We start from the raw sequence: 55,761 nt of genomic DNA, 5'->3' as shown, positions 1-55,761 counted from the left end.
CGTCTCTTCCCCTATCGTCGCAAGCAGCTTGCGCCTTCGAAACCCCCGAGGCGATTCGGGGCAACAAACGGATAGCGAGGAGATCGTATGAAATCTATTTCTCAGTCGGCATGGCCTGCCGCGCTTCGGGATCCGAGCGGCAACCGCGAACCGGTCTGCGGGACCGGCGGCGGGCTCGATTCGCGGACGGCCGGCCGCGGGCAAACGATGGTGATCGACAAAGGATTGGGACGGCACGCGTTCGCCGATCTGCTGGAAACCGCCGGCCCTTATATCGATTGCGTCAAGTTCGGCTTCGGCACGGCGCCGCTCTACCCGGCGGACGTCCTGCTTGCCAAGATCGGGCTGGCCAAACGCGCCGGCTTGACCGTCATGCCGGGCGGCACGCTGCTGGAGGCGGCCGTGCGGCAAAACGCCGTCCCGGCGTTTTTCGAATCCGTCTGCCGGTTCGGCTTTAACGGCATCGAAGTGTCCGACGGCACGATCGAGCTCGACCGGAAGCAGCGGACCGCCCTCATTCAAGAGGGGCTGCGGAACGGACTGCGGGTCGTCACGGAATACGGCAAGAAGCTGACGGGCTCCGTCGTCGACGCCGACGAGCTGCTGTTCACGGCGGAGGCCGACTGGCTGGCCGGCGCGGACATGGTGACGGTCGAGGCGCGGGAATCCGGCGTCGGCGTCGGCCTGTTCGACCGCAACGGCGATTGCGCCTTGAGCGAGCTGGAAACGATCGGCCGCACGCTCGGCGACATCGGCCGCATCATGTGGGAGACGCCGCTGAAGCAGCAGCAGGTGCTGCTGCTGAGCGCGTTCGGGGCAGAAGCGAACCTCGGCAATATTCAGCCCTCCGAGGTCCTGTCCCTGGAAACGATGCGGCGCGGCCTCCGTTCGGATACGTTTCATTTCGGGAAGCGGGTCGAGCCGTTCGTGTATATGATTTAAAAGCCCGGCGACAAGGGACAGCTATGCAACGGAAACGTCTTCCGATCGCTGTCGTACCCCTGAATTTTCGAACTCCTAAGCTTGCAATGCGAAATTCGGGGAACAAAGGTGAACGCTAGCGCTTCTTCAAACCGTTTCCGTCTGCTCCGCTTTGCCGTCGCCCGCCTTTTGAATCAGGGGAGTGAAATCAGGAAGGAAGCGTTAGATTCATGCAAATCGAAGTCATATCCAGCGTCAATGAAGCGCAGGCCGACCGCTTCGCGCATCGGACCGTCATCGTCATCGACGTGCTGCGCGCGACGAGCTCGATCATCGCGGCGCTCGAGGCCGGCGCGGCCGGGGTCATGCCCGTCGAGACCGTGCTGGAGGCGCGGTCGCTGCAGTGCGGCGGCCATTTGGTCGCGGGCGAACGGTTCTGCCGCAAAATCCCCGGCTTCGAATTCGGCAATTCGCCGGAGGAATTCACCGCCGACGCCGTCCGCGGCAAGCGCATCGTGCTGACGACCACGAACGGCACCCGCGCGCTGCACAAGGCGATGCGCGCGGATTACGTGCTCGCCGGCGCGCTCGTCAACGCCGCCGCGTGCGCGCAGGCGGCGCTGGAGCTGCGCCGCGACATCGTGCTGCTCTGCGCGGGCAGCCACAATGAATTCGCGCTGGAAGACGGACTGTGCGCGGGACTGCTGATCGGGGAGCTGCAGCGGCTGAGCCCGTCCCCCGTCGAGATGAACGACCTCGGCACCGCCATGCTCGGCTTGCACCGGAGCAGCGCCGGCAGCTTGCGCGAGCTGCTGCTCGGCTGCGCGACCGGCCGGCGGCTCGTCAAAAACGGCTCCGTCCGCGACGTGGATTACTGCAGCCGGGTGAACGCCAGCGCGGTCGTGCCGCGGCTGCACGGCGACATGCTCGTCTGACGCTCGTGACGGGCAGACATATCCGCAAGGCTTGTTCCATACAATGGAGGTATGGACGCTCCATCACATGCATGGAGGCGGTGACAACGAATGAAGGGGTCAACAAGCATGAGCGGGGAAGTCGTGCTGGTCGTTCTGATCATCATCGGGTTAATCGGCCGTTCGCCGATCATATCGACGGCGGCCTGCGTACTGTTGGTCGTGAAATTGGTTCATCTGGAGCGTTATTTGCCGGCCATCGAACGAAGGGGTCTTGAGCTCGGACTGTTATTTCTGACCTTTAGCGTCCTCGTCCCGTTCGCGTCGGAGCGGATCGGCTCCAAAGACATTTTGGGCGTCGTGACTTCGTGGCCCGGCATTCTGGCCTTGACCGGCGGCGCGATCGCCACGTTCGTCAACGGCAAGGGACTCGAGATGCTGAAGCTCGATCCGCAGCTCATCGTCGGGCTCGTCATCGGCTCGATCTTCGGGATCGTCTTCCTGCGGGGCATTCCGGTCGGTCCGCTGATGGCGGCCGGCATCACCGCGATTTTGGTGAAGCTCTTCAGCTTCATCGGCGGCCGCTTCTTCTAGAGGACGGCTGCCGCGCGGCGCAAAGAAGCCTCCGGTTCGCTTGCAGCGAACCGGAGGCTTCTTGTTATTGCTATCCATTTATTTATTGCTATCCATTTATTGCTATCCATATAGTTGGGAGCGGCCGTTGGCTTGGATGCGGCGCTTACCGGCGATCCTGCGGTCCGCCGACGAAGGCTTGCTCCGCCGTGTCGAGACCGTACGCCGTATGAAGCGCGCGGACGACGTCCTGCGCGGGCTCCGCCGAAATGATGACGGACAGGCGGATTTCGGACGTCGTGACCATCTTGATGCTGATGCCGAGGTCGTAAATCGCCTTGAACATTTTCGCCGCCACGCCGGGATTGCTGACCATGCCCGCGCCGACGATGGACACTTTGACCAGGTTCTCTTCCGACGCGACTTCGCGGTAAGGCACCTCGCCGCGAATGCGCTCGACGACCGCGATGGCTTCGTCTTTATCGTTCAGCGAGACGGTGAAGGCGAAGTCGGCCTTGCCGTCCTGCGTGCCGGATTGCACGATAATGTCGACGTCGATGCCGTTCGAAGCCAGCGCGCCGAATACTTTCGCCAAGACGCCCGGAATGTCTTCGACCCCCAGAATGCTGATACGTGCTACGTTTTTATCATAGGCAATGCCGCGAACGACCATCCCTTGTTCCATGACCGCATCCTCCTTTACACTCGTGCCTTCGTTTTGCGTAAAGCTGGAACGCACGACGAGCTTCACGTTATAGTTTTTTGCGTATTCGACGGCGCGCGGATGCAGCACGGCCGCGCCCAGGTTCGCCAGCTCCAGCATTTCGTCGTACGAAATCTCGTCGAGCTTGCGCGCGCACTTCACGACGCGCGGGTCGGTCGAATAAATCCCGTCGACGTCGGTGTAGATCTCGCAGACGTCCGCGTTGATCGCGGCCGCCAGCGCCACGGCCGTCGTATCGGAGCCGCCGCGGCCGAGCGTCGTGATCTCGCCGGACGCCGTCGCCCCTTGGAAGCCGGCGACGATGACCGCGTGCCCCGCCGCGAGGGCGTCGAAGATCCGCTGCGGCCGAATGTCGGTGATGCGGGCTTTGCCGTGTACGTCTTCCGTCTCGATGCCCGCCTGCCAGCCGGTCAAGGACATCGCTTTATAGCCGATCGCGTCGATGGTCATCGCCAGCAGCGAGACCGATATTTGTTCGCCGACCGTCAGCAGCATATCCATTTCGCGTGCCGGCGGGTTGGCGTTCAGAAGCTTCGATTGGTCGATCAGATCGTCCGTCGTATCTCCCATGGCCGACACGACGACGACAACGTCGTGGCCGGCTTCCTTATAATCGGCAATTCGCCGCGCAACCCGCTGCATCCGCTCAGTCGAGCCAACGGAGCTGCCGCCGAATTTCATTACTATCAACGACACCGCTCATCCACTCCCAACGAAAGTTCTAGTGTAAAAGTCTCAGGTTGTGATGTTTCTCAAAGTAAGATTATAGCATACCCGCCTTGGTTTGAACACGACAAAAACCGCCAGGCGCGCGGGCCGGGCGGTCTTCTGCTTGCGTAATGAATGAACGACTACGCGCGGGAAATGTACTTGCCGTCGCGCGTGTCGATCAGGAGCACGTCGCCTTCGTTGATGAAGAGCGGCACCTGCACGTTCAGGCCGGTTTCGACCGTCGCGTTCTTCGTCGCGCCTTGGGCGGTGTTGCCTTTGACGCCCGGTTCCGTTTCCGTTACCTTCAGGTCGACGCTGTTCGGCAGCTGGATGCCGATGATTTCGCCGTTGTAGCTGGAGATGTTCACGTTCATGTTTTCTTTCAGGAAGTTGATCTCCCACTCGAGCTGGTCGCGATCGAGCGTGAATTGGTCGAACGATTCGTTATCCATGAAGGAATATTCCGTGCCGGAATTGTACAGGTATTGAACGGCGCGGTTCTCGATCGTCGCCCGGCCGATGTTTTCGCCCGCGCGGAACGTCCTTTCGACCGTGTTGCCGTTTCGGAGGTTTTTCAGCTTGGAGCGGACGAACGCCGCGCCTTTGCCCGGTTTAACGTGCTGGAAGTCCAGCACGGTGAAGATATCGCCGTCTACCTCGACGGTCAGGCCTGTTTTAAAATCATTGACTGAAATCACTGCGTATTCCTCCTAATGTTTTTTGCCCGTGCGCGTGGCAGGAGCAGGTCATGCCATAAAGTTAAAACTCATTCCAAAATGAACATGGTTTTCGGAGATGAGGTCAACAACGAATTGCCGTCCGTCGTAATGACGATGTCGTCCTCGATGCGGACGCCGCCGAAGCCCGGGAGGTAAATGCCCGGTTCGACCGTGACGGTCATGCCCGGCTCCAGCACGGCCGCGCCCGCGACCGAGAGGCGCGGCGCCTCGTGAATTTCCATCCCGAGGCCGTGGCCCGTGCCATGGCCGAACTTGTCGCCGTAGCCGTAGCGCGCGATGATCCCGCGCGCGATCGCGTCGGCTTCCTTGCCCGTCATGCCCGGCTTGATGCCGGCCAGCGTCGCCAGCTGGGCTTCCAGGACGATGTCGTAAATTTCGCGATGGCGGTCCGTCGGCTTGCCGACGACGACCGTCCGCGTCAGATCGGAGCAGTAACCGTTATAGTATGCGCCGAAATCGAGCTTGACGAACTCGTTCGTGCCGATGACGCGGTCGCTGGCGACGCCGTGCGGCAGCGCGGACCGTTCGCCGGAGGCGACGATCGTGTCGAAGGACGAGGACGTCGCCCCCCTGCTCCGCATGAACATCTCCATCTCGAGCGCGACGTCGCGTTCGCGAAGTCCCGGCTTGATGAACGAGAGCATGTGCTGGAACGTGTCGTCGGCCAACTGGCAGGCCTCGCGCATGATCGCGAGCTCCGACTCGTCCTTGTACAGCCGCAGCGACTCGATGACGCCGGATACCGGCACGAGCTCGAAGCCGCCGCCGAGCGCGGCCTTCCAGGCGGTGTATTCGCTGAAGACGACCGTGTCCTGTTCGAACGCCAGCTTCTTCAGCCCCGCGGAACCGGCGAGTTCCTTCGCGGTTTCGATCCATTTCTGGCCGTGCTCCACGACCGTAAACCCGGACGCCTGCTGCGGCGCCTGCGTCATGTAGCGAAAATCGGTGAGCAGCCAGCTGTCCGCCGCCGAAACGAGCAGATAGCCGGATGAACCGGTAAAGCCGCTTATGTATCTGCGGTTCACGGCATTCGTGACGAGAATCGCGTCCGCGCCGAGCTCCGGCAGCTTGGCTCTCAGCCCCGCGATGCGTGCTGTCGTCATACAATCACCCTTTTTCTGAAATTAAATAGGCCCGGCTCCGGTGCGGTTAGCCGTTCGCCTTGTCATCGGCGAGATGCTGCGCGAGCGCGGTCAGTCCAAGCACGTAGCTCTGCGCGCCGAAGCCCGCGATTTGACCGAGCGCCGCCGGCGCGATCACCGACACTTGGCGGAACGCTTCCCGCTTGTGAATGTTCGAGATGTGAACCTCGACGACCGGCAGGCCCGCGCTGCCGAACGCGTCGCGAAGCGCGTAGCTGTAATGCGTGAACGCGCCAGGATTGATCAGGATGCCGTCTTCCCGTCCGTAGGCTTCGTGGATCCGGTCGATCAACGCGCCCTCGTGGTTGGACTGAAAAAACGAAACGCGGACGCCCAATTCGTCCGCTCTTTGCCGAAGCAGCCCCTCGATATCCGCCAGCGTCAACGACCCGTAGATGCCGGGCTCGCGGATGCCGAGCATGTTGAGATTCGGCCCGTTTAATACAAGAATCGAAGTCATGAAGAGCCCCTCCCGGCGCATAGATCATTAGCCATTCTACCATAAATGCCTATGCTTTGAGAAGTGCCGCGGGACGCGCCGCCCTAGTGCGCCGTAATCGGCTCGCGGGACGCTTCGTCGGTATATTCGAAGGCGATGGTGAAGCCGATGAAGATTCCCCAGACGAGGTAAAGCGCCAACTCCGAGAAGATCGTGTCATACCCGATCTTGTTGAAGAACGGAAACAATCCGAGCGCCGGTCCGGCGCCTACGAAGAGGGCGAGCCACCAGAACAGGCCGTAAAACAAGCCCGGCCACGGACCGGCGATGCGGCCGAGCACCGCCTTGTAGATCAGGGCGGCGATGATCGAAAACACGATGAAGCACCCGAGCCCGATCAGATGCCCCCATCCCGTCTTCAGGAACGATTGGCGGAAAAACGGGTCGGCCAGAAAGCCGGGCAGCACCTTCGTGAAATGAATCAAATACAGGAGCCAGCGCGCCGCGCCCCAGATCAGGCCCGCGTAAAAGCCCGTTCGCAGGCAAAACGCGAACGGGTTCGTGTTGGTCGTGCCGTTATATTCGGTGCGGCCCGGCTTGCGCCGCCGTCCTTTGGCGTTGGTCGGCATAATCGATCGATTCCTCCGTTGCGATGGATTGCAAATAGGCATGCAGCGTTAGTATGCGCAGCCCGCGGTCATCCAAATCCCGCGGCCCGCCCGGCAAAGGATCCCGCTCGCAAAGTCGCGCGGAATCAAGTACAATAAGAGAGAAATCGTTTCCGAATGAGAACCCACGTCAAACCAAAGGATGGTGATTCGCCCTTGTCGCAAAGCACGCAAAACATCTATGGCGGACAAGCCGTCATCGAGGGCGTCATGTTCGCGGGCAAAACCACGAACGTAACCGCGGTACGCCGCAAAAATAACGAAATCAAATTTTTCGAGGTGCCTCGCAAGACCACGCCTTGGATCCAGAAGCTGAAGAAGATTCCGCTCGTGCGCGGCGTCGTGGCGATCCTGGAATCGAGCGCCAAAGGCTCGCAGCATTTGAACTTCTCGATGGAATCGTACGCCGAGGACGAACTCGAGGACGACAAGGATGGAGCCGCCGCGGTCAAGGAGGAGAAAAAAGGTTGGAGCCTCAGCATGATCGTCGGCGTCGCGGTGGCCGGCATCCTGTCGTTCGTGGCCGGCAAGCTCGTGTTCACCGTCGTCCCCGCCATGATCGAACAGCTGATCTTTGGACATGCGTTCAAGAATATAATAGTACACAACCTCATCGAAGGGGTTATCAAGATTTTGTTCCTGCTCTCTTATCTCTACATTATTTCCTTGACGCCGCTGATCAAGCGTCTCTTCCAATATCACGGCGCCGAACATAAAGTGATCAGCGCATACGAAGCGGGCGCGGAGCTGACCGTCTCCAACGTGCAGCGCTTCACGCGGCTTCACTACCGCTGCGGCAGCAGCTTCATCGTCTTCTCCGTGCTCGTCGGCATCGTCGTCTACTCCTTCTTCCACTGGGATTCCCTGTGGGAACGGGTCTACCTTCGGGTCCTCCTGCTTCCGGTCGTGCTCGGCGCCTCGTACGAAGCGCTCCGCTTCACGAACGCGCTCCGCGACTTGCCGGTGCTTCGCTTCCTCGGCTATCCGGGACTGTGGCTGCAGAAGCTGACGACCAAGGAACCGACGGACGAACAGGTCGCGGTGTCCATCGCGTCGTTCAACCGCATGCTGGAGATCGACCGCCAAGGCGTCAAGGCTTGATCCTGGAGCTGGACTGAAATCAAGATTCGGGAAGGAAGGGTGAGCGCGTCATGCCTCGAAAAATGAGTCTGCCAACCATCATCATCCTCGTGCTCGTCGTCGTTGGCCTTGTTTCGCAAACGATCAGCAATCCCTATCAGCTTCTGATTCCTGTCTTTGTGTTCGGCGCGATTTACCTGCTTTACAAATTCCCGCCGGGCGCGAAGGCGAAATCGCCGAAGCCGCCGCAGCGGTACAAAACCGGCGCCCGCCGGGACCAGCAGGCGAGCCGGACGAAGACGCGCAAAAACATGCCGTTCCGCGTCATCGAGGGCGGCAAGGACGACGACGATCTGCCTAAGTACCATTAGGCAGCGTCGTCCGGTACAGGCACAAAAGGGGCTTTCCATCGCGCATGCGCCGCATGCGTCGTCGGAAAGCCCCTTTTAGCTAGTTTTGCAATTAATAAGGGTTCATTACGATTCTTCGTTGTTCAGCTCGGCGTGAACCGATTTAAACGCTTCCAACCGCTCGGGCTCCCGCCGGAAAAACTCCACCAGCGTCTCGATGCACGTAATGGAATCCCAGCTCAAGTGATGCTCGATGCCTTCGACGTCCTTATAAATGTTCTCTTCTTGGACGCCGATCACCGTCAGAAACGATTCCAGCAGATGGTGCCGTTCCATCAGCCGTTTCCCCATTTTTTTCCCTTTGTTCGTCAGGACGAGCCCCCGGTATTTCTCGTAAATCAAATATTGGTCCTTGTCCAGCTTCTGGATCATCTTCGTGACGGAGGACGGATGCACTTCCAACCCTTCCGCGATGTCGGAGACCCGGGCGTAGCCCTTCTCGTCGATTAATTTATAAATGCGTTCCAAATAATCCTCCATACTTGGAGTCGGCATCGTACAACCTCCATTTCACCTGCATCCCGTACGAACGGATCTTTGCGCCGCGCGGTCCGGACAACCGGGCGGCCGCGCCACTCTTAGTATCATACACTGCCGGCCCCCGTGCCGCAACCTGCGGCCCCGTCTTAACTTTCCATGTTTGCTCCCCCTCGCCGCGTCCCACACTAACGAAAAACCAAGGAGGACGGCAGCCATGGACAACACTCCGACGCTCGAACGGCCGGCGCCGGCCAGGCGCGTACACGAATCGTTCATTCCCGAGCTGGTCTACTTCGAACCGGCTTCGCTCGACTATCCGAAGGGCCGGCAGATCATGGATTGGGTCAAGTCCCTCGACATCCCGTATCAGATGACGACTTCCCATAACCGCATCACGAATTTGCCGGGCGACACCGAGCTCGAACAATACAAGATCGCCAAGCGAACCCTCGTCGTCGGCATCCGCAAAACGCTGAAATTCGATACGTCGAAGCCGTCGGCGGAATACGCCATCCCCATCGCGACCGGCTGCATGGGCCATTGCCATTACTGCTACCTGCAGACGACGCTGGGCGCGAAGCCGTACATCCGCGTCTATGTCAACATGGACGATATCCTGGAAGCGGCCAAGGGTTATATCGACGAACGGAAGCCCGAGATCACCCGCTTCGAAGCGGCCTGTACGTCCGATCCCGTCGGGCTGGAGCCGATTACCGGCAGCCTGAAGGAGCTCATCGCGTTCATGGCGGAGCAGGAATACGGCCGGCTGCGCTTCGTGACCAAATTCCACTATGTCGATTCGCTGCTCGATATCAAGCACAACGGCCATACCCGGATTCGCTTCAGCGTCAACGCGAAATACGTCATCAAGCATTTCGAGCCGTCCACTTCGCCGTTCGAGAAGCGCATCGAAGCCGCGGCCAAAATCGCGGGCGCCGGCTACCCGCTCGGCTTCATCATCGCGCCGATCATCTGGCACGAGGGGTGGCAGGACGGCTATGCCGAGCTGCTCGCCGAGCTCGCGCGGGCGCTGCCGAAGGAGGCGTCGTCCAACCTGACCTTCGAGCTGATCCAGCACCGGTTCACGAAGACCGCTAAAAACGTGATCGAAAAACGCTACCCGCGCACGAAGCTCGAAATGGACATCGAGAAGCGCAAGTACAAGTGGGGCCGCTGGGGCCAGGGCAAGTACGTCTACCCCGACGAACAAGCAGAAGCGCTCCGGATGTTCATCTCGGAGCGCATCTTTGACCATTTCGCGGACGCGAAGATCGAATATTTTACTTAGAACTTCATGAATTCCGGCGTGATGGAATTGAGCCAAATCGTGATCTTCGTCATCTGATCCGTGAAGAGCAGGAAGCCCATCAGCAGCATGACCGCGCCGCCGATTTTCATCATGACGGCGGAGTAGCGGACGATCCAGCGCGTGGACCCGATGAAGAACGCCAGCACGAAGAACGGAATGGCGAAGCCGAGCGCGTACGCGGTCGTCAGCTCAAACCACGTTCCCGGCTGGGAAGCGGCCAGCAGCAGGATGCTGGCGAGGATCGGCCCCGTGCAGGGCGACCAGCCGGCGGAGAAGCCGACGCCGAAGATCAGCGACGCCAGATAGCCGGATTTCTTCATGCGGAGCGGCATTTTCATTTCCCGCAGCAGCACCTTGGGCTGGATCAGCCCCATGAGAATGAATCCCATCAGGATGATGAGCACCGCCGACAGCTGGCGGATGAGATCCTGGTATTTCGAGAACTGCTCCGCGAAGGCGTTGGTGCCGTAGCCGAGCGTATAGTAGACGATCGAGAACCCGAGAATGAAAAACAGCGTATGGGTCATCGTGCGGACCCGTACCTCCCTGCCGGGACGTTCGCTCTTCAAATCCGTGACGGATACGCCGGTTATGTACGATAGATAGGACGGGTAGAGCGGCAGGCAGCAGGGCGAGATGAAGGATGCGATCCCTGCCCCGAACGCCGCCCAAACCGTAACGTCGGCCATATGATTCCCTCCGCTTCTAGCCTGTGCTGAACTTTCTTCGGAACGTGAGCAGCAGCAGCAATACGACGATGAGCAGCATGACGATCGTGCCCCCGGGGGCGAGGTTCCAGACGCCCGCGATAAGCAGGCCGGCCACGACCGCGAGCTCCGCGACGACGACGACCGTCATGACGGATTGCCGGAAGCTTCGCGCCACGGCGAGGCTGCACGCCGCCGGAATCGTGAGCAGCGCGGATACGAGCAGCGCGCCGACGATCTTGATCGAGACGCTGATGACGAGCGCCGTCAGAATGCTGATCAGGAAGTTAAAATATTTCGTCGGCAGTCCGCTGACCGCGGCGGCGTCTTCGTCGAAGGCGAGCAGGAAGAGCTCCTTCGCGTGCAGGCTCACCGCCAGCAGCACCACGACCGTCACGCTGCCGATCAGCACGAGGTCGACGGTGTCGAGCGTGTAGATGCTGCCGAACAGGTAGCCCGTCACGCTGACGTTGAAGCCCTTGCCCATCGAGAACAGCAGCGATGCCAACGCGACGCCGCCGGACATGATGATGGCGATCGACAGCTCCGCGTACGTCCGGTAAGCCTTGCGCAGCTTCTCGATCGCGAACGTCGCCGCGATCGCGAACACGAGCCCCACCGCGACGGGATAAATGCCGGTCAGGAAGCCCAGCGCCACGCCGGCGATCGAGACGTGCGACAGCGTGTCTCCGATCATCGACAGCCGCCGCAGGACGAGGAACAGTCCCAGAAGGGGCGCCGTAATCCCGATCAGCGCGCCCCCGATCAGCGCCCTTTGAAAAAATTCAAGCGTTAAAATATCCAACCGCTATACGCCTACTTTCCCTCTCTCCATGGACTGGCGCAGGCCGCGCAGGCTGTGCGACAGGTTCGTTTCCGCACAATCTTCGAGATCGTGGGAATGTTTTACGTAAAATTTGATCTTGCCGCTCTCGTGCTTCGGCTCGCTGCCGAGGTACGAGCGGATCATCTCCATGTCGTGCGACACCATCAGGAACGTGATGTTATGATGCTGATGCATGTGCTTGACGAGATGGAAGAATCCCTCCTGCGTCTCCGCGTCGATGCCGACCGTCGGCTCGTCGAGGATGAGCAGCGCTGGATTGTTGATGAGCGCGCGCGCCAGGAACGCGCGCTGCTGCTGCCCGCCGGACAGCTGGCCGATGCGCTTCCCCGCCAAGTCCTCGATGTTCATGGCGTGCAGCGCCTCTTCGCATTTGGCCGCGTCCGCCTTCGTGACGCGCTTGAACAGCTTGCCGCGATTGTACAGGCCGGACAGCACGACCTCGCGCACCGTCGCCGGGAACAGCGGATTGAACGAATTTTTTTGCGGCACGTAGCCGATCCGGTCCCACTCGCGGAACTCGCCGATCGGCTTGCCGAACAGCCGGATGGCGCCTTCCGTCGGCCTCAGCAGCCCGACGATCATGCGCATCAGCGTCGTTTTCCCCGCGCCGTTCGAGCCGATCACGCCGACGAAGTCGCGTTCTTGCACCGTCAAGCAGACGTCGTCCAAGACGCGCTTCTGCTCATAGGCAAAGGAGACGCCGTCGAGCTCGATGACCGGATCGTGACAGTCCAGGCGCGACGGCCGTTTTTGAATTAACATGCGTTTCACTCCCGCCCTCGTATAACCCTACGTCTATTGTAAAGCCTGTACTAGATTTTGCAAATTCGCCCGCATGAGCGAAAAATAATCCTCGCCCTTCGACGCCTGCTTCGGCGTCAGCCCTTCCAGGGGGTTCAGCACCGTCGTGCTCACCTTCGCTTCGCGGGCGAGCGTCTTGGCGATTTCGTCGGACACCAGTTCCTCGAAGAAAATCGTTTTGATGCCGTTCGCCTTCACGAATTTCGAGATGCGCAGCAAATCCCGCGCTTTCGGCTCCGCGTCGGGCGATAACCCCATTATCGCCACTTGCCGCAGCCCGTAGTCCCGCGCCAAATACCCGAACGCTTGATGCGACGTGACGATATCCTTCTTCTTCACGGCCGCCAGCCGCGTCGCGTATTCCCGGTCCAGCGCTTCCAGCTTCTCCTTGAGCGCGCCGTAATTCGCCTCGTAGACCGCTTGGTGCGTCGGGTCCGCCTGCGCGAACCGGTCCGCCACCGTCTTCGCCATAATCAGCATCGACTTCGGGCTGACCCACGTATGCGGATCGACGTGGCTACGATCCGTCTCGCCATCCTCCGGATTGCCCGGCAGCAGCGTTATGCCTTGGCTCGCTTCCACCGTCACGAGCTTCGAATCGCCCGGCAGCCCCTGCAGGAAGTCGTCGACCCAGCCTTCCAGGCCCGCGCCGTTGTACAGGAACAGCTGCGCCTTCGACGCCGTGTCCAGGTCCCGGCTCTTCGGCGTCCAGTCATGCGGCTCCACGCCCGCCGGAATCATATTGATGACGTTGGCGTCCGCGCCGCCGATCGACTGGGCGAGAAAATAGAGCGGATAAAAGCTCGTGACCACGTTCAGCTTGCCTGCTACCAGCTTGCCTTGTCCGGCCGAGCCGCAGCCGGCGGCGAAGAACGCCAGCAGGAAAAAAGAAACGGCCGCAACGGCCGTAGATAACCATCTCTTGCGCATGAACATCGCTGCACCCCGGTCTATCTATCATAATCGTAAACATTACTATGAAGATTATATAGAGCCGCGAATGTCCTGTCAACAAACAACCGCCGGGGCGAATCGCCCCGGCGGCCGAAGTCCGTCTTATTTCACGATCGCGCCGTTCGGCATGCCGTCCGGCACGGTGGCGAGCGTCAGCTGATCTCCGTGGGAGGCGGCCAGGATCATGCCCTGGGACAGTTCGCCGCGCAGCTTCACCGGCTTCAGGTTCACGACGCAGATGACCTTGCGTCCGACCATCTCCTCCGGCTTGTAGAACTTCGCGATGCCGGAGACGACCTGGCGCCGTTCATGCCCGAGATCCAGCTGCAGCTTCAGCAGCTTGTCGGCTTTCGGCACCGGCTCGCACGCCACCACCTCGGCCACGCGCAGCTCGACCTTGGCGAACTCGTCGATGCCGATCTCGTCCTTGCCTTCCGGCGCGGCCGCTTCGGCGGATACCGCCGGCGCATCCGCGGCCCCGGACGCCGGCGCCGTCCCGGCTTCCGGCTCGGCCGTCGCCGGCTCCGCTTCCGCCGGTGCCGCGCCGCCGTTCATGGAGACGGCGATGAACGCCGTCTCTTCCGCGACGTCGAGCCGCGGGAAGATCGGGTCGCCCTTCGCGACGCGCGTGCCGCCCGGCAGGACGCCGAACGTCTTCGTGCTGTCCCACGCCGTCAGCTCGCCTTCGGCGATGCCCAGCTGCGCGCGGATCTTAAGCGGCGCGTTCGTCAGGAACGGCTGCAGCAGGATCGAGATGATCCGCAGCGACTCGGCCAGGTGGTGCATGACGGAGGCCAGCTCGCCGCGCTTCTCCTCGCTCTTCGCGAGCGTCCACGGCTGCGTCTCGTCGATGTACTTGTTCGTGCGGCTGACGAGCTGCCAGATCGCCGTCAGCGCGACGGAGAACTCCATCCGCTCCATCGCCGCTTCCACCTGCTCCGCCGTGCTTTGGGCGAGCGCCGACAGCTTCTCGTCGAACGCGGTCGCCGGGCCCGCATAGGCCGGCACTTCGCCGTCGAAGTACTTGCCGACCATCGCGACCGTCCGGTTCAGCAGGTTGCCGAGGTCGTTCGCCAGGTCGAAGTTGATCCGTTCCACGAAGTTCTCCGGCGTGAACGTGCCGTCCGCGCCGAACGGCACTTCGCGCAGCAGGTAGTAGCGGAGCGCGTCGAGGCCGTAGCGGTCGATCAGCGTCACGGGATCGACGACGTTGCCCTTCGACTTGGACATTTTGCCGTCCTTCATTAATAACCAGCCGTGCGCGAACACTTTTTTCGGCAGCGGCAGGTCGAGCGCCATCAGCATGATCGGCCAGTAGATGGTATGGAACCGGACGATCTCCTTGCCCACGAGATGCACGTCCGCCGGCCAGAACTTGTCGAAGCGGGCGCTGTCCCCGGAATCGTAGCCGAGCGCCGTGATGTAATTGGAGAGCGCGTCGATCCAGACATAGACGACGTGCTTCGGATCGCCTTTTACTTTGACGCCCCAATCGAACGTCGTCCGCGATACCGCGAGGTCCTCGAGCCCCGGCTTGATGAAGTTGTTGATCATTTCGTTCTTGCGCGATTCCGGCTGGATGAATTCCGGATTTTCTTCGTAATACCGCAGCAGCCGGTCGGCGTACTTGCTCATCCGGAAGAAGTAGCTCTCTTCCTTCACGAGCTCCACGGGACGCCCGCAATCCGGACAGTTGCCGTCGACGAGCTGGCGCTCGAGGAAGAACGATTCGCACGGCGTGCAGTACCAGCCCTCGTAGTGGCCCTTGTAGATGTCGCCCTGCTGCAGCAGCCGGTCGAAGATCCGTTCGACGACGGCTTTATGGCGCTCCTGCGTCGTGCGGATGAAGTCGTCGTTCGAAATGTCGAGCTTCTTCCACAGGTCCTTGATGAGCACGACGATGTCGTCGACGAACTGCTGCGGCGTCTGGCCCTTCTCGGCGGCCTTCCGCTCGATCTTCTGGCCGTGCTCGTCCGTGCCCGTCAAGTACCAGACGTCGTAACCGCGAAGCCGCTTGTAACGCGCCATCGCGTCGCCGGCCACGGTCGTGTACGCATGTCCGATGTGCAGCTTGTCGCTCGGATAATAAATCGGGGTCGTAATGTAAAACGTCGGTTTGGTCTCGCTCATCGCCAACACTCCTCCGGCCTGCCTCGGGCAGGCGTAATCGATGCTTTGAACAACAAAAAAGCCTTCGTCCGCCATGGGACGAAAGCTTGCGCTCACGTGGTACCACCCAAATTCCTCGCCCCCGCCGCGGCCCGATCGGTCCCGCGCGAAGGAAAGCTTCGTTAGGCTCATCCGCGTGCGGACGAGCGGTCGACCGGTAACGGGGTCAAGCGCCGCAGCCTTGCGCCGGCCGCTCTGGCGGCCGCCGTTCGAAAGCGGTTCTCCCGGACCATGTTCCCCAAGCCGTTCCTTGCCGGTTTCCAGCTGCCCCGGCTCTCTGGTAAGGTCGTCGCTTCGGTACTTATCCGTTCATCGAAGAGGGATATGGCTAACGCATGCTCTTGCTGAAACTATACCGAATCCCGCGCGGCGCTGTCAAGCGGGGCGCCCTGCCGGGCAAGCTCCTCCCGCGTCGGCGGAACGTAGTCGATGCCTCCCGGATGGAACGGATGGCAGCGGCAGATCCGCCGGACTGCCAGCCAGCCGCCGCGCAGCGGCCCGTGCTTGTCGATCGCCTCGAGCGCGTAGGCGGAGCAGGTGGGATAAAACCGGCAGGTCGGCGGCTTGAGCGGCGATATGAACCGGCGGTATGCGTGAATCGGCGCTTTCATGATGGTTCGCATGGCGGTCGTCCCCTTTCCGCCCGCGCGTCGCGCGCGAGGCTTGGCAGCTTGATTTGCTTCATTCTATCATGCCGCAATTCGGCGTCCGCGTCAATTTCGAAGCCGATTCCGAAATGGCGCCAAGCAATTTGTCGCGATTTTGTAGTTTTATTGGCACGGATACGTATTATAGCCCGATTTTATTTGTGTTACCGTATACATGTGTCGCATAATTAGAGCATGAAAAACTGTAATTGCGCGACAAATCCGAGTCGATCCGACTTCACCCACTATTAGGAGGAATCACGCCATGATTCGCATCGCTATGCTCAGCTACTGGCATGTTCACGCTTGGGATTACACGAGAGACGTGCAAAAGAACCCGAACACCGAAGTCGTCGCCGTATGGGACGAAATTCCGGCCCGCGGCCAAGAAGCCGCCGATAAGCTCGGCGTGCCGTTCTTCGCCGACCTGGACGAGCTGCTCGCCCGAGGCGACATCGACGCGGTCGTCGTCGACACGCCGACGAACCTCCACCGCGACGTGATGGTGAAAGCCGCGCGCGCCGGCAAGCATATTTTCACGGAGAAAGTCATCGCCCCTACGCTGCGCGAAGTGAACGAAATCATCGCCGCCGTGAACGAAGCCGGCGTGAAGCTGACGGTCTCCCTCCCGCGCCTGAACGACCGGTACACGCTGGCCGCGCAAGAAGTGCTCAGCCAAGGCCTGCTCGGCCAGCTGACGCAAGCGCGCGTGCGCCTGTCCCACAACGGCGCGACGGCGAACTGGCTGCCTGAACACTTCTTCAACCTCGAGCAATGCGGCGGCGGCGCGCTGATCGACCTCGGCTGCCACCCGATGTACCTGACCCGCCTCTTCCTCGGCCTGCCGGAGAGCGTGAGCGCGTCGTTCGGCTACGTCACGGGCAAGGAAGTCGAAGACAACGCGGTAGCGACGCTCCGTTACGGGAACGGCGCGATCGGCATCGTCGAAGCGGGCTTCGTGAACGCGCACTCCCCGTTCAGCGTCGAGATCCACGGCACGGAAGGCACGCTGCTGTACGGCTCGCCGGACGAAGCGGTCCGCGTCCGCAGCAACAAGCTCGAGTCGAAGGAATGGGTAACGATCGAGCTGCCGGAACAGCGGATTTCCGCGTTCGACCAATTCGCCGGCCATGTGCAGAACGGCACGGAAGCGACGGAGAACGTGGGCCTCGCCGTCGACCTGACGAAATTGATGGAAGCCGCCACGATCTCGAACGCGGAGAAGCGCGTCGTGACCCTGGCCGAGCTGAACAACTAAACCGCGCCGTCCGGCAGGGAGAAAGGGGGAGTAAGGTTTGGCAAAACCGTTTGCCTATTCGCTCATGGCCGAGCGTAACGATGCGATCGACCGGCTCGATATACAGTTCCGCTGGGGAGGATACGGGTTTCGCGTGCTGCGCTGCCACTTGACCTCCTTCGCTCCCGGCAAGATCGTCCGCTTCCACAAGCATTCGGAATACGAGTTCCATTTCATTCCGCGCGGCAAGGGCACGGTCGTTATGGAAGACAACGTCTACCCGCTGCACGAAGGGCTCTTCTACCTGACCGGACCGAACGTCATCCACCAGCAGGAAGCCGATGCCCGCGAAGCGATGGACGAGCTGTGCCTGCATATCGACATCGTGCCGATCAAGGAATCGGAGCAGGAAGCGAGTTGGGGCGATCCGTGGGAACGCCACGAGGCGGAAGCGTGCATCCGGGCGCTCGACAACTTGCCGATGCGTCCGCACGTCGATCAGTACAACGCGATGGCGTGGTTCCTGACGGCGTACCGCGCGTGGAACGAAGGCCAGCCCGGCGCGTTCTCCACGATCAAGCAGGCGATCATCCAGATCCTGCTCCGCTCCGCGCGGATGTCCGCCATACCGAACGTGACGTTCGAACCGCCGTCGCGCAGCATCAACGAGCACCGCTTCCGGATCGCGACGCAGTTCATTCACGACAACTACGCGCAGCCGCTGACGCTGCAGGAGGTCGCCGAACGGATCCCGATCAGCGCCCGGCAGCTTCAGCGGGTGTTCCGGGAACAGGGCGAGGAATCGTTCACGGCCTACCTGGAAAACTACCGGCTCTCGCAGATCTGCTCCGCCATCGTCGAAGGCAGCCGCCCGATCGAGCAGATCGCGCTGGAGCACGGGTTCGCGAGCAGCAACTACTTGTACTACGTCTTCAAGAAGCGCTTCAACATGACGCCGAAGCAGTTCCGCAAACAGCACGGGACCGCCGGCGAAACGAAGCTGTTCGCCGCTCCGCGGCAGACCGCCCCGTAAAGCGCCCAAAGCAAAAAGGCCTCCGGTCCATGCAATCCATGGACCGGAGGCCTTTTTTTGCGCTTGCCAGCCGCGGTGACCTCTCGCTTACCAGCGGACTTCCGGCAGCGGCAGGAACGTCATGGCGATCGGGAGATTGCTCCCCGCCGCCAGCGTGAACGTGATGTCGACCGCCTCTTCCGTGTTGCCCGTGCGGTACAGCACCGCCGCTTGGGTATTGTTCATCATCGACGCCGTGACGAGCTGGCCGTTGACCATGAACGCCCCGATATACAATCCGCCCCGCGGATTGAGCGCGATCAGCGTATGCGGCGACACGTGGGACAAGTGCATGCGGTACAGCGTGCCGAAGTTGCCCGTGTTGTACTGCAGCTCGCCGTTCGTGTCGTCGATGCCGTCCAGGTACCGGTCGATCGTCTTGTCGCCGAGCACGATGCGCTGCTCGGCGTCCCCGAGCGCGTCGTCGATCACGACGGAACGGTCGGCGTTGTAGAACGTCCCGCGGACGTGGATGCCGTCGCGCGGAAGCACCGGCAGGTACGGCAGCTCGGCGATCGCGCTCTTGCCCGCCGCCACGACCACGATGTGGAACTGCAGCTCCTGGTCGCTGAAGACGTCCGCGTACGCGGTCAGCACGTCGTTCATCTTCATCGGCGTCTTCGACAGATCGGGCAGAATTTCGACCGTTTGATGCGGCCGAACCGTCAGCCATTTCGGCTCGGGATTGCTTTGGTAAGCGTTCAAGTAGCGTACCGTGGCCATTTTGCCCGTGTTGCCCACGACCGGATCCGGTCCGCCGATGCCGACGGAGCTCGTGTTGACGTTCACGGTCGTGCCGTTGTTGTTCGTCGCGAGCAGGTACATCCGGACCGGATAGCCGATCTTGTTCACGTTATGGAACATGAAGCGGACTTGGCCGGTCAGCTGCGCCTGGTACACGATGCCCTCCTGCGTCAGCGTCTCGGGGCTGTTGCTGCGCACCAGCTGGGACGACTCGGATTGTATCGTATACGGGATCGCCGGCATCTTCGGCACCGAATCCGGATTGATCGCGAAGTTGCTGCCCGTCGGCGTGTTCAGCCGGTAGTACTCGTCCTTCGTGTACAGCACCTCGCTCGTGACGGTGACCGTCTTCGTGACGGTCGACGTCAAGCCGTGCGCGTCTTCGACGGTCAGCGTGACCGTCTTGTCGCCCGGTTCGAAGAACACCTTGTCGTTGCCCGCGAACGTGCGCTTGACGATGGCGTTCTCATCGTCCGTGCTCTGGTCGATGTATCGGATTTCCTCGCCGATCCGGTATTGCGATTTATCGGTCGTGAAATCCGCGACCGGCGGCTGGTTCGGCGCCTTGACCACGACGGTGACGGAGTACGGATCGCTCCACGTCCCGTTCGAGTCCTCCACCTGCCGGGTCACGACATAGGTGCCGGGCTCCGGAAACACGTCCATCCGGCCGTTCCAGCGCTCGTCGACGAACGGGAGGCCCGTCGGATTACTGGAACGGTCGACGTAGGACACGACCGTCTGGCCCGCGTAAATCTCCGCCGGCTGCACCGCGAACGCCGCCGTCGGCTTCGGCGGGATGACGACGGAGGACCACTTGAGCGTAATCGTCTTGCCGACGACCGCGATCGTGCTGTCGGCCATCTCGCCCCACGAGCGGAGCGGCACCATCAAGTAGCCGTTCGAAATATACGCCGCGCCCGTCAGCTTCGTCAGCACGCCGTCGCGGTACGCGTAGCCGCTGCCGATTTTGAACACCAGCTCGTGCCGGTCGCTCTTCGCGACGGACTCCTTCTTCTGGGCATCGTACGAGATGCGGTACCCGTAACGCGCCGCGATCGAACTGAACGGAATGAACGTCCGGCCGTTGATGTTCGCGACCGGCTGCGCCGACGTATACGGCTGTCCGTTGTGCACCATCGCGGCGCTCCCCATGGTCAGCGAGAGCGTGTCCGTGACGGAAGACCCCTCAAGAGTCGAAATGCCCTCCGCGGACGCGGGTGCCGATGCCGCGTACGCGAAAGGCAGGAATAAGAACGATGCGATCAACAACCATTTCAATGCTTTCATGCCTGGTCTCCTTTGCCTTCTCTCTCGTTTGGCTATCGCGCGAAACGCGCCATGGCCGGCTGTTCTTCAGCCTACTATGACAAGTTTAACGCGATAACCGACAAAAAAGTTGCGAAAAAGAAGCAAAGCGCCATGGTTTGGACACATCTTGAGGCCGGTCAGCCGTTCACGCGCATGTTGATCAGGAAGAACGCGACCATCGCGGCGAACGACGCCAGGCAGAGCACGGCCGACGTCAGGCGGCGCTTCTTCGTCCGGGCGAGCCGCGGCGCGTCGGCCTCCTGGCGGGCCAGCGTCACCGACCGGTGCATGAACAGATACACGATCGCCAGCGCCACGAAAATCATGTTCGAAACAAACCATAATTGCTGCCAGTACATATAGGACCTCTCCCTTGGGCGTTCTGCTGCTATCGTAAAGAAGACTACCGGAATCGCCGCGAGATTGCAAACGGGCAGGTATGCTATAATGAACGAACGACTACCGGGCTGCCCCATGCGGCCGAAAGGATGATTCACGGCCATGACGCCGACTACCGCACCAATGGCGCGCCCCTTCGCGGGTTTCGCGCCCGAAGATTTCGACGTATTCGCCATTCCGGGCCTCGAGCCCCGCATGGACGCCCTCATCGCCCGGGTTCGTCCCAAGCTTAACGAGCTCGGAGAGCGGCTCGCGCCGTTCCTGACCGAGCTCTGCGGCGAGCCGATGTTCCCGCATGTCGCCAAGCACGCGCGGCGGACGATCAATCCGCCGAACGATACATGGATCGCCTTCGCCCCGGGCAAGCGCGGCTACAAGATGTTCCCGCACTTCCAGATCGGCTTGTTCGGCTCCCATCTGTTCGTGCAGTTCGCCATCATCTACGAGTCCGACAACAAGTCGGTCTTCGCGGAGCATGCCCTGCAGCAGCTGGACGACATCGAGACGCATATCCCCGGCCATTACGTCTGGTCCGGCAACCACATGGTGCCCGGCGGGGACACGCAGGCCGAGCTGGGCCGCGACGGCCTCGCCAAGCTGCTGGAACGGCTTCGCGCGGTCAAGGCGTCCGAAGCGCTGTGCGGCATTACGATCGATCGCGCGGACCCGATTCTGCGGGACGGCGAGGCGTTCGTCGCCAAAGCCGCGGACACGTTCCGGACCGTGCTGCCGCTGTACAAAATGTCGTTTTGATCCGTCTTCCGCCGGCCGGCCTTGAACCGCAAGCGAGGCGCCGGCAAGCAGCACGCACGAAAGAGAAAGAATCGTATACGAGCACGGATGACATGGACAACGTCCGCACAGAAACAAGGCCGCGGGAGCTCGAGCTCCCGCGGCCTTGTTTTCGCGAGCGTTCATCGGCCGCGCGCGGACCGTCCTTCACGGATGCTCCGGGACGATCGGCAGCACGACGTCGATCGTCGTCCCCTTGTTCAGCTTGCTCTTGACGAGAAGCTCGCCGCGGTGCGCCTCGATGATTTTGTAGCACATCATCAGCCCGAGCCCCGTCCCCTTCTCCTTCGTGCTGTAGAACGGCTCGCCCAGCTTCGACAGCCGCTCCTTCGGAATGCCGGCGCCCTGGTCGACGAAGCGGATCATGACGTGCCGCTTGTTCTTGGGCTTCACCTGGATGGCGAGCTGGCCGCCGTTCGGCATCGCTTCGATGGCGTTCTTGATTACGTTGACGAACACCTGCTTCATCTGCGCTTCGTCGCATTGGATCGCCCGGACCTCGGGATCGAAATCCGTCTGCACCTCCACGTTATTCAGCAGCGCCTGCGGGTTCAGCAGCGTCAAGATATCCTCGATCAATTTGCGGAGGTCCTTCCGCTGATGGTTCATCGCCTGCTCCGGCTTGGCGAGCAGCATGAATTCGCTGACGATCGTGTTGATCCGTTCCAGCTCCGACAGCATGATCTCCAAGTAGCTGCCGTTCTCGTTCGTACGGGATTGGAGCAGCTGCACGAAGCCCTTGATCGCCGTGAGCGGATTGCGGATTTCATGGGCGACGCCCGCGGCGAGCTGGCCGACGGCGGACAGCTTGTCCGACCGGCGCAGGAACGCCTCCGTCCGCTTGCGCTCCGAAATGTCCCGGATGACGGTCTGAATGACGGACTTGCCCAAAAATTCGTTCACGGTGGTGCTGCACGCCTCGACCTCGACGATCTCCCCGTTCAAGCGGCAAAGCTGGTATTCCGAATAGCCCGTGCCGCTCCCGGCGATGATCCGCCTGATCGTGTTCGCGGTGTACTGGTGCTGATCGGGATGAACGAAGTCGAAAATCGGCCGTCCGACGACGTCGTCCGAAGCGGCCGCGCCGAGCAGCTCCATGCCCGCGTCGTTGAGATAGATCAAGATGCCCTCGCTGTGGATCGCGATCGGCTCCGGCAGCCGTTTCAGCAGCTGGCGATAGCGTTGATCGTTATCCCGGAGCATGTTTTCCGTCTGCTTGTACGCCGTAACCTCGACGATCTGCAGCAGATAGCGCAGCGCTTCCCCGTCTTCGCGATAGCGGCTGCAGCCGAACTTTGCCCAGACGGTATGGCCCTGCCGGTGGATGAACCGCAGCTCCGTATGAAACGACACGACTCGCCCGACCGCCATGTCCGCCGCCAGGCGCAGGCATGCCGCGCGGTCGTCGGGATGGGCGACGGCGGGAAACCGAAGCGTCTGCAGCTCCTCTTCCCCGTAGCCCGTCACGTCGCAAAACGCGCGGTTGGCCCGGAGAACCCGCCCGTCCGCCGCGACGATCGCGATCCCGCTCATCGAAACCTCGAAGGCATGCCGGAAAATATCGCGGCCGGACGCGTTCAACCCGTCTTGTCCGGCGTTGCGGTCCCTGTTAGCGCTCATATATGACCCTCACTCGTCCTGCGATTATTGACGCGAAGTGCGATAATTAAGGAAGCCGCCCCGAATGATCGTCCGATCGCGCGCCGCTTATTCGGCCTTGACCGTCATACCGAGGAACATTCGCATGGCCGCCGTCTTTTCCGTCCGTGATGACGATCAATCGACCGCGCCGATCGCGCGCAGCAGCCGGAACAGCGCCGCCGCCGCTTCCTCCAGCGTCAGCGGATCGTGCGGGCGGAAGCCGCCGCCGGCCTCGCCGCCGCAGAAACCGAGCCGCCATGCCTTCTCCGCGGCGTCCCGCGCCCAGTCCGGGATGGCCCGCTCGTCCGGCGCGCGGTCCGTCCGCTCGACGGCTTGCGCTTCCACGCCGGCGGCGGCCAGCATGTCGACCAGGAGCACAGCCGTCTCAGCGCGCGTAATCGGCAGCGAGGGGTCGTCCGGCACGCCGGGAAACCCGCGCCCGAGCCCGGCCCGGACGACCGCGTTCACCGCGTCGTCGTACGGTTCCCCCGGCGCGGCGCCCGCGCACGGCTTTGCGGCGCCGCGGAGGACTCCGAGGCTCCTGGCCATGAGGGCGACCCACTCGGCCCGCGACACGCGGCGGTCGGGCTCGTACCCTTCCGCCGTCACGAACTGACTCAGATTGATACCCGCCAGCATCGACATCGGTTTTCCCCTCCCAACCGCCGTTCGGATCGTCATTTTTTACGTACAAGAACTAAATTAACACAGAATCGGCTACGGTTTCTGTCGCTTGCGGCCGCCGTTTCTTGTTTTGTTTTGTCGAACGGATAGGCCGCCGGTCCCCGGTTCCGCCGGCATAAACGCGCGGTTCGGCGCGGCGCGGCGGCAAACCTCGGGGACGCGTCCGCGCGCCGCAAACGCCAAACGCCCCCGAAGGTCGTTCCTGCCATGCGGCACGGACCGGCTCCCTTGGAGGCGTCGCTCTTACAGTCTATCCGCTAAGGCGCTAAGGCCGGATCGCAAGCCGCTTGCTTACGCGGCGTGCTCCGCGCGGGCGCTGACGCGCTGGCGCTTGGACTTGCGGAAGAATAACAATTCGTAGATGCACGGCACGATCACGAGCGTCAGCAGCGTGGCCGCGGCCAGTCCGCCGATGACGACGATCGCGAGGCTTTGCGAGACGATGCTTCCGCTCTCCGTCGAGCCGAAGACGAGCGGCAGCATCGCGGAGATCGTGGCGATCGCCGTCATCAGAATCGGACGGGCGCGGGTCGCCGCCGCTTCGATCAGCGCTTCGCGGATCGTCATGCGCTGCTCGTTTTGCTTCACGCGGTCGATGAGCACGATCGCGTTCGTCACGACGATGCCGACCAGCATGAGCGCGCCGAAGACGGCGGTGAAGTCCGGCGAGACGCCCGATACGAGCAGGCCGACGACCGCGCCGATCGCCGCGAGCGGCAGCGAGCACAGGATCGCGAGCGGCGCGCGCAGCGTCTTGAACGTGACGACCATGATCAGATAGACGATGCCGATCGCGATCATCATGATGATGCCGAGATCCGCGAAGTCGGAGGATTGGTCCGCGGAGGCGCCCCCGACGGTATACGTGACGCCGTCCGGCTTCTTCAGCTCGCCGACCTTCTTCGTGATTTCCTTGCCGACGACGGACAGCTGCTTCGGATCGACGTCCGCGGCGACGCGCACGTACGGCTTGCCGTCCTTATGGTAGTACACGCTGGGCTGCTCGCTCTTCACGAGCTTCGCGACCGACGAGACCGGCGCCGGGCCGGCGGCCGTCATGATCGCGAGGCCGTTCAGGTCGCTTTGCGATCTCGGATCGACGGACGGCTCCAGCACGACGCTCGTCGCATGCCCGTCGATCGTCACGGAGCCGAGCGGAATCGGGTTCAGCAGGCCTTGCAGCTGGGACGCCACTTCCTGGCCGTTCGACTTGGCCGGATCCAGCACGAACGTATAGACCGGTTTCTTCTCTTCCTGGTTCGTCTTCACCTTCAGGACATCCTTGACCGGCTTGACGGCCGCGACGACGTCGTCCGCGCCTTTGGCGATGGCGTCGAGATCGTCGCCCGTCACGTCGACGAGCACCTGCGTGCCGCCGGAGCCGCTCATGAAGTCCATGGCGCCCGCGTTCAAATCCGCCCCCGGATACGAGGATCGCTGCTTTTGCACGTCGGCGATGACCTTCTCGGCGTCCGCGCCTTTCTTCATTTGGACCAGATACGTCACGAGCGTCGGCGAAGACACTTCGCCGTATTGCGCGCCGTCGGAGCTGTTGCCGTTCTGCATCATGACCCAATCGATGCCGGCCTGCTTGCCGAGGAACGCTTCCAGCTTGCGTCCGCCCGCGACGACGTCGTCATGCGGCGTCTCGCTCGGATATTGCAGCGAGATGTTGAGGTTCGACGCGCTGGACGAGTCGAGCGCCCCTTTCGGCATCGCCATGTACGCGCCGACGGAGCCGACCAGCAGCGCGACCGAGACGACGAGCGGCACCCATTTGTGCGCCAGGCACCAGCCGAGGAACGTCGAGAACCGCTTGGAGCCTTCGTGCTCCTTCATCTTCGTGTTGCGCAGCAGCGCGGCGCTCAGCAGCGGCACGACCGTCAGCGCGACGAGCAGGGACGAGAGCAGCGAATACGTGACCGTGAGCGCGAACGGCAGCAGGAACGCCTGCAGCGAGCCGCGCAGCAGCCCCATCGGCAGGAACACCGCGACCGTGACGAGGGTGGACGACGTAATCGCCGTCGCCACTTCCTTGGTGGCGTCCGTGATCAGGCTCAGCGAGAACGGCTCGTGCTGCAGCCTGCGGTAGATGTTCTCGATGACGACGATGCTGTCGTCGACGAGACGGCCGACCGCGACCGCGACGCCGCCGAGCGTGATGATGTTCAGCGTCACGCCGGACGCTTGCAGCAAGTACAGCGTAATGCCGAGCGACAGCGGAATCGAGACGATCGTCACGAGCGTCGCCCGCAGGTTGCGCATGAATAGCAGGATGACGATCGTGGCGAACAGCGCGCCCATCAGCACTTCGCGCAGCATGGAATTGACGGAATGCACGACCTGCTCCGACGTGCTGGACAAGACCCGGATGTCGACGCCGCCCACGTCCTTGTTCAGCCGGTCGACCGTCTCCTGCACCGCGTCGCCGACCTTGACGGCGTTGGCGTTCGCGGACTTGGAAATCGTCAGCATGAGCACGTCTTTGCCGTTCAGGCTGCTAATGCTTTCCGCCTGGCTCGCGAGCTTCACGTCCGCCACGTCGCCGAGCGTCACGCCCTGCGCCACCGGCAGCTTGCGGAGCGTCTCGACGTCGCTCACGTTCGCTTCGACGATCACGTTGCCGGAGGCGCCGTCGATCGTCTTCTCGCCGACGGATGCCGCGACGTTCCGGCCTTGCAGCACGCCCATAAGCGCCTGGAACGGCACGCCTTTGGCGGCGAGCTTCGCCGTATCCGGCACGATCGATACGCTCGGGGCGGATTTGCCGCCCAGGGATACCTGGCCCGCGCCGTCGATTTTCTTGAATGCGTTGATCAAGTCCTTCTCGACGCGGTCCCGGTCGGTTTCCTTCACGCCGTCCAGGCTGACGGACACCCATGAGATCGGAATCATCGAGGTGTTGAACTGCACGACGTACGGCGTCATGACCCGTTCCGGCAGCTGGACGGCGCGAACCGCCGTTTCGACTTCGGTTTTCGCGTCCTTCATGTTCGTCTTGGAATCGAACGACAAATCGATCTTGGAGAAGCCGTTCCCGGAGGACGAGGTCATCAGCGTCTTGCCCTTGACGAACTGCACGGCGTCCTCGAGCTTGTTCGTAACCTCCGTCTCCATCGACTTGGCGTCGTAGCCCGGTCCGATCGCGGCGATCGTGACCATCGGGTTATCCGCTTCCGGCAGAAACTCCATCGGCAGCCGGAAATAGCTGACGACCCCCATCGCCAGCGCCATCAGCACGACGAGCTTCATGGCGGCCTTGTTATTGAACGCCCATTTCGTAATCCACTGCATGTACTCCCCATTCTCCCTTCAAACTATGGTTCTCCTCGGAACTCCCTGTTAAAGTCTACCTTCCCGGACGGGGGGACCGTAAACGTCTCGAGACCAGTCTTTTTCCCCGTCCCGAGACGGAGGCGAGACTGCGACTCGCGTCCGCGGCACGCCGTCCGATGCATAAAAACCGGCTTCGTTTGGAACGCTGTTAATCAAGCGAAGGCTGGAAAGGAAGGGAGCTTATGCCAGTACCGATATTTACGGATATGGACCGCAATTACGCTTATGTCCGCTCCCGCTTCAATCCTTGTTCGGATCTCGTCCTGTTCCGTTGGAATTACGGTCCCAAGCTCGGACGGAGGGCGCTCTCGGTCTATCTGGACACGCTCGTGCTGGACAAGCGCACCAACTTCTTCAAGCAGCTCCTTCAGGATCTCGTCGACCACGAGATCGGCGACGGCACCGAAGTGACGCCGGACATGATCATGCGGCAGTTCAGCAACCATGTCGCTTCGGAAGAATCCGCCACGCTCGTCGACGCGCTGGAGGATGTCGAGCGTCTCGTGCTGAGCGGCTGCCTGGTCATCTTCATCGACGGCTGGAGCCGGGCGCTGTGCTTCCGCGCCGGCCGGTTCGAGACGAGGCAGGTGGACGAGCCGGTCACGGAGCCCGTCGTGCAAGGGCCGCGGGAATCGACCGTCGAGAACCTGAAGAAGAACATCGGCATGATTCGAACGCGCGTGCAAAGTTCCGCGGTCAAATTCAACTTCATCCAAACCGGCGGCAACGCGCGCACGACCATCGCGTTCGGTTATGTGGAAGGCGCCGTGGCGCAGGAAGCGCTGGACGCCTTCGTGGAGCGGATCGGCCAGCTGCCGGACGCCGACGTGCTGGAGACGAGCTATATCGAGGACGTCCTGGAGGAGCGCACGTGGACCCCGTTCCCGCAGTTCCGGTACACGGAGCGGACGGACGTCGCCGCCTCCGCCCTGCTGAACGGCAAAATCATCGTGCTCGTCGAAGGCACGGGAAGCGTCCTGATCGGCCCGACCACGCTGTTCGAGCTGCTGCAGTCGAGCGAGGATTTCTACCAGCGCACGCTGATGGCCAACTTCATCCGCATCCTCCGGTTCATAGCCCTTATGATCGCGCTCGGTTTGCCGAGCCTCTATATCGCGGTATCGACGTTCCATCCGGAGATGATTCCGACCGTGCTGTTGCTTGCCGTCGTCGACGCGCGGGAAGGCATTCCGTTTCCCGCCTTCCTGGAAGCGGTCATCATGGTCTTCATCTTCGAGATTCTCCGTGAAGCGGGCATCCGGCTGCCGCGTCCGGTCGGGTCGGCCGTCAGCATCGTCGGCGCGCTCGTCGTCGGCGAAGCCTCGATCAACGCCGGCATCGTCTCGCCGAGCATGGTCGTGGTCATCGCCTTGACCGGGATCGCGTCGTTCGCGCTGCCCCAATACAATCTGGCCGTCTCGCTCCGGCTGCTCCAGCTGCCGCTCATGATTCTGTCCGCCTTGCTCGGCATTTTCGGGCTTATGATCGGGTTCTCCCTCATGTGGATCCACCTCATCGGCCTGAAATCGCTCGGCGTGCCGTACATGAAGCCGCTGGCGCCGTGGACGGTCGGCGAGCTGCAGAACACCGTCGTGCGGAGACCGCTCAAGGTACTGATGAAACAAAACGAAGCCCGGCGGCAGCGGTCGAAGGGCACCCGCTAGCTTGCGGCAGGCCGGGACGTGGAGGAGATGCGCATGGGAACGAAGCGGATACGGTTTATTGCCCTGGCAGCGCTGCTGCTGTGCTGCGGCTTGGCCGTCTCCGGCTGCGGAGACCGGGCGGAGCTTCCCGAGAAAGGCTTCGTCATGGGCGTCGGCATCGACGACGCGGGCAGCGGCCAGGTGCTGGTCACGTTTCAAATCTACAAGCCGTCCCAGACGGTCGCCTCGCGGGGCAAGAGCGGCACGCCGTACATTAACGTGCGCACGAAGGACACCTCCGTCATGGAGGCGATCCGGGACGTCACGATCCATCTCGGGCGCAAAGCCCAATTCAGCCATACGCGGGTCATCCTGGTCAGCGAGAAAATCGCCCGCAAAATTCCCGTGCCGCAGCTGCTCGATATTTTCTACCGCGACAACGAGCCGCGGCTGACGATCACGCTCATGATCACGAAGGGCAACGCGTCGGATTACTTCGATCAGCGGCCCTTTATCGAAAACACGGTGAGCCAGCAGTATTATTTGAGCGAGCGGTCCGAAAATTATTTCAGCGGCAAGACGATCGGCACGAACTTGCTCCAGCTGGCGCTGCAGCTGCGCGGCGAATCGCGGGTCGGCGCGATCCCGTATCTGGCGCTCGACGAGCGGATCACCGGATCCGAGCCGGGCGTGGCCGGACTCGCGATCATCAAGGACGGTCTCGTGACGGACCGGTTCAGCGGCCAGGAGACGGAAGGCCTGCTCATGCTGATGAGCCGCTACACGAACGGCATCGTCGAAATTCCGTGCGCGCGCGGCGGAAGCTCCGGGGGCGGCGAGGAGGCGGACGCGGAAGAAGACGACGGCGTTCCGCTCGACGAAGCGGCCGAAATGCTCCAATTCGACAGCCATCGTACCGTTGCGTTCGGCAAGGACGGGGTCAAGGTGCGGTACCGCATTCGCACGGTCGTCGCGAACCTGGAGCTGTCCTGCACGAAGCTCGGCAACGAGCGTCTGGAGCAAGCGTACGAGGATAAGATCTCCGCGGCCATCCGGCAGCAGATGATGAGCGCGATGACCCGCTTGCGGCAGGAGAAAGCGGACCTGATCGGCATCGGCAACGAAATCTACAAGCGCGATCCGCGGCTGTGGCGCAAATGGAAGCCGGACTGGCCGGAACGGTTCGCCAAGCTCGACTGCGAAATCGAGGTCGAGACCGTCATCGCGACGCACGGCACGGAAATCGGCAATACGCTGCTGCAGCCAATCCAAGACGAACGGAAGTGAACCCATGTTCGTTGCGCTCGTGATCGTATGCATCGCCGGCATGATGCTGGTCGATTACAAAGACGGCAAAGGCGAAGGGCCGCGGCCCGTGCGGACGAAGCTGCTCTACGGCGCGCTGCTCGCCTTGACCGTGTACCACATGACGCGCGCCGCGGGCGCGTTTCATTTGTTTACCTATTACGATACCGCCAACGCGCTGTTCGGACCGATGGCGGACGCGCTGTACAAATGGTTCCAAGCGAAAGGGTGAAGCGGATGAACATCAAAATCACGGCCAACCAGGCGGCGCTCCTGCTGTTCGTCTTTTTGACCAGCTCGTCCATCATCAACATCCCGTCCCCGATGATCCAATTCGCGGGCAACGCCGCCTGGATCAGCATCCTCGTCTCCTCGGCCGGCGGCATGCTGACGATCCTGCCGGTGATCCTGCTGGCCAAACGATACCCCGGCCAAAACTTCGTCGCGTACAGCCGGAGCGTCGTCGGCGCGCCGGTCGCCGTCGTGCTTTCCCTCATGATGCTGTACTATCAGATCCATATGGGCGCGGCCATCGTGCTCGACATCGCCCTGTTCCTGAACAGCTCCATGATGCGCAATACGGACGGCTACTGGTTCGTGCTGCTCTCCTTTCTGGTCGCCGCCCTGTCCGTGCGCGCGGGGATGGACAAGCTTGCGGGCCTCTTTCCCATCCTGATGGGCAGCGTCATGCTGTTCGTGGTGCTCATCGTCCTGCTGTCCGTCAACAACTTCACGTTCGGCCACCTGTTTCCCGTCCTGCCGGACGGCATCAAGCCCATGCTGCAGGGCATGTATTTCTCGTACGGGTTTCCGTACGGCGAAGTCGTCCTGTTCGCCATGCTGCTCTGCTTCGTGCCCGATTTCGGGAAGCATTTCGAGTTCAAGGCGCTGCTCGCGGTGATCGTGAACGCCGCGTCGCTGGCGGGCACGACGTTCGTCACCATCCTGGTGTTCGGACCGATCGCCGGCGAACGCAAGTATTCCCTCTTCGAGGTCGCGCGCTCCGTCGACCTGATCGACGTCTTCTCCCGGCTCGAAGCGCTCATCGGCTACTCGCTCATCCTGGCCTCGTTCATGAAGACGACGCTCGTGCTCTTCACCGCGCATCAGACCTGCGCGCAGCTGCTGAAGCTGAAGAACGACCGCATGCTCGTCTTCCCGCTCGCGCTGTTCATGGCATCCGTATCGCTCGCGGCGATGACGCGGGGCGAGACGAAATGGGCGTACGAGGTCACGGTCATTCATCCCCTCTGGGGCATGTCGTGCGCGGTGCTGCCGATGCTGATCGTCTTCGCGGTCTCGCTCGCGCGCGGCACGAAACAACGGAAAGCCCCGGTCGAAGCCCCCTCGGACGCCCCGTCATAAAAAAACAGCTCGTCTTCGCCGGAAATGAGTGATTACTCACTTCACAAATCGGATCGTTGCGCATATGATGAATGTGAGTAATCACTCATTTCGTTGGAAAGGCGTGATGACATGTCCGAAAATACGGCTGTTTCTTCTCCTGTCGTCGACGTTCGCGGCGTCTCGCGGCGCTTCGGAAGCCGGACGGTGCTAGGCGACGTCTCGCTGCAGGTCGGAGCCGGCGAGCTGTTCGGCCTGCTCGGGCCTTCGGGCTCCGGCAAGACGACCTTGATCAAGCTGATGACCGGCATCGACCGCGCCGACGGCGGCTCCGTCCGCCTGCTCGGCGAACGGATGCCCAAGCTCGCGATGCTGCGGCGGTTCGGCTACATGGCGCAGTCCGACGCGCTCTACGGCGAGCTGACCGCCAAGGAAAACCTCGCGTTCTTCGGCTCGCTGTACGGCCTGAAGGGCGAACGGCTCGCGAAGCGCATGCGGGCGGCCATGGCGCTCGTCGATTTGGAGGCGGATCTGAACAAGGCCGTCTCCGCCTACTCCGGCGGCATGAAGCGGCGGCTGTCGCTCGCCATCGCGCTGCTGCACGAGCCCGAGCTGCTCGTGCTCGACGAGCCGACCGTCGGCATCGATCCCGTGCTGCGCCGGTCCATCTGGCGCGAACTTGGCGACATGCGCCGCAACGGCACGACGATCGTGCTGACGACGCACGTGATGGACGAAGCGGAGAAATGCGACCGGCTCGGCCTGATCCGCGACGGCAGGCTGACGGCGGTCGGCACGCCGGAAGACATTAAACGGCAGAGCGGCGCGTCTTCCATCGAAGAAGCGTTCATCGCCCTCGGGGGAGGTGCGCGCGCATGAGAATCCGCGCTTTGGCCATCCGCATCGTCCGCCAGTTCCTCCGCGACAAGCGGACGCTCGCGCTGCTCTTCCTCGCCCCGCTGCTCATTCTCGGCCTCATGAAGCTCGTGTTCAACGGAAACGCGGTCGAGCCGGCGATCGGGCTCGCAGGGGCGCCGCCGGCGGCCATCGAACGCCAGCTCGAGCAAGCCGGCGCCGACGTCGCCGTCTACGACGGCCGGGAGGCCGCCGAAGACGCGCTCCGGGACCGCAAGCTGGACGCGTACCTGACGTTCGAAGGCGGCGCGCCCGCGCTCCGGCTGGAGGGCAGCGACCCGTCCGTGAACAAGTCGGTCCTGCTGCTGCTCCAGCGCGCGCTTAGCGCCGGCTCGCCATCCGCGCAGCCCGCGGTGACGTACCTGCACGGCAGCGCGGACATGGCGTCCTTCGACTCGTTCGGCCCGGTGCTCATCGGCTTCTTCTCGTTCTTCTTCGTCTTCATGCTCGCCGGCGTGTCGTTCCTGCGCGAGCGCACGAGCGGTACCCTGGAGCGGCTGCTGGCGACGCCGATCCGCCGTTCCGAAGTCGTCCTCGGCTACCTGGCGGGCTTCGGGCTGTTCACGCTGCTGCAGGCGGCGCTGATCGCCTGGTTCTCGATCGACGTGCTCGGCCTCTATATGGACGGCTCGATAGGGTATGTCCTGCTGCTCAATCTGCTGCTCTCGCTCACGGCGCTGACGCTGGGGACGCTGTTGTCCTCCTTCGCGAGCAACGAGTTTCAGATCATTCAGTTCATCCCGCTCGTGGTCGTGCCGCAGGTGTTCTTCTCGGGCTTGTTCAATCTCGACGCCATGACGCCGTGGCTGCAGCATCTGAGCCGCATCATGCCGCTCTATTACGGGGCCGACGCGATGCGGAACATCATGATCCGCGGCGAAGGCTGGTCCGGGATCGCGGCGGACGTCTGGGCGCTCGCGGCCTTCTCCGCGGCGTTCGCCCTGCTGAACGTCGTCGCCTTGAAGAAGCACCGCGCCATTTGACTCGCATGGTTGCCGTGCCCTGTGCTAGGATGGTGTAAGGCAAGAGGCGGCGAAACGGTGAAATTTAGCGCGTTGTTAGGAGTTGGCGCCATGAGCGACACGGTGGAAGCATGGATCGAAGAGCTGTTGAAGAGCGACGGCGCAGGCGCGAAAATGACGGAGAAGCAGGCGCGCATCGTCCAATCCGCGATCGAGGTCTTCGCCGAGAAAGGATACGCCGCGTCCTCGACCAGCGAGATCGCCCAGCGCGCGGGGGTCGCCGAAGGCACGATCTTCCGTCATTACAAGACGAAGAAGGACCTGCTGTTCGCGATCGTCGCGCCCGCGATGACGAAGCTGCTCGCGCCGTTCGTGCTGCGCGGCTTCCATAAAGTGCTCGATACGGAGTACGAGAGCTACGACCAGGTGCTGCGCGCGATGATCGAGAACCGGATCGAATTTTTGCGCAAGCATCGCAACATCCTGAAAATATTGCTGCAGGAGATTCCGTTCCATCCCGAAATGCAGGAGCGATTTCAGCGCGACGTGCTCGGCCTCGTCTTGGAACGGCTGCGCAAGCTCGTCGCCAAGTTCCAGGACAAAGGGCAGATGGCGGAGCTGCCGTCGTCGACCGTCGTCCGCCTCAGCGTGTCGGCGATCATGGGCTACGTGGCCGTGCGCACGGTATACGGGGAGCGCGAGGACGCCGTCTGGGACGACGACTTCGAGCGCGAGGAGACGATTCGCTTCGTCATGCGCGGCTTGGGCCTCGCCTGACGGGCGGCCTGCGCTAACCGAAAAAAGCTTCGCGCGGTCAGGAGACCGAGCGAAGCTTTTTGGTTATGCGCGCTGCCGGCACGGCTTCGAGCCCGATAAGGAGGCTCGCGATGCAGCCCGCCGAATCGCATGCAAGCGGCCGGCGGCGGACGCGGGCGCGAGAACGGCCCGTTCGTTCCGCCGCGCTTACGCCGAAGCCGACGACGGCTCCGTCGTCTCCCGCTTGCGGTCGAGCGCCCGGAAGCGGAACAGGAAGGTCAGCGCCAGCAGCGACAGGATGCCTCCCGCCACGTAAGGCAGCGCGATATGCGCGTGGAACAGCGCGGCGCCGACGAGCGGTCCGATGATCCGGCCGAGGCTGTCCATCGACGAGCTGAGGCCGGAGGCGACGCCCTGCCCCACCGTCGTCTTCTGCGTGATGAGCGACGTGACGCACGGCCGGATCAAGGCGTTGCCGATGCCGAAGATCGCGAGGTAGATCGTAGCCGCGAGCAGCGAGTGCGCCGTCACGAGCAGCAGGAAGCCGGCGGCGGAGACGACGAGGCCGGCGGCGATATACATCGGCTCCTGGCCCTTGCGGATCCGCCTGCGCACGACGCCGCCCTGGACAAGCGCGCCGACCAGGCCGCAGATCAGGAACATGAAGCCGACCTGCAGCGGCGTCACGTCGAAGCGCTGGTAGCCGAACAGCTGCAGCGTCGCTTCCAGGCCGGCGAGCGACAAAGAGACGAACAGCGCGAGCACGTACAAGTATTTGAGCGAGCCCGTGAAGGCGCTCCATCGGGACGGCTTGCGCTCGTTCCCGGCTTGGCGCGCCTCCGGCGCCAGCGATTCCGGCAGCTTCGTCACGGCGACGAAGAACGTGACGAGCGCGAGCGCGGCCGCGGCGAAGAACGGCGTATTCTGGGAGACGAGGCTGAGCAGCCCGCCAAAGCCCGGGCCGATCGTGAAGCCGAGGCCGATCGACATGCCGACCAGGCCCATGCCCTTCGTCCGCTGGTCCGGCGGGGTGATGTCCGCGACGTACGCGACGATGACCGACGTGACGGCGCCCGAGAACAAACCGCCGAGCAGGCGCGACGCGTACATGATCGGCAGGCTGCCGTCGGCGATGCCGAACAGCAGGAAGCTGGCCGCGAAGCCGAGTACGCCGGTCAGAATGACGGGCCGGCGTCCCACGCGGTCCGACAGGCCGCCCCAGAAGGGCGAAACGAGGAACGCGACGAGCGAATAGAACGACAGCATCATGCCCGTATGAAAATCGACGTAGCCCGGGCTCGCTTCTTTAATAAGCTCCGGCAAAACCGGAATAATAATCCCGAATCCGATGAACGTCGTCACCAGCATGACCATGACGACGCCAAGACGTTTATCCCTGTTCATGTTGCATTCCCTCCACTCCGATCATCGTACCACATCCGTCCGGTGTCTTGTTATGAACAAATGAAGAACAAACAAGACGAGCAGGACGGCGCCGCTGAACAGAAACGGAGCGTGCGGGCCGAGCTTGTCCCACAGCTTCCCGGACATGATGCTGCCGAATACCATGCCGAGCCCTTCGATCGTGAGGAAGAATCCCCATACGGCGCCCCGCTCCGCCTTCGGGATCGCCTGCGCGATCAGCGCGTTCCACGCGGGGATGATGCAGGCGTACCCGATGCCGACGAACGCGACGACCAGCAGCACGAGCGGCAGCTCGCGGGTATAGCCCAGCATGCCGAGCGAGAACGCCGCGACGAGGAAGCCGACGTGCAGGAACCATCGCGTGCCGAAGCGGTCCACCCATTTGCCGACGGGGATGAGCCCGAGCACCGTCACGGCGCCGCCCGCGACCAGGTACAGGCTGTATTCCTGCGGGGTCAGGTGCAGCACCGTGCGCGCGTACTGCGTAAGCACCGGCGTGAGCAGCCCGAGCGCGAAGTTCTGGGTGAACATCGCCGGATAGAGCAGCTTGCTGGCGTGCAGCGAAGCGCCGACCCGGGCGAAATAACGCCGCGCGCGGACGGCCGTCGGGAGATGCTTATGCTCCGATTCGGCGCGCGCGTCGCGCTCCTCCAGCGCGAACGACTTCGTCCGGCCCGGCAGGGCGAGCGCCACCAGCACGACGACGACCATCATGCCGATCAGCACGCGGAACGCCGGCGCGTACGAATGGACGATAAAGAAGTTGATGACGATCGGCCCGCAGCCGACGCCCGTCAGCCAGGCCATGTAGACGACGCTCATGATCGTGCCGCTCGCTTCGTTGCCGGCGACGGTCGTGGCGCCGTTGATGACGCACGGCCAGAGCGGCGAGGTGCCGACGCCAAGCAGCAGGCAGGCGGCCACGATCCAGCCGAACCCGCTCGCGAAGGTGATGATCAGCACCGACGCGCTCGTGAACAGCACGCCGAACAGCATGACGTACCGGTAGCCGATGCGGTCGATGATCCAGCCGAGCGGCGAGCGGAACGCGTTGTCTCCTATATATTGCAGCGCGAGCGCCCAACCGACCGCGTAGGCGGTCAGGTTCAGGTCCGTTCTCATATAGACCGGCAGAATCGAGACGAGCAGCGCGCCTTTGACGAATTCGACCAAATACATGATGACGAGCAGCTGAATGACGAACGGCGAGGACAGCACCTTTTTGCCGCCCCAGCTCTTCGCGATTTCCATGTCGGTCCCCCCTCCAACCCTAGTTCCGAATACCCTTTATTCCTTCTAGTCTCAACAAAAAAGCCGCTTGCAATCCCCCCCGATTTTGCTATACTCAACTTTGTTTGTAACAATCCAAGATGAAAGGCTGGGATGAAACCATGGATCATACCCGGACCCCGCTGTTCACCGCCCTAAGGGAGCATGCGGCGAAAGACCCCGTGCAATTCCATATTCCCGGACACAAGAAGGGAATCGGCAGCGACCCCGAATTCCGCGAATTTATCGGCGACAACGCCTTGTCGATCGATCTCATTAATATAGCGCCGCTGGACGACCTGCATCAGCCGACGGGCGTCATCGAGGAAGCCCAGAAACTGGCAGCCGACGCGTTCGGAGCTGATTATACCTTTTTTTCCGTGCAAGGGACAAGCGGCGCCATCATGACGATGATCCTGAGCGTCTGCTCCCCCGGCGACAAGATCATCGTGCCGCGCAACGTGCATAAGTCGATCATGTCGGCCATCATTTTCGCCGGCGCCCGGCCGATCTTCATCTCGCCGGCCCGCGACGCCAACCTCGGCATCGACCACGGCATCACGACGCGCGCCGTGCAGCGCGCGCTCGACCGCCACCACGACGCGAAGGCGGTACTCGTTATTAACCCGACGTATTACGGCATATGCGCGGATCTGAAGGAAATCGTCGATCTCGTCCACAGCTACGACATTCCCGTACTGGTCGACGAGGCGCACGGCGTGCTCATTCACTTCCACGAGAAGCTGCCGATGTCGGCGATGCAGGCCGGCGCCGATATGTCCGCGACGAGCGTGCATAAGCTCGGCGGCTCCATGACGCAGAGCTCGATCCTGAACGTGCGCAGCGAGCGCATCAACCAGAAGCGCGTCCAGACGATCATCAGCATGCTGACGACGACGTCGACGTCCTACATCCTGCTGGCTTCCCTCGATACGTCGCGCCGGAACCTCGCCATCAACGGCCACGACATCGCGGAGCGCGCGATCAACCTGGCCAAGCACGCCCGCGCCGAAATCAACAAAATGCCCGGACTCTACTGCATCGGCGAAGAGATTCTCGGCACCGAGGCCACCTACGATTACGATCCGACGAAGCTGACGATTCACGTCCGCCATCTCGGCATTACCGGCTACGAGACGGAGAATTGGCTGCGCGAGCATTACAACATCGAAGTCGAACTCAGCGACATGTACAATATCCTGGCCCTCGTTACGCCGGGCGACACGGAGGATTCCATCGGCAAGCTGCTGGTCGCCCTGCACGACCTGGCCGCGCAGCATCATGTGAACGAGGCGAACGAGCTGATCGTCAAGATTCCGGAGATTCCCCATCTCTCGCTGACGCCGCGCGACGCGTTCTACGCCGACACGGAAGTCGTGCCGTTCAAGGAATCCGCCGGCCGCATCATCGCGGAGTTCATCTACGTCTACCCGCCGGGCATCCCGATTCTGCTTCCGGGCGAAGTCATCTCGCAGACGAACATCGACTACATCGTCGATCACGTCGAGGTCGGACTGCCGGTGAAAGGTCCCGAGGACCGCAGCATTCAATTCGTCAAAGTCATCGTGGAAGAAGAAGCCATCTCTTAATCCCGCTGCCGCCCATGATCAGCCAGCCTGTCGAACGTATCCCCGGCGCCCTCGTTCCCGAGCGGCCCGGGGATTTTTGCGCGCCGGTTTCCGGTTATTGTCAATCGATTTTCGGGATGCTATGATGGGTTTGGAGGTGGCGATGATGAGTCAAAGCGCTTACATAAAGTTCGTGCAAGGTTCCGCGGTCGACGCGCTCAGCCTCGAGGACGTTAAGGAGCGGCTGGGCCGCTATAAGGAACAGACGGCGCTGACGGGCCGTCAGCTCGAGTGGGACTACGCCGATGCCGCGTTTCCGTATACGTTCGAGGCGAAGCCGGGCGAAGAAGACCGCTGGTTCTACCTGAAGGGAACGACGCCGCAGTACCGGTACATCCTGTTCGGTGTCGGTTCGGAGACGAACGGCGACGCTTCCGTGTCCCACGTGCAGGTCACGCTCCCGGATGCCGCCACGCACGGCGACAAGGCGAAGGCGAACGAACTGTGCAAGTACATGGCCAAGCAGTTGAAGGCCGAACTCAGGCTGTTCAACGGCCGGACGATTTACTTTAACCCCCGCAAATGACTTTCATGGCGTAACATTAAAAAAACTCCGGTGCCGGTCGGCAGCGGAGTTTTCGTTTTAGTTGTTGGCTTCGTTTTCGCGCTTGGCGATTTCTTCGTAAATCGCGGTCACGCGATCCCATTCCGCGTCATCCTCGATCCCCACGAGGAACGCCTCGCCGTCTTCTTCTTCGATGCGGAAAATGACGCCGTCCGCTTCAGGATCGTTGCGATCCAGCAACACGGAGTATACTTGTTCTTCCGATTCGAAGGTGAAGACCATGACCATTTCGCGTTCGTTGCCTTCCTCGTCCGTGACAAGGAATACGTGCTCTTCGTGGTCGTGATCGTGGTCGCAGTTCTCGTCATGCACGTGATCGCTCATTGTAGACCCTCATTTCCATTCATAGATATCTTCCCTCGTATCGTAACATGGAACATGCCGCGGGTCAAACGAAAGCGCCTCCGCCAACGGGGCGGAAGCGCATGCGCAATCAGGGAGCCTTGGCCGTGATCGTCTTCTGGGACACGAGGTTCCAGTCGTCGCCGGACGAGACTTTCATATAGAAGTTAATCGTATATTTGCCGGCCGCATCGAACGTATACGTATAATCGTCGGTCCGGTACCAGAAGTTATCCTTGTCGACGGAAACGTTCTTCGATTGAATGACCTGCTCGGCTCCGCTCGGGTCGGCGATCGTCAGCTTCACGGCCGAGATATCGGTCAGCAGATTGTCGATTTGGGCGAACACCTTGAACGTGATCTTGTTGCCCTTGACGACGTTGCCGAAGATCGTCGTGTCCTGAAACAGGAACATGTGCACGTTCGGCTTGTAGATCGTCACCTTCTTCGAGGCATCGTCCCAGAAGACGAGCGATTGCAGCGTATTCGCGACCTGTCTCGCCGATAGATACGTCTTGCCGTCCGAGAAAATGCCCGCATCGTTCAATTCGCCGCCGTTGACGATGACGCGGATGCGCTGCGAAGCCCCGTCCGCGAACAGCATCGTTCCGCCCCATAAGGATAACACCAGCGACGCAATCAGAAGCTTTCTGAACTTCATGGTAGTAGACCCTCCGTCCGATGTCTGGATGAATGGTTATACTCGCCAAGTCGTCCAAAGTTGCGCCAACGCAAAAAGTTTTTTCCTCTTTGGAATTGTCGCTTTATGTTGAAACCTGCGCTTGCCCGGGAAATGCGAAGCCGGGAAATGAACCCTTACACGAACGTCCGCGTCAACACGCAGGGCACGCCTTTGCCCATCGCGCCCGGTTTTCGCATGCGGTCCAAGTACCGCATCCCTCTCCCGCACGGCGTCTTGCACACCGCGCACGTATCGGAAAGCACAATCTTGAGCACCGCCTGTTTGCGGTCCGAGGCCGATTTTTTCTTTGCCGCTTTTCCTTTTCCGCCTGAAGCCATATTGTCCGCACCCGCCATTCTAAGTTCCGTTTCATGCTATCGTATGACGGCCCTTGACAAGTGTGCCTGGCTTAAGAGCGGGGGAACGCGTTTTTCTTTCCATTTCCCGCCGGAGATGATAAATTGAAAAATATCGTACGCATAGGGGGATGTCCGCTTGGATATTCAAATGCTCGGAACGGGGAGCGCGTTCGCGAAAACGTACTTTAACACGAACGCGCTTATCTATACGGATTCGCATACGCTGATGCTCGATTGCGGCACTACCGCGCATCAGTCGCTTCACCGGCTCGGCAAGCCGCTCTCGGATATCGACGCCGTCCTGATCAGCCACATTCATGCCGATCACGTCGGGGGCATGGAAGAGCTCGCCTTCCGGATGAAATTCGCGTTCGGGCGCAAGCCGCTGCTGTTCGTGCCGGAGCCGCTGGCCGGGCCGCTCTGGGAAACGTCGCTTAAGGGCGGCTTGCTGCAGGACGAATTCGCCGCCTTGGACGACTACTTCGAGGTGCGGCTGCTCCAGCCCGGCGTCCGGACGGAGCTGATCCCGGGGCTGGCCGCCGAGCCGATTCGAACCGCGCATATCCCGAACAAAATCAGCTACTCGTATGTGCTGAACGACGATTTCTTCTATTCCGCCGACCTGACCTTCCACCCCGAGCTGCTTCGCGCGCTCGTCGAGGAACGCGGCGTCCGGACGATTTTTCACGACTGCCAGTTGAAGCCGCCGGGCGCGGTGCATACGACGCTCAAGGAGCTCGAGTCGCTGCCGCTCCATATCCGGGAGCGGATTCGGCTCATGCACTATGACGACACGAAGCCGCAATACGAAGGCAAGACCGGCGTGATGACGTTCGTCGAGCAGCATGAGCGGTACCGGTTTTAAACGGCTGGCCGGACGCCGCCGCAATCGCCGAAACTGCCGTCAGACATGACAAAAGCCCGCGCGAGCGCGGGCTTCTTCGTATGGAATCGGCCGTCAGTACGTCGGCAGCTGGTCCAGATTGTTCGTCGGATCGCCGTCCGCGTCGCCGCGGATGTACGTTTCGCCGTCCCGCCCTTTGAAGGCGTTGACGCCGGCGATTTCGCCGTTCTGCACGGCGGACAGCGCTTGCTCGTAGTTCAGTTCGCGGCCGGCCGAGGTTTTGAAGGACATCAGATCGCCGTCGCCGTTTTTCCGGGCCGCCACGAACGACTCTCTGTCCGCTCCTCCCGCTTCGCCGCTTGGATGATGCACGCGTGCCATGGAAATCCCTCCTTCCTGCGATTGGATGCGTATGTAGCTTTTCCCGGCGGATGGCCGGTTATGCACGTCACGGCGCCAAAAAAGTCCGGATGCGCGAGGCACCCGGACGGCGGCGTCCAAGTTCGTTCGGACTCAATCGGTGGTCATCAGCGGCGGCTGCCGCTGCTCCGGAGGCGTTTCTCCGGGCATGGCCGGCACGAGATCGCGCGGCTCTCCCTCCGGGTCGTATACGCTGCCGAACACGGACCGGTCCTGCGGATACACGGTCCTGGTCACGCTTTCGAACAATTCGGCCTGGGGAGGCGCCGTCGCGTTGACGGCGGAATGGGACTGCGCGCAGCCTGCGCACAGCGAGATACATAGAACAGCGAGCATGCGTTTCATGGCAACCACTCCCGGTTATGGAAAAACTTTCGTCTGGAAGTAGTATGCCCGCCCAGCTTGGAATCAAACCCGATCGCCGCCCCGTTAGCGCTTGCCGCCTGCTTCCGGAGGCAGCTTCCGCCTCCACACGTAGCGTTCGTCGTAATCCGTGGTATCGTCGATGACGACCTTGGCCACGTACGCGCAAACCGTAATGACGATGCCGAACAATCCGATCAGCCATACCGCCAAATAGGCAGCTTCCTCCACTAGACAACCCGCCTCTCCTGAAATCGCTTGCTTGAGTACACCTTATGCGGGCCGGATCGCGCTTAGAACAATTTATTTCAAAAAGCGGTTGACTTCGCTTTCGCCGTTTGTTATATTATTACTTGTCACTGAGACGAACGCACACTATGATCTGGTAGCTCAGCTGGGAGAGCACTATCTTGACAGGGTAGGGGTCACAGGTTCGAACCCTGTCCAGATCACCATAACTCACGTGATAAAATCCTTAAGTCTTTAAGGATTTTTTTGTTTTTCAGAATGGTTTTCGAAATGCGCGATTCAAGATTCGCAGTCTGACATCGCAATAAAAGGCCCATGCGCTTGAGCGCATGGGCCTCTTTTCGTTTGTTTGACGGCAGGCGCCGGTGATGGGCGGACGCAGACGTCTATGATCTTCTCGCTGCATCCTCGCGGCAAGCTGCGGCTACAGCACCCGTCTTCCGAACAGGAACCGCTTGTCCCAATCCCCGTCCAGCCGCGTGATCGTGACGCCGGGCTCGCCGTACGTCTGAATGACCTGGTTATTGCCGAGATACATGCCCACGTGGCCGACGATGTCGCGGCTGGCATAGCGGCCCGGCGTATAGAAGAACACGAGATCGCCGGGCGCCAGCTTGTCGCGGGAGACGGATTGCCCGATTCGCGATTGGGCCTGGGCGCTCCTCGGAAGCTCGATGCCGACGTGCTTGAACACATGCTGCATGAACGACGAGCAGTCGAACGCGTCGCTCTGCGCGTACGGTTCGGCATCGAACCGGTAAGGCGTGCCGACGAATTTCTTCGCGAAGGCGATCGCCGTCTCCGCTTTCGGGCTTCCGGCCGCGGCGGCCCGCAGCGTATTGCCGCGCTTGTCCATCGTCGTCTGCTTCACCGGCTCTATGCGCGGCGCCACGACGACCGTCTTGCTGCGGGCGTCCCAACGGACCGGCGTTTCGATCAGCTGCGACAACGAACCAAGCTCGACGTACAGCGACGTTCCGATCATGCGGGGCGCCTCCCGCAGCGTAACGGCTTGGTCGCCGATCGACGCGCGCTTGGAATCCGCGGCCAACGTATAGAGCGGGTCGCTGAAGCCGATCGACGCCGCGTTGGTTCCCGGTTTGAGGTCGTAGCGGTAATTGAGCAGCGCGGCCGCCCGTTCGGCCGGAATCCAGATCCTGCCGTGGTCGTTCATATGCTCGGAAGCGAAGACGCGCGCGTCTCCCTGCGTCCTCAGCTGAATGACGTTCCCGGCATTCCGGACCTTCGTTCCGTCCTGCGCCGAACAGGATGCCAGCAGAAGCGCCGCCGCCGTCCAGATCATGGCGCCCTGCATCATGATGCGTTTCATCGTGTCGCGGTCCCTCCCCTTGCATGCGCGCGTCCACCGGGACGGAATCACGCATGGGTTGTCTTTCCATACGAGAGAGTAGTATGGCCTCCAAGGCCGGCCCGTATGCAGGCTGTTATCTTGGATCGTTCGCCCGCCTCCGAAAGCCCGTTTCATGAACGCATAAAAAACTTTCGTAAACCTCTTGCGTTTTCGCACAAACGCCTATATAATCTATCTTACTGAAGGAAACAATTTCATCGTGATCTGGTAGCTCAGCTGGGAGAGCACTATCTTGACAGGGTAGGGGTCACAGGTTCGAACCCTGTCCAGATCACCATCCTCATCCACCGAAGTTCTTGAGCGATCAAGAGCTTTTTTTTATGCCAAAAACCCCCGCGAATCTAGATTCGGCGGGGGTTCTTGCATCTAGCTAGCCGTTCACGTTCAGATAAGCCGTCTTCGTATCGGCATCCCATGAAACCGTCCCGCTGAGCAGCGCCGCGGCGGTTTGGAGGCTGATATAGGTCTTCCCTCCGACGACGAGATACGAATCGACCGGCTTGCCGCCGAGGTACGGCGCGGCTTCCTCCGCCCGCCATTCGACCGGCACGTTCAAGGCTTCGCCGAGCTGGCGCAGCGGAAGATACGCGTGCCCGTCGAAGGCGCGTCCGTTCGGGACCGGCTTATCGTTGGCGACGATGGTCACGTCGCCGTTCGCCGCCGGACCCGGGGCGGAAGACGTGCCGCCGGCGTACCGGTCGAAGAAGGCTTTCTCCATGGCGTTCACGTCGGCATTGCCCTGAATCCCGCCGACTCTTCCTTTCGCCGTATATTGGAACACCGACCACTGCTTCCACGCTTCGTTGCCCGCCGGCCGATCGACGCCGTAATGCGCGATCCATAGCGGCCATTTGCCCAGACTCTTGCCGAGATACGTATCGGCGAAGCTGGCCCCGGTGTAGATCATCGCCGGGCGGCCCGTCAGCCGCTCGACCTCCTTCAGCCACGTCGAACACCACGTCGTCAGCGCGCCGAGCTTGGACGCCTCCCCTTCTACGTCCAGCACATGCGGGAAATCCGCCTTCCGCTCCCCGATCGTCTCGACGAAATGCGCCGCCTCTTCCTTCGCCCCGTTGCGCTCCGGGTGGGCGTAATGATAGAAGCCGATGCGCAGGCCGGCCTTTGCGGCCGCCGCGGCGTTGACCGCGAACAGCGGATCGACGAACGTCGTGCCTTCCGTCGCTTTGATGAAGGCCCCTGCGACGCCGCCCGCGCTCACCTTCCCCCAATCGATGTCGCCCTGATGATGGGAAACGTCGACCACGCGGACGTTACTGCTTCGTCTGGCCTGCATCGTCCCCGGATGCTCCCTTCCTCGCTTGTTTGAACAGCTGATGGCCGTACACCGAGAACGCGCCGGTCAGGATGCCTTGCAGCACGCTCTTGACGTTGAAGCCCAGCATGAAGAGCGATACGACGACCGCGAACACCGTCAACATATAGACGATCGACCAATCCGGCACATGCGGCGTCCGTTTCAGCGCATAACCCAACACCCAGCAGGCGGCAAGCAGGATATAGAGCGACGGATCGATCAGTTCCTGAATCACGGTAAAATCCAAGTCTATCAACCTCCGTTTTCTACTAGACTATGACAGCCGCCCCCTTGAGGTGCATGGAACCGGCCGCCATCCGTCAGACGCCCGGAACGCGAAAACGGACGACGCCGCGGCGGGCATCGTCCGTTTTCGCCTTGTTAAGAAGAATAACCGGGCAAATTCGCGTTCTGATTCGTCAGCTTGGGCAAAATACGCATGGACGCGATATGCGCCTTGGTTTCCGGCGTCCCGAGCTCGTACACGTACGCGTATAAATCCAGCAGATCCGCGCTGAATTCCTCCGTCGCGGGATCGCGCTCCGCCGATTTGTACGGAATGATCGCCCGGGCCGACGTCAGCTCGTCGTTCCGGTCCTCCCGGTCGAGCTTGCGCTGCAGCGCTTCGAGCTGCCGCTCGTCCGCCCGGATCGCCAGATGATCCGTCTCCGGGGGCTCGACCTGAATGGTGCGCGCGGATATCGAGACGTAATAGATCGGCATCGTCATGTCGCTCGCTCTCCTTTCGCGGCGGCCGCCCTTCGTGCGCAGATCGCGCGTTTCGACCGCCCTTATCCCTCCTTACACGGGCAGCGGCTCGGCCGAATCGCCTTTCGCGCCGTTTGGGCGCCCGCATCCAATCCCGTTCCGCCCGCCGAACATAGACTAGGGCGAACGGGAGGGAAGGCGGCATGCCAAAATACCGGATCATCGTGGATTTGTCCGACCGTCAGCTCTATTTGCTCGACGGCAGCATCGTCGTACGCGGATTCCCGGTCGGCATCGGCCGGATGGTCACGAGGACGCCGACGGGCGAATACGAAATCATCAACAAAGAGCCGAATCCCGGCGGCCCGTTCGGCGTCCTGTGGATGGGACTCTCGAAGCCGCATTACGGGATCCACGGCACGAACGACCCGGGGTCGATCGGACGGGAAGTATCGCACGGGTGCATCCGCATGTATAACGAAGACGTGCTCGCGCTGTCCGCCCTCGTGCCGATTCATACGCGCGTCACGATCCGGCCTTAGCGGCCGGATCGGGCGCGTACCGGCCCGTGCAACCTTTCGGGAGCGGGAAGCGTCTACATAGATGCAAGCCATTACAATTATTTGGCAAACGGGGTGGATAAAATGAAGAAACCGATCGCCGCGCTTAGCGTCATGCTGCTGCTGATCGCGGCCTTGACGCAGTCGGTATGGGCGTTCTCGGACACGAAGGGTCATCCGAACGAAGCCAAGATCGCCGAGCTGCAGAAGCTCGGCATCCTGTCGGGCGATCCGAAGACGGATACGTTCGATCCGAACGGCAGCATGACGTACGCCGCGGGCATCTCCATGATCGTGAACGGGCTCGGCTTAAATCTGGACGGGATTAACTTCATCAAAGAACCGAAGGTAACGGACAGCTTTCCGAATATGAAGGACGATGCCTGGTACGCGAACGCCTTCATTATCGCGGCCATGAACGGGCTCGATATTCCGCGGGACACGAAGGCGAACGCCCTCATGACCCGCGAGCAATTCGCGCATCACCTGATGCAGGCGCTGCTCAAGAAAGGCGACTATGCCTTCATCGACCTCTACGTCGTCTTGAAGGACGAAGCGGAGGTGAACCCGGACTACATGGGCAGCGTACAGCGGCTTCTCGTATCGGGCATCGCCAAGCTGGACGATACGCAACGCTTCGAGCCGAAGGCGGCGATCACGCGCGGCGACGCGGCAGGCTGGCTCTACGATACGATCCGGTTCGTCGCGACTCACGAGCCGATCGAGCCGCCGGTCGATCAGCAGCCGTTTCCGCTGTCCGATCTGACGCTCTCCGCCAAGGCCGTCTCGGCCGACGTGAACGAGGTGACCGTCAGCGCGCAGGCGCCGAATCCCGGTTACGGCATCCGGATCGCGTCGATCGCGTTCGACGGGGACCAAGCCGTCGTGTACGTCGAACCGATCTATCCCGAGAAGGGCAAAATGTATCCGCAGGTCATCACGCAGGTGAAGGCGGTCACGTACGTCTCGTCCGCGTACAAAGCGGTGCTTGGCGGCCAAGGCGCCGGCACCGGCTCTTCGGCCGGTTCCGCGGCCGGCGGGTCCACGGGCATCCTCGGCAGCGACGGTGACACGCAGCGCGACTGATCCGGCCCGACCATGAAGAAGCCCCCGTTATCGATAACGGGGGCTTCTTCATGCGCCGACGCGGGCGCGGCCGGCACGGCGCCGGGACGATCAGGGCAGGAAGCCTTCCTGCCCGAAATAAACGGCGCCTTCGGGCATCGCCTGCCGCAGCGTCCGGACGAACGCGTCCGCCGTCTCCGGGGCGTACTGCGCCTCCGCCCCCAGCTCGCGGTAGCGGTCGGCCATGCGCAGCTGCGCGGAGCGCTTCCCGCCGCTGCCGTCGCCGCGGAAGAAATCGTCCACGACGACGCGCTCGACCGCCGACGCGAGCAGCGCGGGGAACGCGTCGCTGCACGGCAGCAGCGGCGACACGGCCGCCTGGACCGGCACGCCGGCCTCGCGGAGCCCGCGGATGGCCCGCAGCCGGGCCGCGAGCGGCGGGGCGGACGGCGTCAGCGCCTTGCGAACGGCTTCAAGGTCCGTCTCGACCGTCATGCTGACCCGGACGCGATCCCCGAGCCGCAGCAGCAGGTCCGCGTCGCGCAGCACGAGCGGGCTGCGGGTTTGCACGAGCAGAAACCGCGGCGGCTCCTCCTCCGCCATGATCTCGAGCAGCCGCCGCGTCAGCCGCTCGGCATGCTCGGCCGGCTGGTACGGATCGGTGGCCGACGACATGAACACCGTCAGGCCGCCCTTCGCGAGCGCCCGACGCCATTCCCGGCGGAACGCGTCCGCGTCGAACCGCTTCGGATCGACCCACTCGCCCCATGGGCTGTCCCGGAACAACGCGACCGGCATCCGCCTGACGTAACAGTACGAGCAGCCGAACGCGCAGCCGACGTACGGGTTCAGCGTATAGGCGTAGCCGGCCAAATAACCCGAAGCGGCGTTCAGCCACCGGACCGATCTGGGTTTTGCTTGCGTTTGGTCCCCCAAGTCGTCACCCCCTCTTCTACCCGTGATCAAAGAATAAAGCTGTACCGATCGAGCTTCGAACGCAGCGCTCCATCATGCCGGCAAGGGCTAAATCATAAGCGCCGCGATGCGTGCTCGCCGGCCGCCGCCGCTTCCAGCTCCGCAAGCGAAGGCAGGGGCCAGCGGATCTCCTCCGCGCCGATTTGCCTCAAGCAGGCGTTGACCTTCGAATACGGACGGCTGCCGAAGAAGCCCCGGCGCGCGGAGAGCGGGCTCGGGTGCGGCGACGCGAGGACGAAATGGCGCGCCGTATCGATCAGCGATTCTTTCGTCTGCGCGTGCTTGCCCCACAGCACGAACACGACCGGCTGCTCGCGCTCGTTCAGCGCCCGGATGACGGCATCCGTGAAAGGTTCCCAGCCGAGCCGCGAATGGGAGCCCGGTTCTCCGTCGCGCACCGTGAGCGCCGTGTTGAGCAGCAGCACGCCCTGCCGCGCCCAAGGAATCAGGCAGCCATGGTCCGGCATCGCGCAGCCGAGATCGTCCTTCAGCTCCTTCAGCATGTTTTGCAGCGATGGCGGCTTCTTCACGCCGGGCAGCACCGAGAAGCTGAGGCCGTGCGCTTGCCCGGGGCCATGGTAAGGGTCTTGTCCGAGCAGGACCGCTTTCGTACCCGCGAAGGACGTATAATGAAGGGCGTTAAAAACCGCGGACGGCTTCGGGTATACGGTCTCCCGTTCGTACTGGCGCGACAGCTCGTCCAGCAGCGTTTGAAAATACGGCCGGTCCATCTCCCGCTCCAGCATGCCGGCCCAATCGTTCTTGAACGCGGGCTTGGTCAGTTCCGTCATCGTCATCACCTCTATCCTAGTAAACCCGTCTTCCGCGCCGATGAAACCGTTCGGAGGAATGGGGCGTTGCATGGTTCTAAGTATAGGAGGTCGGGCGAGGAAACTCAAACGTAGACGGGTTAGTTCAAACCTCCCATCCTCTGTTCAACTACGTGCAGTCGCGCCATTTTTCGGAATTTCCGAGAACTTGATTCTCTTCTACTGAGTAACGTGATAAAATAAGGCCTTTCATAGACAATTGGGAGGGGCGCGCTTCGGATAGCGGATATGCGGCATTCCTGGTTAAGAAAGCGGATGCGAATCCACTGATTGCCTTCGGCCGGGATTACGACGGCAAAGGCGGCGTTTGGCTGAAGCCCTAACCGCTGGAGGTACTTCGGGATCCTTTTATCCGGAGGCCGATTTATCGATTCCAGCCATAAAAAAACTTCCTCCGCACAACAATGTACGAGGAAGTCCTTATTTCGAATCCTGTGCGCGACTATGCGGCACGCAGGATTTTGGATAAACGATTCGGCGATCAAAAGTGAAAAACCTTGATTGCTCAAGGTTTGTCCGTAATGCCGAGGACGGGAATCGAACCCGTACGGTGGTCACCCACCGCAGGATTTTAAGTCCTGTGCGTCTGCCAGTTCCGCCACCCCGGCAAGTTATGGTGATGATCCGTGGAATGGTGGGCCCTGAGGGACTCGAACCCCCGACCAATCGGTTATGAGCCGACCGCTCTAACCAACTGAGCTAAGGGCCCTTGCGATAATAATCGAAAGGTTGGTTGCGGGGGCAGGATTTGAACCTGCGGCCTTCGGGTTATGAGCCCGACGAGCTACCGAGCTGCTCCACCCCGCGATAACACCGATTCACAACAGAATCATTCAATGGCGACAAGTGTTAATATACTATAAGGATAAACAATAAGTCAAGCATAAATCTGTTATGGCAGGAATCGAACGCCAAATTTCCCTTTGCGCGACCGGAACACTTCGATTTCCTGCGGACATTCATAGCCGTAGACCCACCAGTCGTTCTCCATCCGCCGGACCAAACAGCTTGCTTGAAACTTGGTGTCGTACAAGCGGCCCCAATAAACCCATTTCATGCGCGCAGCCCCTTCCATTGCCGTTTCGAATAGCGTTCCCAGTTTGGCCGAAAATAAGCGTTTCGACGCCGGGAGCATGCGCGCGGCAGGCGACGAAAAAAAGCAGCCGCGCCTAAGCGCGACTGCCGTTTTCGTTTCTCGTTAACCGACCGGCTTCACGTCGACTGCGGGCCCGCCGCCCAAACCGACGCCGCCGCCTACCCCGTCGATCGGCCCGTTCGGGTTCGTCTTGATCTGCTGCAGCAGGGCGTCGCCTTTGGTCTGCCATTCTTTCAGCGCCGCGTCGACGGATTTCTTCTTCTGCAGCACCTCCTGGAAGAGCGGCTGCGCGAGATTTTGCACTTGGTAGAGGTTCGGTTTGTCTTGGAACAGCTTATCGATCGCCGGATCCTGCGGCGGCACCGGCTTCAGCGTGTAGAACGCCTGGATGTTGTAGCTCATGCCGTCCTTCGGCTTCAGGAACGACTTGCGGGATACCATCTCGTACGTGCTGCGGGACTTCAGCTTCGCCCATTCCTTGCTGTTGTTGAAGGCGATGAAATCCCACGCGTCGTCCGGATTTTGGGCTTTCGCGTTGATCGACATGAGATTGTTCAAATAGATGTTGCCGCCGACGCCCGGCACCTCCGTGAATTGCGGCACCGTGACGACGTCCCAGTCCACGGATTTGATTTCTTGGTTCTTGGCCGAGGCGTCCTTGGCGGCGGACAGCTGCGTCACGTAATCGTACCCGGCGACCATCATCGCCACGCGGCCGCTCAGGAACAGATCGCCCTGGAACGGATCGTAGACGGCTTTGTCCTTGATGATGCCGCCGCCTGCGCCGTTGTTGACGTCTTCCTGCGTCGGTACCGTTTTCGATTCGTACAGGTCCGCGATGTCGGTCCACACTTTTTTCCAAGACGCGTTATCGACGCTCATCTTCTCGGCTTTGTTGTCGAACATTTTCAGCTGCAGCGGAGCCGAATACGTCTGGGAATCCCAGTACGGATCGCCGGTGTAGCGGTTGAAGGACAGGCCGAACTTGCGGTCCTTGCCGTCGCCTTTCGCGAGCCGCTTCGCCAGCGTGACGACGTCCGGCCAGGTCATGTTGTCTTTCGGCGGCTCGATGCCCGCGTCGGCGAACATTTTTTTGTTGTAGTACAAAGCGGAGGAGCTGAACGTCGGCGTCAGCGCGTAAATGCTGCCGTCCCCCAGATCCTTGATGCCGTCGAGCACGGTCGGCACGATGTCGTCGATGTCGAATTCTTTGTCCTGAATGAGCGTATCGAGCTTCGTGACCAAATTGTCCTGCGTCAGCCGCCGGAGCACCCCGGAATCCATGATGACGACGTCCGGCGGATTGCTTCCGTTCATCATTTCCTTGACCTTCTCGTACACGTCCGGCTGCTTCTGGTTCGGATCCGGCTGTTGGAAGCGCTGGTCATCGTAATTGATCGCCGCGACGATCTCGATGTCGACGTTCGGATGCGTCAGCTCGTAGCCGTCCGTGAACTGCTGGCGGTAGTACGATTCGGTATCCGCGTTGGAACCGACGAAGCCGACGCGCAGCACGTGCTGCTTGCCGTCGTCGCTGCCCGATCCTTTGCTGCACGCCGCCAGGCTGGACGCGACCAGCGCCATGGACAGCGCCGCCGCCGAAGCCCTCAGTACGATTTTCCCTTTGCCCCGCTGCTTGTTCTTCATACGGTTTACCCCTCCAATGATTTGGGCGGCGAAATGATGATCCGCTCGCCGTCGAATTCCATCGATGCTTTATCTGTAATGTTCAAAGCCGTCAAATACGTTTTCGGAATTTGCAGCCGGCCGACGCGGTCCACGACGACGTACTCTTCGTGCACGTTTCCTTGCGCCAGTCCGCCCTGCTCGAAATCGTCGTCCAGATTCGGGTTCCGCTTGATGAACTCGGTGCTCGTCAAGCCGTCGCGGATGGCGACGACGCGGTCCACCTTGCCCGCGAGGGACAAGTCGTGCGTGACGATGACGATCGTGATGCCGAGCTCCCGGTTCAGCCGCCGGAAGATCTCCATGATCATATCCGACGTCCGCGTGTCGACGGAGCCGGTCGGCTCGTCGGCCAGCAGCATCTTCGGCCGGTTGGACAGCGAGATGGCGATCGCCACCCGCTGCTGCTCGCCGCCGGAGAGCTGATGCAGCTTGTTGTGCATCCGGTCCTTGAGCCCGACCCACTCCAGCAGCTGCTTGGCATAGGCGCGGTCGAGCTTGGAGCTGAACATCATCGGCATCTCGACGTTCTCGAGCGCGGACAGGTACGGCAGCAGGTTGCGCGCGTTGTTTTGCCAGATGAAGCCGACGGTGTCGCGTTTATACGAAACGAGCTGCTCGTCGGTGATCTTGAGCAAATCCCACTGGCCCACCGTGACGCTGCCGGCGGAAGGCCGGTCGAGGCCGCCCAAAATATTGAGCAGCGTCGACTTCCCGCTTCCGCTGTTGCCGATGATCGCCATCATCTCCCCTTCGCGGACCTGAAGGTTCAGCCCCTGAAGCGCGACGACCTCGAGATCGTCGGATTTGTAAATCTTCACCAAGCCTTCGCAAGTAATCATCGGTTAGCGCTCCTCCCCCATCTTGACGGCCTGGTGCACCCGGAGCCGGCGGATATGCGCCAGCAGCAGCAGCGCGCCCATCAGCATCATGCAGGCGACGACGATGTACAGCTGGTTCGTGTCCTTGGCGTCGAAGACGACCCGGAACGGCGGCACGGAATTCGCCACGTTCTCCGTCGTCTGCAGGAACGGCAGGAACAGCAGGCTGGCGATCTTGCCGATCACGATGCCGAGGCCGATGGACAACCCCGCGGTGAACACCTGCTCCAATAGCAGCATGCCGGTCAGCTGCCTGCGCGAGAGCCCCATCGCCCGCAGGACGCCGAACTGCACGATCCGTCCCGACAGGTTGAAGAACCAGAAGAGAATATAGCCCGTCAGCGAGATGATGATGGAGACCAGGAAGCCCAGACTGAGGATGCCGAAGACGCCGCCCCGGGTCGGATGCTTGGATTGGGCCGCCAGCTCGATCCGCACGTCCTTCACGTCCGCGAGCTCGATGCCCGCGTTCTCCAGCTGCTTCATGATCGGCGCGGTCAAGGCGCCGGGCTTCATCTTCAGCCAGACCTCGTACGGAATGATCGGCACCTGGTCGTAGATGTAATCCAGGTTCGCGATGATGAACGGCGATTGGTCCGGATACTGCGCCGGCCAGTACGGCACGATGCCGACGACCGCGAATTCCACGACCCCGTCCTGCATGCCCGCCGTGATCGTGTCCCCGAGCTTCAGCTGGTATTTCTCCGCCACGTTCGACGGAATGATGGCCGCTTGCTCGTAGAGGCCGAGATTTTTCAAATAGTTGAACGGATGGACCGGATACAGGTCGTTGCGGAACCACGCCACCTTCGAGAAATCGACGTTGTCGATGCCCATGACCGTTCCTTGGCCGATCGAACGGCCCGAGACGACGATGTTCGCCTTCGTCTGCAGGACGCGCGCCGCGGCTTCGACGCCGTCCAGCTTGCGGAAGATCTCGAACGGCGGCTCGCTGTAATTGACGCGGGTCGGGATGCTTTCGCCCCCGCCTTGGCCGCCGCTGCCGCCGGAACCGCCGCTGCCGCCATTGCCGCCATTGCCGCCGCCTTGGCCACCGCCTTCGGAACCCCCGTTGCCGCCATTGCCGCTGCCGTTATTGCCGCCGGAACCGCCGCCCCCGGTATTGATGACTTCGGTACGTCCTTCCCAGACGGTCTGAACGATCACGTCCGTTCCGTATTTATATAGCGTCCGCTCCGTCGAGTTCAGATCGATGGTGCGCGCCCCCGACGCGTTGTACACGCCGAGGCCCAGCGTCAGAATGAGCAGGATCATGAGCGGGTAATACCCTTTGGACGAGCGCGACAGCTGCGTCAGCGTCAGATACAGCGGTACGGGCAGGAGCTTCCGGCCAAGCCAGTTGAACAACTTCAGCAGCCACGGAAATACCCGCAGGAAGAACAGCCCCATGGCGAAGATCGCCAGCGCCGGCACGAAGAACAGGAACGGCTGCACGTTCAGCTGGTCCGTCGTCAGGTTGCTCTTGATCGAAATCATCTGGCGTTCGTTGAACAGGTACCAGCCGTAGCCGGCGACCCCGATCAGCAGGACGTCGACGAACCAGCGCTGCCAGAACGGCTTGCGGTCCGAGCGCGCGATCTGCTTCTTATAGTCGACGATCGAGGCCCGCGCGTACACCACGGCCGGAATGACGGTGGCGAGCATGGCGAGCACGACCGCGCCGAGTCCCGCGACGACCGCGTCGGACGTGAAGCCGACCGGAATCGACTTGCGGTTGACGAACTCGAGGAATCCGTTCGCCGAGCCGATGCTCTTCGCCATGAACCAGCCGAGCAGCGGTCCCGCGGCCAGCGCCAGGATGCCGAGGAACAACCCTTCGAGCGAATAGATGCCGACGATCTGCCTCGTCCCCGCGCCCCGGCTTCGCAGTACCGCGATGTCGCTGCGCTGCTTGTCGAGCGATTGGCGCGCATTCATCGTGATGAAGTAGAACACCATCGCCAGCATCGGCGCCGCGAGCGTGAAGAGCAGCATCTGCAGCTGCAGGCTCTGCGTCTTGAACTCGCCGAGCAGCTTGGCGAACGAGATTTCCACCCGCGTATCCTTGAGGCGCTGGTACAGGTCGATGTTCAGCCGGTCCAGCGTCTGCGTCAGCGGCGCGAGCTGGCTTGTTTTGATCTCCTTCAAGTCGAAGGCGTAATACCAGCTGGCCGTATGGATCGGAATGTTCCGTTCTTTGAGCAGGCCGTCTTGGAACGCCTTGTCGCCGACCGTGAGCGTGCTCATGAGGCTCTCCATGCCTTGGTACCAGAACGGATCGGTATCCTTGAGCGGCTTGTAGGCGCCGACGATCTTGACCTTCAGCGTCATGCTGTTCGCGCCGTAGATCGGGTACTCGAATTCATCGCCGATATGGACGTCGCCGCGGTACATCGCCTCTTCCATCATGACGGCTTCGACGGTGTCCCCGTCGCCGACGGCGTCCTTGAACCAGCGGCCCTGCGTCAGCTCCGCCTTCTTGTCGAGCCCCGTCATCGTCGTGATGGCCATCGTGCGCGCCCGGCTCGCGTCGACCTTGGACGGATCGACCGGCGTCAGGTCCGCGCTGCGGATCGCGAGGCTCTGGCTGTACGTCGCGAACGGAAAGCCGATCAGCTTCGGCACGTCGTCCCGGATGTACGCGCCGACCGCGTTCAGCCCGTTCAGGTCCGTCTTGGACGACGTTTCCTGGTAGCGCATGAGCAGCGATCCGGCCGGCAGGCCGCCGCTCTCGTCTTGGAGCGTCTGCG

The 55,761-nt window shown here is 61.7% G+C and carries 55 protein-coding genes and 5 tRNA genes (1 of these 60 only partly in view); 23 read left to right on the top strand and 37 right to left on the bottom strand.

The genetic code is table 11. The features are described 5' to 3' along the window. The first annotated feature begins 87 nt into the window (after positions 1-87). The 3 genes from comA (at position 88) to I8J29_RS07220 (ending at position 2,429) form a co-directional block, all read left to right on the top strand. The gene (comA, locus tag I8J29_RS07230) at positions 88-942 is read left to right on the top strand and encodes a phosphosulfolactate synthase (protein ID WP_208846966.1); all 855 of its coding nucleotides are present in this window, start codon (positions 88-90) and stop codon (positions 940-942) included. Between the two features lie 209 nt (positions 943-1,151). Then, the gene (locus I8J29_RS07225; protein ID WP_208846965.1) at positions 1,152-1,856 is read left to right on the top strand and encodes a 2-phosphosulfolactate phosphatase; all 705 of its coding nucleotides are present in this window, start codon (positions 1,152-1,154) and stop codon (positions 1,854-1,856) included. A 108-nt stretch (positions 1,857-1,964) separates the two neighbouring features. After that, positions 1,965-2,429: a DUF441 domain-containing protein gene (locus I8J29_RS07220; RefSeq protein ID WP_208847160.1), complete on the top strand. Its 465-nt coding sequence runs from the start codon at positions 1,965-1,967 to the stop codon at positions 2,427-2,429. A 145-nt stretch (positions 2,430-2,574) separates the two neighbouring features. Here the strand turns inward: I8J29_RS07220 and I8J29_RS07215 are convergent, their stop codons facing one another. The 5 genes from I8J29_RS07215 to I8J29_RS07195 all read right to left on the bottom strand — a co-directional run bounded on the left by I8J29_RS07215 (position 2,575) and on the right by I8J29_RS07195 (position 6,793). Continuing rightward, positions 2,575-3,828 carry an aspartate kinase gene (locus I8J29_RS07215; protein ID WP_208846964.1) on the bottom strand — a complete coding sequence of 418 codons (1,254 nt, stop codon included), beginning with the start codon at positions 3,826-3,828 and terminating at the stop codon, positions 2,575-2,577. Between the two features lie 155 nt (positions 3,829-3,983). Next, a complete protein-coding gene (gene efp, locus I8J29_RS07210; RefSeq protein ID WP_208846963.1) occupies positions 3,984-4,541 on the bottom strand; it encodes an elongation factor P in 558 nt (185 codons plus the stop codon). 68 nt (positions 4,542-4,609) lie between these two features. Then, entirely contained in the window at positions 4,610-5,686 is a 1,077-nt protein-coding gene (locus tag I8J29_RS07205) for a M24 family metallopeptidase (RefSeq protein ID WP_208846962.1), read from the bottom strand. Between the two features lie 46 nt (positions 5,687-5,732). After that, positions 5,733-6,185, bottom strand: coding sequence for a type II 3-dehydroquinate dehydratase (aroQ, locus tag I8J29_RS07200; protein WP_208846961.1), 453 nt, complete (start codon positions 6,183-6,185; stop codon positions 5,733-5,735). A gap of 83 nt (positions 6,186-6,268) precedes the next feature. Continuing rightward, positions 6,269-6,793, bottom strand: a complete 525-nt coding sequence (locus I8J29_RS07195) for a YqhR family membrane protein (RefSeq protein ID WP_208846960.1) — start codon at positions 6,791-6,793, stop codon at positions 6,269-6,271. 195 nt (positions 6,794-6,988) lie between these two features. On the opposite strand from I8J29_RS07195, the gene I8J29_RS07190 reads away from it, so the two are divergent. Then, a complete protein-coding gene (locus tag I8J29_RS07190) occupies positions 6,989-7,933 on the top strand; it encodes a DUF1385 domain-containing protein (RefSeq protein ID WP_240545968.1) in 945 nt (314 codons plus the stop codon). 50 nt (positions 7,934-7,983) lie between these two features. Then, positions 7,984-8,283 (top strand): hypothetical protein, encoded by a 300-nt coding sequence (locus tag I8J29_RS07185; RefSeq protein WP_090638135.1) that lies wholly within the window; start codon positions 7,984-7,986, stop codon positions 8,281-8,283. Between the two features lie 105 nt (positions 8,284-8,388). Here I8J29_RS07185 and mntR read toward each other — a convergent pair whose 3' ends face one another. Continuing rightward, entirely contained in the window at positions 8,389-8,817 is a 429-nt protein-coding gene (mntR, locus tag I8J29_RS07180) for a transcriptional regulator MntR (RefSeq protein WP_208846958.1), read from the bottom strand. 199 nt (positions 8,818-9,016) lie between these two features. Between mntR and splB the strand changes: the two genes are divergently transcribed. Next, positions 9,017-10,090 carry a spore photoproduct lyase gene (gene splB, locus I8J29_RS07175; protein WP_208846957.1) on the top strand — a complete coding sequence of 358 codons (1,074 nt, stop codon included), beginning with the start codon at positions 9,017-9,019 and terminating at the stop codon, positions 10,088-10,090. Here splB and I8J29_RS07170 read toward each other — a convergent pair. From I8J29_RS07170 to yidD, 6 genes are all read right to left on the bottom strand, one after another. Continuing rightward, entirely contained in the window at positions 10,087-10,800 is a 714-nt protein-coding gene (locus I8J29_RS07170) for a cytochrome c biogenesis CcdA family protein (RefSeq protein ID WP_208846956.1), read from the bottom strand. The two genes, splB and I8J29_RS07170, sit on opposite strands and share 4 nt — an antisense overlap. A 16-nt stretch (positions 10,801-10,816) precedes the next feature. Next, positions 10,817-11,623 (bottom strand): metal ABC transporter permease, encoded by an 807-nt coding sequence (locus tag I8J29_RS07165; RefSeq protein ID WP_208846955.1) that lies wholly within the window; start codon positions 11,621-11,623, stop codon positions 10,817-10,819. 3 nt (positions 11,624-11,626) lie between these two features. Next, positions 11,627-12,427: a metal ABC transporter ATP-binding protein gene (locus I8J29_RS07160; protein WP_208846954.1), complete on the bottom strand. Its 801-nt coding sequence runs from the start codon at positions 12,425-12,427 to the stop codon at positions 11,627-11,629. Between the two features lie 33 nt (positions 12,428-12,460). Then, positions 12,461-13,396 carry a metal ABC transporter substrate-binding protein gene (locus I8J29_RS07155; protein WP_208846953.1) on the bottom strand — a complete coding sequence of 312 codons (936 nt, stop codon included), beginning with the start codon at positions 13,394-13,396 and terminating at the stop codon, positions 12,461-12,463. Positions 13,397-13,522: 126 nt separating this feature from the next. Next, positions 13,523-15,550 (bottom strand): methionine--tRNA ligase, encoded by a 2,028-nt coding sequence (metG, locus tag I8J29_RS07150; protein WP_208846952.1) that lies wholly within the window; start codon positions 15,548-15,550, stop codon positions 13,523-13,525. A gap of 389 nt (positions 15,551-15,939) precedes the next feature. Next, positions 15,940-16,212, bottom strand: coding sequence for a membrane protein insertion efficiency factor YidD (gene yidD, locus I8J29_RS07145; protein WP_208846951.1), 273 nt, complete (start codon positions 16,210-16,212; stop codon positions 15,940-15,942). A 289-nt stretch (positions 16,213-16,501) separates the two neighbouring features. Between yidD and I8J29_RS07140 the strand changes: the two genes are divergently transcribed. Both I8J29_RS07140 and I8J29_RS07135 read left to right on the top strand, forming a co-directional pair. Continuing rightward, positions 16,502-17,494, top strand: a complete 993-nt coding sequence (locus tag I8J29_RS07140) for a Gfo/Idh/MocA family protein (protein WP_208846950.1) — start codon at positions 16,502-16,504, stop codon at positions 17,492-17,494. 37 nt (positions 17,495-17,531) lie between these two features. Next, on the top strand, positions 17,532-18,506 hold the full coding sequence (locus I8J29_RS07135) for a helix-turn-helix domain-containing protein (protein WP_338113080.1): 975 nt from the start codon (positions 17,532-17,534) through the stop codon (positions 18,504-18,506). Positions 18,507-18,593: 87 nt separating this feature from the next. Here the strand turns inward: I8J29_RS07135 and I8J29_RS07130 are convergent, their stop codons facing one another. Both I8J29_RS07130 and I8J29_RS07125 read right to left on the bottom strand, forming a co-directional pair. Next, the gene (locus I8J29_RS07130; protein ID WP_208846949.1) at positions 18,594-20,579 is read right to left on the bottom strand and encodes a copper amine oxidase N-terminal domain-containing protein; all 1,986 of its coding nucleotides are present in this window, start codon (positions 20,577-20,579) and stop codon (positions 18,594-18,596) included. 158 nt (positions 20,580-20,737) lie between these two features. Next, entirely contained in the window at positions 20,738-20,959 is a 222-nt protein-coding gene (locus tag I8J29_RS07125) for a hypothetical protein (RefSeq protein WP_090638164.1), read from the bottom strand. 142 nt (positions 20,960-21,101) lie between these two features. On the opposite strand from I8J29_RS07125, the gene I8J29_RS07120 reads away from it, so the two are divergent. Beyond that, positions 21,102-21,752, top strand: a complete 651-nt coding sequence (locus I8J29_RS07120; protein ID WP_240545966.1) for a YktB family protein — start codon at positions 21,102-21,104, stop codon at positions 21,750-21,752. Positions 21,753-21,938: 186 nt separating this feature from the next. On the opposite strand, the gene I8J29_RS07115 is transcribed toward I8J29_RS07120, so the two are convergent. The 3 genes from I8J29_RS07115 to I8J29_RS07105 all read right to left on the bottom strand — a co-directional run bounded on the left by I8J29_RS07115 (position 21,939) and on the right by I8J29_RS07105 (position 27,410). Next, a complete protein-coding gene (locus tag I8J29_RS07115) occupies positions 21,939-23,411 on the bottom strand; it encodes a PAS domain-containing sensor histidine kinase (RefSeq protein ID WP_208846948.1) in 1,473 nt (490 codons plus the stop codon). Positions 23,412-23,567: 156 nt separating this feature from the next. Further along, complete coding sequence (locus tag I8J29_RS07110; protein ID WP_208846947.1) at positions 23,568-24,077, bottom strand: S-layer homology domain-containing protein; 510 nt, start codon at positions 24,075-24,077, stop codon at positions 23,568-23,570. 330 nt (positions 24,078-24,407) lie between these two features. Next, the gene (locus I8J29_RS07105; RefSeq protein ID WP_208846946.1) at positions 24,408-27,410 is read right to left on the bottom strand and encodes an efflux RND transporter permease subunit; all 3,003 of its coding nucleotides are present in this window, start codon (positions 27,408-27,410) and stop codon (positions 24,408-24,410) included. A 224-nt stretch (positions 27,411-27,634) separates the two neighbouring features. On the opposite strand from I8J29_RS07105, the gene I8J29_RS07100 reads away from it, so the two are divergent. From I8J29_RS07100 to I8J29_RS07070, 7 genes are all read left to right on the top strand, one after another. Continuing rightward, positions 27,635-29,116 carry a spore germination protein gene (locus tag I8J29_RS07100; protein ID WP_240545965.1) on the top strand — a complete coding sequence of 494 codons (1,482 nt, stop codon included), beginning with the start codon at positions 27,635-27,637 and terminating at the stop codon, positions 29,114-29,116. Positions 29,117-29,149: 33 nt separating this feature from the next. Next, positions 29,150-30,382, top strand: a complete 1,233-nt coding sequence (locus I8J29_RS07095) for a Ger(x)C family spore germination protein (RefSeq protein ID WP_208846945.1) — start codon at positions 29,150-29,152, stop codon at positions 30,380-30,382. Positions 30,383-30,386: 4 nt separating this feature from the next. Next, positions 30,387-30,632: a hypothetical protein gene (locus tag I8J29_RS07090; RefSeq protein ID WP_208846944.1), complete on the top strand. Its 246-nt coding sequence runs from the start codon at positions 30,387-30,389 to the stop codon at positions 30,630-30,632. Between the two features lie 5 nt (positions 30,633-30,637). Further along, positions 30,638-31,765, top strand: coding sequence for a GerAB/ArcD/ProY family transporter (locus tag I8J29_RS07085; protein ID WP_208846943.1), 1,128 nt, complete (start codon positions 30,638-30,640; stop codon positions 31,763-31,765). A 111-nt stretch (positions 31,766-31,876) separates the two neighbouring features. Next, on the top strand, positions 31,877-32,623 hold the full coding sequence (locus I8J29_RS07080) for an ABC transporter ATP-binding protein (protein WP_208846942.1): 747 nt from the start codon (positions 31,877-31,879) through the stop codon (positions 32,621-32,623). Next, positions 32,620-33,642: an ABC transporter permease gene (locus I8J29_RS07075; protein ID WP_208846941.1), complete on the top strand. Its 1,023-nt coding sequence runs from the start codon at positions 32,620-32,622 to the stop codon at positions 33,640-33,642. The genes I8J29_RS07080 and I8J29_RS07075 overlap by 4 nt, the downstream gene beginning before the upstream one ends. Positions 33,643-33,732: 90 nt before the next feature. Beyond that, positions 33,733-34,398 carry a TetR/AcrR family transcriptional regulator gene (locus I8J29_RS07070; protein ID WP_208846940.1) on the top strand — a complete coding sequence of 222 codons (666 nt, stop codon included), beginning with the start codon at positions 33,733-33,735 and terminating at the stop codon, positions 34,396-34,398. Positions 34,399-34,584: 186 nt separating this feature from the next. On the opposite strand, the gene I8J29_RS07065 is transcribed toward I8J29_RS07070, so the two are convergent. Further along, complete coding sequence (locus I8J29_RS07065) at positions 34,585-35,781, bottom strand: MFS transporter (protein ID WP_208846939.1); 1,197 nt, start codon at positions 35,779-35,781, stop codon at positions 34,585-34,587. A gap of 21 nt (positions 35,782-35,802) precedes the next feature. Beyond that, positions 35,803-37,053 carry an MFS transporter gene (locus I8J29_RS07060; RefSeq protein WP_208846938.1) on the bottom strand — a complete coding sequence of 417 codons (1,251 nt, stop codon included), beginning with the start codon at positions 37,051-37,053 and terminating at the stop codon, positions 35,803-35,805. A 140-nt stretch (positions 37,054-37,193) separates the two neighbouring features. Between I8J29_RS07060 and I8J29_RS07055 the strand changes: the two genes are divergently transcribed. Beyond that, positions 37,194-38,660: an aminotransferase class I/II-fold pyridoxal phosphate-dependent enzyme gene (locus I8J29_RS07055; protein WP_090638195.1), complete on the top strand. Its 1,467-nt coding sequence runs from the start codon at positions 37,194-37,196 to the stop codon at positions 38,658-38,660. A 145-nt stretch (positions 38,661-38,805) separates the two neighbouring features. Continuing rightward, entirely contained in the window at positions 38,806-39,225 is a 420-nt protein-coding gene (locus tag I8J29_RS07050; protein WP_208847156.1) for a DUF1885 family protein, read from the top strand. A gap of 57 nt (positions 39,226-39,282) precedes the next feature. On the opposite strand, the gene I8J29_RS07045 is transcribed toward I8J29_RS07050, so the two are convergent. After that, positions 39,283-39,588 (bottom strand): DUF1292 domain-containing protein, encoded by a 306-nt coding sequence (locus tag I8J29_RS07045; protein WP_090638197.1) that lies wholly within the window; start codon positions 39,586-39,588, stop codon positions 39,283-39,285. 109 nt (positions 39,589-39,697) lie between these two features. Beyond that, on the bottom strand, positions 39,698-40,267 hold the full coding sequence (locus I8J29_RS07040) for a stalk domain-containing protein (RefSeq protein ID WP_090638200.1): 570 nt from the start codon (positions 40,265-40,267) through the stop codon (positions 39,698-39,700). A 516-nt stretch (positions 40,268-40,783) separates the two neighbouring features. Here I8J29_RS07040 and I8J29_RS07035 point away from each other — a divergent pair. After that, complete coding sequence (locus tag I8J29_RS07035) at positions 40,784-41,512, top strand: MBL fold metallo-hydrolase (RefSeq protein WP_240545963.1); 729 nt, start codon at positions 40,784-40,786, stop codon at positions 41,510-41,512. Between the two features lie 93 nt (positions 41,513-41,605). Here I8J29_RS07035 and I8J29_RS07030 read toward each other — a convergent pair whose 3' ends face one another. The 3 genes from I8J29_RS07030 to I8J29_RS07020 form a co-directional block, all read right to left on the bottom strand. Continuing rightward, positions 41,606-41,872, bottom strand: a complete 267-nt coding sequence (locus tag I8J29_RS07030; RefSeq protein ID WP_208846937.1) for a DUF3892 domain-containing protein — start codon at positions 41,870-41,872, stop codon at positions 41,606-41,608. Between the two features lie 132 nt (positions 41,873-42,004). Continuing rightward, positions 42,005-42,256, bottom strand: a complete 252-nt coding sequence (locus I8J29_RS07025) for a hypothetical protein (protein ID WP_208846936.1) — start codon at positions 42,254-42,256, stop codon at positions 42,005-42,007. A gap of 84 nt (positions 42,257-42,340) precedes the next feature. Next, positions 42,341-42,505: a hypothetical protein gene (locus I8J29_RS07020; protein ID WP_240546018.1), complete on the bottom strand. Its 165-nt coding sequence runs from the start codon at positions 42,503-42,505 to the stop codon at positions 42,341-42,343. Positions 42,506-42,653: 148 nt separating this feature from the next. On the opposite strand from I8J29_RS07020, the gene I8J29_RS07015 reads away from it, so the two are divergent. Further along, positions 42,654-42,729 (top strand) — tRNA-Val (locus I8J29_RS07015). Positions 42,730-42,947: 218 nt separating this feature from the next. Here the strand turns inward: I8J29_RS07015 and I8J29_RS34160 are convergent. Further along, complete coding sequence (locus I8J29_RS34160) at positions 42,948-43,853, bottom strand: C40 family peptidase (RefSeq protein WP_276316260.1); 906 nt, start codon at positions 43,851-43,853, stop codon at positions 42,948-42,950. Positions 43,854-44,096: 243 nt separating this feature from the next. Between I8J29_RS34160 and I8J29_RS07005 the strand changes: the two genes are divergently transcribed. Beyond that, a tRNA-Val gene (locus I8J29_RS07005) sits at positions 44,097-44,172 on the top strand. Positions 44,173-44,265: 93 nt separating this feature from the next. On the opposite strand, the gene I8J29_RS07000 is transcribed toward I8J29_RS07005, so the two are convergent. The 3 genes from I8J29_RS07000 to I8J29_RS06990 form a co-directional block, all read right to left on the bottom strand. After that, entirely contained in the window at positions 44,266-45,189 is a 924-nt protein-coding gene (locus I8J29_RS07000) for a GH25 family lysozyme (protein WP_208846935.1), read from the bottom strand. Beyond that, positions 45,167-45,457 carry a phage holin family protein gene (locus I8J29_RS06995; protein WP_090638212.1) on the bottom strand — a complete coding sequence of 97 codons (291 nt, stop codon included), beginning with the start codon at positions 45,455-45,457 and terminating at the stop codon, positions 45,167-45,169. Before I8J29_RS06995 ends, I8J29_RS07000 begins: the two co-directional genes overlap by 23 nt. Positions 45,458-45,591: 134 nt before the next feature. Next, a complete protein-coding gene (locus I8J29_RS06990; RefSeq protein ID WP_208846934.1) occupies positions 45,592-45,939 on the bottom strand; it encodes a hypothetical protein in 348 nt (115 codons plus the stop codon). Positions 45,940-46,121: 182 nt separating this feature from the next. Between I8J29_RS06990 and I8J29_RS06985 the strand changes: the two genes are divergently transcribed. Together I8J29_RS06985 and I8J29_RS06980 are read left to right on the top strand one after the other, a co-directional pair. Further along, positions 46,122-46,460: a L,D-transpeptidase gene (locus I8J29_RS06985; protein WP_208846933.1), complete on the top strand. Its 339-nt coding sequence runs from the start codon at positions 46,122-46,124 to the stop codon at positions 46,458-46,460. Positions 46,461-46,562: 102 nt separating this feature from the next. Further along, complete coding sequence (locus I8J29_RS06980) at positions 46,563-47,564, top strand: S-layer homology domain-containing protein (RefSeq protein WP_208846932.1); 1,002 nt, start codon at positions 46,563-46,565, stop codon at positions 47,562-47,564. 90 nt (positions 47,565-47,654) lie between these two features. Here I8J29_RS06980 and I8J29_RS06975 read toward each other — a convergent pair whose 3' ends face one another. From I8J29_RS06975 to I8J29_RS06935, 9 genes are all read right to left on the bottom strand, one after another. Next, positions 47,655-48,479, bottom strand: coding sequence for an SPL family radical SAM protein (locus I8J29_RS06975; protein WP_208846931.1), 825 nt, complete (start codon positions 48,477-48,479; stop codon positions 47,655-47,657). A 92-nt stretch (positions 48,480-48,571) separates the two neighbouring features. Further along, positions 48,572-49,315 carry a uracil-DNA glycosylase gene (locus I8J29_RS06970; RefSeq protein ID WP_240545962.1) on the bottom strand — a complete coding sequence of 248 codons (744 nt, stop codon included), beginning with the start codon at positions 49,313-49,315 and terminating at the stop codon, positions 48,572-48,574. A gap of 555 nt (positions 49,316-49,870) precedes the next feature. Next, positions 49,871-49,956: transfer RNA gene (locus tag I8J29_RS06965), tRNA-Leu, on the bottom strand. Between the two features lie 24 nt (positions 49,957-49,980). Next, positions 49,981-50,057 (bottom strand) — tRNA-Ile (locus I8J29_RS06960). A 21-nt stretch (positions 50,058-50,078) separates the two neighbouring features. Continuing rightward, positions 50,079-50,155 (bottom strand) — tRNA-Met (locus tag I8J29_RS06955). An 85-nt stretch (positions 50,156-50,240) separates the two neighbouring features. Further along, positions 50,241-50,405 carry a hypothetical protein gene (locus tag I8J29_RS06950; protein ID WP_177222044.1) on the bottom strand — a complete coding sequence of 55 codons (165 nt, stop codon included), beginning with the start codon at positions 50,403-50,405 and terminating at the stop codon, positions 50,241-50,243. A 141-nt stretch (positions 50,406-50,546) separates the two neighbouring features. Continuing rightward, the gene (locus I8J29_RS06945; RefSeq protein WP_208846930.1) at positions 50,547-52,091 is read right to left on the bottom strand and encodes an ABC transporter substrate-binding protein; all 1,545 of its coding nucleotides are present in this window, start codon (positions 52,089-52,091) and stop codon (positions 50,547-50,549) included. A 5-nt stretch (positions 52,092-52,096) separates the two neighbouring features. Further along, positions 52,097-52,972, bottom strand: coding sequence for an ABC transporter ATP-binding protein (locus I8J29_RS06940; protein ID WP_208846929.1), 876 nt, complete (start codon positions 52,970-52,972; stop codon positions 52,097-52,099). A gap of 3 nt (positions 52,973-52,975) precedes the next feature. Next, positions 52,976-55,761, bottom strand: the 3' portion of a protein-coding gene (locus tag I8J29_RS06935) for an ABC transporter permease (protein ID WP_208846928.1). 148 nt of this gene lie beyond the right edge of the window; 2,786 of the gene's 2,934 nt are visible here — the last part of the coding sequence; the start codon falls outside the window, past its right edge; the stop codon is at positions 52,976-52,978.

Source organism: Paenibacillus artemisiicola (assembly GCF_017652985.1).
Taxonomy (GTDB): Bacteria; Bacillota; Bacilli; order Paenibacillales; family Paenibacillaceae; genus Paenibacillus_Z; species Paenibacillus_Z artemisiicola.
Note: the sequence above shows the minus strand (reverse complement) of the source record. Positions and strands in the feature narration are given on the sequence as shown.

Excerpts from the sequence above, each read along its gene's own strand:
- metG (WP_208846952.1), bottom strand. The coding sequence starts at position 15,550 with ATGAGCGAGACCAAACCGACGTTTTACATTACGACCCCGATTTATTAT.
- I8J29_RS07160 (WP_208846954.1), bottom strand. The coding sequence starts at position 12,427 with ATGTTAATTCAAAAACGGCCGTCGCGCCTGGACTGTCACGATCCGGTC.
- I8J29_RS06970 (WP_240545962.1), bottom strand. The coding sequence starts at position 49,315 with ATGACGATGACGGAACTGACCAAGCCCGCGTTCAAGAACGATTGGGCC.
- aroQ (WP_208846961.1), bottom strand. The coding sequence starts at position 6,185 with ATGACTTCGATTCTTGTATTAAACGGGCCGAATCTCAACATGCTCGGC.
- I8J29_RS07085 (WP_208846943.1), top strand. The coding sequence starts at position 30,638 with ATGAACATCAAAATCACGGCCAACCAGGCGGCGCTCCTGCTGTTCGTC.
- I8J29_RS34160 (WP_276316260.1), bottom strand. The coding sequence starts at position 43,853 with ATGAAACGCATCATGATGCAGGGCGCCATGATCTGGACGGCGGCGGCG.
- I8J29_RS07110 (WP_208846947.1), bottom strand. The coding sequence starts at position 24,077 with ATGTCGATGCTGGCGGGTATCAATCTGAGTCAGTTCGTGACGGCGGAA.
- I8J29_RS07050 (WP_208847156.1), top strand. The coding sequence starts at position 38,806 with ATGAGTCAAAGCGCTTACATAAAGTTCGTGCAAGGTTCCGCGGTCGAC.
- I8J29_RS07060 (WP_208846938.1), bottom strand. The coding sequence starts at position 37,053 with ATGGAAATCGCGAAGAGCTGGGGCGGCAAAAAGGTGCTGTCCTCGCCG.
- I8J29_RS07195 (WP_208846960.1), bottom strand. The coding sequence starts at position 6,793 with ATGCCGACCAACGCCAAAGGACGGCGGCGCAAGCCGGGCCGCACCGAA.
- I8J29_RS07170 (WP_208846956.1), bottom strand. The coding sequence starts at position 10,800 with ATGGCCGACGTTACGGTTTGGGCGGCGTTCGGGGCAGGGATCGCATCC.
- I8J29_RS07075 (WP_208846941.1), top strand. The coding sequence starts at position 32,620 with ATGAGAATCCGCGCTTTGGCCATCCGCATCGTCCGCCAGTTCCTCCGC.
- I8J29_RS07055 (WP_090638195.1), top strand. The coding sequence starts at position 37,194 with ATGGATCATACCCGGACCCCGCTGTTCACCGCCCTAAGGGAGCATGCG.
- I8J29_RS07090 (WP_208846944.1), top strand. The coding sequence starts at position 30,387 with ATGTTCGTTGCGCTCGTGATCGTATGCATCGCCGGCATGATGCTGGTC.
- I8J29_RS07095 (WP_208846945.1), top strand. The coding sequence starts at position 29,150 with ATGGGAACGAAGCGGATACGGTTTATTGCCCTGGCAGCGCTGCTGCTG.
- I8J29_RS07080 (WP_208846942.1), top strand. The coding sequence starts at position 31,877 with ATGTCCGAAAATACGGCTGTTTCTTCTCCTGTCGTCGACGTTCGCGGC.
- I8J29_RS07205 (WP_208846962.1), bottom strand. The coding sequence starts at position 5,686 with ATGACGACAGCACGCATCGCGGGGCTGAGAGCCAAGCTGCCGGAGCTC.
- I8J29_RS07125 (WP_090638164.1), bottom strand. The coding sequence starts at position 20,959 with ATGTACTGGCAGCAATTATGGTTTGTTTCGAACATGATTTTCGTGGCG.
- I8J29_RS07065 (WP_208846939.1), bottom strand. The coding sequence starts at position 35,781 with ATGAACAGGGATAAACGTCTTGGCGTCGTCATGGTCATGCTGGTGACG.
- I8J29_RS07040 (WP_090638200.1), bottom strand. The coding sequence starts at position 40,267 with ATGAAGTTCAGAAAGCTTCTGATTGCGTCGCTGGTGTTATCCTTATGG.
- I8J29_RS07185 (WP_090638135.1), top strand. The coding sequence starts at position 7,984 with ATGCCTCGAAAAATGAGTCTGCCAACCATCATCATCCTCGTGCTCGTC.
- I8J29_RS06950 (WP_177222044.1), bottom strand. The coding sequence starts at position 50,405 with ATGAAATGGGTTTATTGGGGCCGCTTGTACGACACCAAGTTTCAAGCA.
- I8J29_RS07030 (WP_208846937.1), bottom strand. The coding sequence starts at position 41,872 with ATGGCACGCGTGCATCATCCAAGCGGCGAAGCGGGAGGAGCGGACAGA.
- I8J29_RS06985 (WP_208846933.1), top strand. The coding sequence starts at position 46,122 with ATGCCAAAATACCGGATCATCGTGGATTTGTCCGACCGTCAGCTCTAT.
- I8J29_RS07105 (WP_208846946.1), bottom strand. The coding sequence starts at position 27,410 with ATGCAGTGGATTACGAAATGGGCGTTCAATAACAAGGCCGCCATGAAG.
- yidD (WP_208846951.1), bottom strand. The coding sequence starts at position 16,212 with ATGCGAACCATCATGAAAGCGCCGATTCACGCATACCGCCGGTTCATA.
- I8J29_RS06980 (WP_208846932.1), top strand. The coding sequence starts at position 46,563 with ATGAAGAAACCGATCGCCGCGCTTAGCGTCATGCTGCTGCTGATCGCG.
- I8J29_RS07070 (WP_208846940.1), top strand. The coding sequence starts at position 33,733 with ATGAGCGACACGGTGGAAGCATGGATCGAAGAGCTGTTGAAGAGCGAC.
- I8J29_RS07100 (WP_240545965.1), top strand. The coding sequence starts at position 27,635 with ATGCCAGTACCGATATTTACGGATATGGACCGCAATTACGCTTATGTC.
- splB (WP_208846957.1), top strand. The coding sequence starts at position 9,017 with ATGGACAACACTCCGACGCTCGAACGGCCGGCGCCGGCCAGGCGCGTA.
- I8J29_RS07000 (WP_208846935.1), bottom strand. The coding sequence starts at position 45,189 with ATGCAGGCCAGACGAAGCAGTAACGTCCGCGTGGTCGACGTTTCCCAT.
- I8J29_RS06945 (WP_208846930.1), bottom strand. The coding sequence starts at position 52,091 with ATGAAGAACAAGCAGCGGGGCAAAGGGAAAATCGTACTGAGGGCTTCG.
- I8J29_RS07130 (WP_208846949.1), bottom strand. The coding sequence starts at position 20,579 with ATGAAAGCATTGAAATGGTTGTTGATCGCATCGTTCTTATTCCTGCCT.
- comA (WP_208846966.1), top strand. The coding sequence starts at position 88 with ATGAAATCTATTTCTCAGTCGGCATGGCCTGCCGCGCTTCGGGATCCG.
- I8J29_RS07115 (WP_208846948.1), bottom strand. The coding sequence starts at position 23,411 with ATGAGCGCTAACAGGGACCGCAACGCCGGACAAGACGGGTTGAACGCG.
- I8J29_RS07220 (WP_208847160.1), top strand. The coding sequence starts at position 1,965 with ATGAGCGGGGAAGTCGTGCTGGTCGTTCTGATCATCATCGGGTTAATC.
- I8J29_RS07140 (WP_208846950.1), top strand. The coding sequence starts at position 16,502 with ATGATTCGCATCGCTATGCTCAGCTACTGGCATGTTCACGCTTGGGAT.
- I8J29_RS07155 (WP_208846953.1), bottom strand. The coding sequence starts at position 13,396 with ATGCGCAAGAGATGGTTATCTACGGCCGTTGCGGCCGTTTCTTTTTTC.
- I8J29_RS07225 (WP_208846965.1), top strand. The coding sequence starts at position 1,152 with ATGCAAATCGAAGTCATATCCAGCGTCAATGAAGCGCAGGCCGACCGC.
- I8J29_RS07120 (WP_240545966.1), top strand. The coding sequence starts at position 21,102 with ATGACGCCGACTACCGCACCAATGGCGCGCCCCTTCGCGGGTTTCGCG.
- I8J29_RS07025 (WP_208846936.1), bottom strand. The coding sequence starts at position 42,256 with ATGAAACGCATGCTCGCTGTTCTATGTATCTCGCTGTGCGCAGGCTGC.
- I8J29_RS06940 (WP_208846929.1), bottom strand. The coding sequence starts at position 52,972 with ATGATTACTTGCGAAGGCTTGGTGAAGATTTACAAATCCGACGATCTC.
- I8J29_RS07045 (WP_090638197.1), bottom strand. The coding sequence starts at position 39,588 with ATGAGCGATCACGTGCATGACGAGAACTGCGACCACGATCACGACCAC.
- mntR (WP_208846958.1), bottom strand. The coding sequence starts at position 8,817 with ATGCCGACTCCAAGTATGGAGGATTATTTGGAACGCATTTATAAATTA.
- I8J29_RS06990 (WP_208846934.1), bottom strand. The coding sequence starts at position 45,939 with ATGACGATGCCGATCTATTACGTCTCGATATCCGCGCGCACCATTCAG.